Origin of the sequence: Stenotrophomonas sp., assembly GCF_031995405.1 — a bacterium.
Classification (GTDB): domain Bacteria; phylum Pseudomonadota; class Gammaproteobacteria; order Xanthomonadales; family Xanthomonadaceae; genus Stenotrophomonas.
In genome coordinates, this window is record NZ_DAMAGC010000019.1 from 1 (window position 1) to 49,156 (window position 49,156).

Below are 49,156 nucleotides of genomic sequence, written 5' to 3' on the forward strand. Positions count from 1 at the left end.
CGAGACGTATGCCTATGACGCCACCGGTAATCGCACCGCGCTGACCACGGCGGCAGGTACCGCCAGCTACACCTATCCGGCTGGCAGCCACCGCCTGCTCGCCATTGATGGCGAGGCGCGCAATCACGACGCGGCAGGTAATGCGATCAGCGTTGCCGGCAAGGCATTCAGCTACAGCGATGCCAACCGCATGAGCGCGGTGAAGCAGGCAGGGGCTGTCGTCGAGAGCTACACCTACAACCATAGGGGTGAGCGTGTGCTGCGCGCGCCTGTCTTGGCTGACGCACAGGTCACGGTGTATGACGAAGCGGGGCAATGGATCGGCAACTACGGTGCGACAGGGCAGCCGCTGCAGCAGGCCATCTGGTTGGACAACTATCCGGTTGCGTTGATCAATGCACCGAGTGCTGGCGTGCCGGAAGTGGCCTATGTACAGCCGGACCACCTGGGCACCCCGCGGGTGGTGATCGATCCCGTCCGTGACGTGGCGATCTGGGAGTGGAGCAGCAAGAGCGAAGTGTTTGGTAACCAGGTGCCGAACGCGGATGCGGATGGGGACGGGGTTGGCTTTGAATTGGCGCTGCGCTTCCCGGGCCAGCAGGCGACGGACGCTAGTGGGCTGTTCTACAACTACCAGCGGGACTACGATCCGGTGGTCGGACGGTATTCCCAGAGCGATCCGATTGGGCTGGCTGGTGACATTTCAACTTATGGATATGTGTCGGGCGATCCACTATCCAAATCTGATCCGTTTGGATTGGACTCAATTGTCACTTATCAAAATCTGGGGCAGACCGTGTACCTGGACAGCAATGGCAACGTCGTCAAATCTTGGGATTCGTTAAGTTCGGTAGCGCGGAGCGCGAAGCCAGGTGCGGCAGGTCCCTATGAGTCTGCCGATGTCTATCCAACTAGCGGCCCTTACAAGAACAATCCTAGAGCCTTTGGGCCAAATGATATTCTAAAGACGGACGACGCTCGGGGGAGGTGGATCCACGGAGGGGGTAGCGGCCTTTTCAACCCGCTTGCTCCGCGACAGGGCTGGAGGCCTGCAGTAGGCTGTACTAGGATGCAAAATGAGGACATTCAGGAGCTTGTAGATATGGTGCGGGAAAGAAAGCAAGGGGGCTCGCCTGAGCGAATTCGATATCAGCGTCTTGCCTACGTCAGCCCAACTATTGTTCCATTTTTCTTAAAATGAGAAAATCATCATTGGCAGCTTTGCTGTTGTTCTGCGTGTGCCTAGTGGCATCTCCCGTAGATGCGCGCCGGACCGGGGTTAATTATGTTTCAAAGGTGTTTAGAGACGGCGCTTACCTGCCATATGTCTACGATGAGGGCGATGTCGTCAATCGCTATGGGCCTGGAAAACAGAGTGTTGACCGGAGTGGATTGATCCGCCGACTGTATCGGGACGCAGTGTCAGGTTTTGAAGTTAGAATTACGTCGAATCCAGATGTCGCCGCAGAGTTTCGAACCATTGATGAAATTCGAGTTTCCTCTGTTGCTTCGGGGTATGTCGTGTTGGATAAAGTTGAACCATTGACAGGTATCTCATTGAAAGGGGTCCGCATTGGTGACCCTCTGGAGCGGGTTCATAAGGCTGTCAGAAGCACGATGAAGTGGGATAGTATCGTCGAGCAGATCTCGGGTGTGCCCGCTGATCGTGTGTGTGGTTATCAGGAGGATGGTTCAAACATCTGCTACTACGTGCGGCTAAACAAGGTGGTGGCGATGGCCGTCGGCTTTGGCCCATAGCCGCAGTCGAGCTCAGCAGTACAGAGGCGGCTGGTCATGTGCGAGGTGTCTTCAGTGATGCTGCAGACAGCATTACCTATGTCTGGCTAGCAAAATAGCACTGTAGCGGGCAGCCCTCGAGGTCTCGATGATCATGCCAGGCGAGGCACAAGAATGACACTGAAATGTTGATGATGAGTAGGTCGCCGTCAGGTGGATTGGCAGTCTTCTCGGTTGCCTCCTGCAGCTAGTACTGAAACAGCAGTGCATGGTTGTCGGATTGGGTCAGTGCGAGCCTCGCGTCGTTTCTCCGAGCAATTTTAACGGAGTCGCTTCTGCCAAAATTGCACATTTCCATCGGTGCAGCAGACCATCAGGTTGGACAATTACCCGGTTGCGTTGATCAATGCTTCGAGTGCTGGCGTACCGGAAGTGGCCTACGTGCAGCCGGACCACCTGTGGACCGCGCAGGTGGTGGTCGATCCAACCCGTGACGTGAGGATCTGGGAGTGGAAACGTCGATGCGGACGGGGACGGAGTTGTCTTCAAGGCGGCCCTGCGCTCCCCAAGCCAGCAGGCGACGGACGCTAGTGGTATGTTTTACAACTACCAACGGGATTACGATCGGGTGGTGGGCGGTAATCGCAGAGTGATCCGATTGGGCTCGGTGGCGGGCATCAATTCGTACCTCTACGTATCAGTCGGTCCCACTCTGCGAGTCGATTCTGAGGGTCTTGTGGATGCATGGGTGTGGATGCCTCGGCCGTATGAAGGGGAGCTACCTTGCTATGGGAAGCTGCACTCCTCCTATGGACATGTGTCATCTACGGCCTTAGGTACTGACTATTCATTTGGACCAGGTGGGGGCTCAGTTGGAACGGGCTACGTTACTTCTCAGTTGGAACTGAGGGCCGGAATAAAGCGCACTCTAAATATGAATCCAGAAAAAGAGGCTGAAGTGGGTGCCTGCCTGGCGAGGGCGCAAGGAAAGCACAGTGCCGTCATGAACAACTGTGCTACACCCATCCAAAACTACCCGCGCGAAAACGTATTTAAGATGCCGCCAAATAACTTTGTGCCTCCGGATGCATTTAATTACTTTATGTGATGTTCAATAGTTCAATTAGTGTCCCTGCCAAGAGATGGATATGTGTCGCACAATAATTTTCATTTCTATCATGGCGCTCATTCTCTTGATGGGTTGCGCGCGCCACTCAGAAGAGCTTGTGCCGAATGGAGTGGTGCATGTATATGATAGTCCTGCAGGTGGAATGCTATTGGGAACTGCCGATGGTCCGATGGATATAGTTGGATATGATTATCCTGATAAAGCGAGATATGTTGTGAAGGTGTGCTTTAAAGGTGGCGTGGGTTATGTGCGGGATGGCTCGAGATCCATTCGTACGGCGGTGGTGAAAGGGATACCTCACTGTGTTGGGAAGGATCCGTAAATCGCTCACGGTGGACTATCGCGGGGGTGGGTTCGGAACGGCGACGACCCGCTGGGTCGGCTGACCGAGACCAAGGACGGCGCCACCGGCGTGGCGATCGAGACGTATGCCTATGACGCCACCGGTAATCGCACCGCGCTGACCACGGCGGCAACTACCAGCGGGAGTACGACCCGGCGGTAGGGCGGTACTCGCAGAGTGATCCGATTGGGCTGCTGGGAGGAATCAGTACGTACAAGTACGCTGAAGCACGCCCGACCAGTGACGTGGACAGTGTGGGCCTTTAGGCCACCTCAACGAGCCAGCCCATGCGTTCTATCCCGCAGCCGGATATGCCCGGCCCGGCGGGTATCAGCAGTATGACTCCGACCATCCAGATTTCTACAGCGGTAGCAACGGCGGCCCATACATCTACCCTGACCGCATCGCCGAACAAGCTCTGGCTGACCTTCTGTCACATGCTGGTCAATTACTGCCGCTATTGAAGCCGTTTTGGATGCAGAATCAGAAGGACGGCTCTGCGTCCAAGCCAAACAACTGTCCTACTGGAACGTTGGCAAAGAAGCCATTTGGCTTGGATCATGATGCCGTTGAGACGATCAAGGACGGTGCTGGTGCCAGCCCGACCACTTGGACAGGGATCGCTCCGAATGGCGACATTTGGGTTGGAACCAATGACGGAAAAAGACGGAAAAGGACGGAAGGAAGGTAATATAGGCGACTATGGATACGGATATTAAATATGAGCGAGATTCTTCTGAATATTTCGTTGCGTGTGTGGCACCCAACTCTCGCTCATGATTCAATTTCTGAACGGATAGGTCTTCCTGAAAGATTCGCTCATACCGCTGGTGCTGCGAGGACTTCGCCTTCTGGGGCACCCTTGGATGGAGTCTATGAGGATACGTATGTATCAATGCCGATGATAAGAAAAAAAACAGTCGAGCTCGGTGATGAGATCGAGAGCTGCTACAGTCGCATTGAGGTGCATGCTGATTTCATCAGAAGTATTGTGGAGGCGGGTGGAAAAGTAGAGTTTTACGTAAGTGCTTTCCTCAAAGAGCTTGGTGGCTTCGAGCTCAATTCGCTGTTGCTCAAACGATTGGCGAGCGCGGGTATAGGGTTCGCCATCGAGCTCTATCCCGAAGAGCGTGGATAAGCCTTGGCGGGTCGAGTCATTTGTTATCAGAGTCTGCGGTTCCGACGGAAATAGTGCCGCGCGGGCACATCATCCATCGAGGTGGGCGTGTGTTACGCGCGCCTGCGTCAGGTGATGCGCAGGTCACTGTGTATGACGAAGCGGGGCAATGGATCGGCAACTACGGTGCGACGGGTCAGCCGCTGCAGCAGGCTATCTGGTTGGACAACTATCCGGTTGCGTTGATCAATGCGCCGAGTGCTGGTGTGCCGGAAGTGGCCAACGTGCAGCCGGACCACCTGGGCACCCGCGGGTGGTGATCGATCCCGTCCGTGACGTGGCGATCTGGGAGTGGAGCAGCAAGAGCGAAGTGTTTGGTAACCAGGTGCCGAACGCGGATGCGGATGGGGACGGGGTTGGCTTTGAATTGGCGCTGCGCTTCCCGGGCCAGCAGGCGACGGACGCTAGTGGGCTGTTCTACAACTACCAGCGGGATTACGATCCGGCGGTGGGGCGGTATTTGCAGAGTGATCCTGCTGGATTGGTTGGTGGGATCAGTATTTATACCTATGTGAAAGCCAATCCACTGGCGCTGACTGATCCCGAAGGATTGCGGTCGCGGGATCTCGAATACATCTACAAACAATCGGGTGCGGTTCCGCGTCCACCTAGTCCCTACTTTGCTGAGTACAGAACGGGTGTTATGGACTTTATATGGAACTGCGTCGACATACGTCAATCCAATATCAAAAAGTCCGTCAAGTACTTTCATTGCAAAGCGAACTGCGAGGCGTCTCAAAGAGGGGCCGGCGGAAAGGCTGCTGCCTGTAATGTAAGCAACGCACGAGAGATTTTTGACCAAAGGGTGAAGGGGGATTCAGCTCAGGATTCAGCTGATGACCAAGTTGCTAATTTGTTAGGTAGGAATCATTCTGGGGACGGGGCCTGTTCTCAGGTATGCTCAAGTCTTCGTCCCAATGGCCCGCCGCCGGGGTGCTGATGTGAAAAAAATCACAAAATCTGGTCTGATTTTGATCGGGGTGGCGTTGGTAATTGCGGGTGCGCTCTGGCTAGGATGGCAGTTGAAGATAGACGGTTGCCTGGACAGTGGGGGAAGTTGGAATTACGAAAGTTCACTTTGTGATTATTAGCGTGGAAATTTGAGGCGGTGATTTCTGGTGGGGCTCACGACACCGCGCCGGCTGCCAGCGCGGCAGACGAGCGTTTCGGCAGGGGGGGGGTCTGGGGACGGTCCTGCATGCAGGCGGCAGCACGTTGCACTGCCCTGATCGCTTCGGCCAGGTCACCCGCAAGGTGCAGACCGTCAAGGGTGTGGCCAGCGCGCTGCACTATGCGTACACCAACGTGGGGCGACTGGTGTCTCTTACCTACCCGGATGGCAGCGTCGCCGACTACGGTCGCGACAGCCAAGGCCGCATCAGCCAGATCGGCCTCACCCGTTCCGGGCTGGGGCGTGAGGTGGTGATCAGCCAAGTGACCCATGCTGCGTTCGGGCCGCCCACCGGCTGGGCGTACCCCGCTCTTCCGATGGGCATCAACGTACCCCAATGGCGCGAAGGACCGGGTTTGCCAGGAGAGGCAGAGGGCTATTGTCCTGAAAAAAAGGCCCAGAGTGGGCGCGCTCGCCAAATGGTCGTGGATATGGCTGGAAGGACGAAAGCGGAAACGTGTGGATTCCCACTGGGCTAAAACTGACGGTCCGAGCGATGCGCACGGCGGCCCGCATTGGGATGTGCAGTTAAAACGTGGCGGATACATCAACAAATACCCTGGAGGGCACACTCGATGATGGGTGATCAAAGCGGCGATTTCTTTGAGTTGGAAGCGGAGAATGTGGTGTTCTACTCAATGAGCGATGAGAGACTTTTCTTTCAGTGGCTTGGGGAAATGCGTTTTGTCGAGGATGTTGTTGGTAGGGGGCGATAATATATATAAAGGTCAACATCCCTGCTGTTACAGATGATGGGCTGATGGAGATCTTGGCGTTCTTTCAAAGGTATAGGATATCCATGCGGCAGTTAAGGGTGTTTGATCGCGAGGAATTTTCCGGATGGTTCAAGGGAAGTAACTCCTATTGGTATCGTCGCGTATTCAAATAAAAATTTATCTTTTCAAGCTTCAATCTTCTGCATCCTGTAGAACTGGATCGAAAAGTGGGGGCTCACTGTCTCTAGGCCTGACTACTGGAGTCTATCGATACTCTGAGGTTGCCTTCGGTTAGGGCGGCTTCGTTTGCGGCTCTGTTCAGAGATCCGAAAACCTGGTCGAAGGTAGTGCTGGATGGAATGACTGGACGTGGCTGCGAAAGCCGCTTTCCTCTGATAATGCTACTAGGGATCAGGTCAGCGGAGCATCTCTTTCCTCTCCTCCGATGGTTGGCGTTGGGTATGGGGCTATGAGTGGATCTGGCTACACTGTATCCGGGCAGATCGTCACCCCTGTTTCGGATAAATGCGTATGCCCTTAACGTCATTAAGCGGGGCTCACTTATGAGTTACTACTACATATGCTTTTTTTGGGTGCTTAGAGTTGTTTCATTTATTATGATTGTTGGATATTCACTGATCGGTTTTTTTGTCATCAGGGATATTGTATTCGGTGAGGGTGTCTACGGACTTAGTGCAGCCGTCGCGCTGTTGTTCGCTATAATTTTTGCCATCGCGATGTGGAAAGTTGGTTCAATTGGTCTGCGCCGGGCGAGGGCGCGGCGTTGACGAAGATTGAAGGTTCCATTTCGAGGTGGTTAGTGTTTCGGCCCTCGCTGTGTCCTTCGTTGCCGCGTGCGATGAAGGCAGCCGCGGCGAGCTTGAGGCGAAGCGGATATATGTGGATCTGAGCGGCCTGTATTACGGCGCTATGTGCAAGTCTGGGATGCAGGAGCTAAGCGAGCTCCGAACGAGGGCGGTTCGTATAACAATTGATGGCGGGCAATGTGCGGTGCTCTACCTGGATGGTGTCGATCCCCAGGGGCGGCTACTGGTTTATCCTGGCGGGATCGCTGCGCGGGTCGACTGCAAGGGTATTGTCGAAAAGCTCGAAAAGAACAACGCACATGACCGCACGCTGGCGAGCGCCCGCCGGATCTGTGAGTAGCCCTTCGTCCCCTCTGAGTCAGTAGATGCTACGAAGCAGAGCAATGGATCGATAGCTGAGTTCCCGTCGCAAGCTACGGACGACCTTCGCCAGCAGGAACGTTGCCTGATGTGCTCTCGCTTCAGCGCGGCGTGGAGTTCTGAGCTGGAGCTCGATGTCACGACTCAAACGCGTCGCTCAATGATTATGAGCGGATGTACAGTGACTCAATAAAATGTGCGTCTTGCGCTCCCGCGCGCGACTGGATGTTAATCATCCAGACCGACCAACCCACTCGGTCTATGGACTGCTTGTGGTCAGGACTTGAGCAGCCAGACGGGAACGGCAGGTGGGCGCTGCCCATCCGTCCGACAAGCCTCCGATTCCGTTGCAAAGCGACCACCACACAATACGAACTACTTCTTCCCCATCGAAAGGAACACCGCCAGCGGAACGTCTGACCAGCGGCCGCGTTGCAGCGGCTCCAAAGGTTCAAATTCGGGAAGCGCCCTCAGTGGCGCAAGCTGCTGAACGCCCTTGAGGCGTTCCAGGCGCGGCGGGCGATTGAAGGCGCCTTCGGCGAAACCGACCGCGTAGCCGTCGTGGTCGATGACGATGCCGTCCTTTAGCCAGCCAAGGTGCCTGCCATTGAAGCCGTAGATCGACTGGCCGTCCAGATAGGCGACGGGTTGGCCATCCCACAGATAGATGCTCATCTGGTCGCGGGTGTCCATATACCCGACGGCTTCCCCGTCGGGGTCGTACAAGGACTGTTCCATGGCCTGGCTGATGGCGGGGGCCAGTAGAAACGCCACGAGCAGCAGCAAGGCCAGTGTCCTGGCCGGCCTGGTTAAAACGGACCGGTTGCTTGGCAATGGCTCGCCTGCGCGTGGCGTGACGCGGCCGATCTCGCGTCCGTTCATCCATGCTTTCAATCGCATGCAGCACTCCTCGGGGCCCAGTGTCCTCATCGGCATGGTATTGCGCTGCTGGCGTCACCGCCAGCGACCAGGCTGTGTGCAGGGCTGCCATCCGGACCTCGCGAGCCGGGTCAAATCGCGCGCCCAGGAAGGGCAAACAGCCACCGGGTGCAGCAGTCGGCATGATGCACATTTTCCGCGATTGCGTATGAGGGCGTGAATCGACGCACGCAGAATCATTCAAACGTTGCGTTGTTTGCGCATTTACTAGCGAGTTAGCATTCCCTCTGTAGTGCTTGGCGAAACTTCGGGCAGTTCCGATACATCGATGAGGGGTGGGCACTGCACGCCAGCCTGCTGCCCCGGGCAGGACCCCCTCCCCATTTTTGCCTGGTGCTCGCCATGAAGCGGTTCCTCAAGCTGTGTGTGCTGTTGTGGATCTCGTTGTTCGTGATCGCGTGTCGAAACTCGGCGCCACCCGGAGATGCCTCGCTCTCGGCAGCCCAGGAAAAGGCCGCGTTGTCAGCGGCCGATAACGACGACCTCTGCGCGATCAAGCAGTTGATTGCCCACTACGAGGCCAGCGGTGATGTAAATGCATCGGCGGAGCCGTGGCGTGCACGTGCACGGCAACTCGGCGATCTTTTCGAGTTGCATCATCACGCCACGCGTCGGCTCCTCGAAGCGCAGGAAGAGGCCGATGCGGCGAAGCGCGCGCGCCTGTTGGAGGAGGCGATGGTATCGGCGCGGCGCGCTGCGATGGACGAGCCCTCGGCGCAATCGTTGGTCGACCAGATCGCACGCCTGCAACGGGAGGCTGCGGAACCAGAATAGTATCGGTCTTGCCGCCAGCACGGCTGTCCGGGCCGCGATGCCGGTCGCGGCGGGCCATCGGGCACCTCCAGCGCACGAGCATGACCGCAGACCGCCCCAGCCCGCCCCCCCGCGGTGCGGGCAAACGCGCCCGGTGGGTGGCCGCATGATCGGCGCCGGCGCCGGCGCAGCGGAGCGGACAGGCCGCGCAAGGTCCGTTCGCCTGCGTCAGCCACCCCGCTAGCCACACACCCCCGGACTTCCGCCCCTCCGATGCCGGCACGGGACTGTCCACCCGGAGGGGTACGCTTGCCTCCCCTCACCTAACGCTGTTAGATTCGCCGCCTAACACCGTTAGGCAGGCCGATCAGTGCGTCAACCCATCGCGCGGGAAAACATCGTCGAGGCGGCCTTCCGGATCCTCGACGAGGCCGGCCTGGAGGGAATTACCCTGCGCAAGGTGGCCTGTTCGCTGGGCATCCGTGCGCCGTCGCTGTACTGGCACTTCAAGAGCAAGCAGGCGCTGATCGATGCCATGGCCGACGCCATGATCTGCGACGTCGCCCGTGAGCTCCCGGCCGGCCGGCCATGGCGGCAGAGCCTGCTGCAGATCGCGCGCGAGTTCCGGCTGGCATTCAAGGCGCGCCGAGACGGCGCGCGGGTGTACGCCGGCACCTTCCTGGCCACCGAAAACGTATTGCGGGTGGGCGAGGCCAGCATCGCCGCCCTGGTGGGTGCCGGTGCGCCGGTGCGCTTTGCCGCGACCACCTCGATGGACCTGGTGTACTACACGATGGGCTTTGTCATCGAAGAACAGTCGTGGCCCGGCGACGGCAGCATGGAAGCGCTGGGCGAGGCGTTCATGGCGCTGGCCGAGCAACGTTTTCCGCATTGCTGGCTGGCCCGTGATGTATGGAGCGAGGTCGATTTCGACACGCGCTTCGAGCAGGGGCTGGGCCTGATGCTGGATGGCATCGCACTGCGCCTGTCCCGCGACGCCTGATTCCATCACCTCCTTTTCTCCCGCTGTTCCGACCCGGAAAGCCCCTCGATGCGTGCATCCCACTTCCGCAGTTTCTCCCTGATCCTGGTTGCCGCGCTGCTCACCGCGTGCGGCGGCAAGGACGACAAGGCCACGGCCGATGCAACGGCCGCCAGTTCGGCCCTGCCGGTGTCGCTGGCGCCCGCGCAGCAGCAGACCATGGCGCGTACGGTGCTGGTCTCCGGGCCGGTCACCGCCTACGAGGAAATGCAGTTGGGCGTGGAGATCAGCGGCCAGCGCGTGACCGCATTGCCGGTGGACGTGGGCCAGTGGGTCAAGCAGGGGCAGGTGCTGCTGCAGGTGGACCACCGCACCCTCGACAGCGAGCTGGCGCAGGCCGACGCCTCGCTGCGGCAGGCACAGGCCTCGCAGGAGCTGGCGCGCATGAATTACGAGCGCAGCGCCAAGCTCGCCGCGCAGCAGTTGATCAGCGCCAGCAGCCTGGATGAGTTGCGCGCCTCGCGCATCAATGCCGAAGCGCAGACCTCCACCGCACGTGCCGCGCGCGATGCGGCCAAACTGCGCCGCGATTTCGCCGACCTGCGCGCACCGGCCGACGGGCTGATTTCCAAGCGCCTGGTGCAGCCGGGTCAGGTGGTGTCCGCCGGTACGGAACTGCTGCGCCTGATCCGCGATGGCCGCCTGGAATGGCGCGCGGAACTGCCGGAGAACCAGCTGGCCGATGTGGCCGTTGGCAACACCGTCGAGCTGCAGTATGCAGGCCAAGTGGTCAGCGGTCGCATCCGGGCGGTGACGCCAGGTGTCGATGGGCAGACCCGTACCGGCACCATCTACGCCGACCTGCCCGCGCCCGGCCCGCTCAAGCAGGGCATCTTCGTGGACGGTCGCATCGTCACCGGCGACGGCCAGGTGCTGACCATTCCGACTGCGGCGATCGTGCAGCGCGATGGCCACAACTACGTGTTCACCGTGAACGACAAACAGCAGGCCACGCGCCACCGCGTCAGCACCGGCCAGGCCGTGCAGGGCCGCACCGCGATCCTGGAAGGGCTCAAGGCCGGCGACCAGGTGGTGGTGGACGGCGCCGGATTCCTCGGTGAGGGCGACCGCGTGCGCGTGGTGACCGCTGCCAAGGCTGCCGCGCGATGAACATCTCTGCCTGGGCGATCAAACGCCCGCTCCCCGCGCTGCTTATCTTCTTCGTGTTGTGCGTGGCCGGCCTGTGGGGTTTCCATCAGCTGCCGGTGGCGCGCTTCCCGGACATCGCCTTCCCGATGACCACCGTCACCGTCACCCAGCCGGGCGCATCGCCGAGCCAGCTGGAAGCCGAGGTGACCCGCAAGGTCGAGGACTCGGTGGCGACGGTCAACAACGTCAAGCGCGTGATGTCCTCGGTCAGCGAAGGCGTCAGCACCACCACCATCGAGTTCCAGCTGGAGGCCGACCTGGCCACCGCGCTGGACGACACGCGCGATGCGGTCACCCGCATCCGCACCGACCTGCCGCAGGACATCCAGGAACCGGTGATCTCCAAGGTCGACATCGGCGGGTCGCTGATGACCTATGCGCTGGTCGCCCCGCACATGACCACCGATGAGGCCAGCTGGTTCGTCGACCGCGATATCTCGCGTGCGATGTACGGCGTGCCCGGCGTTGCGCGGGTCACCCGCGTCGGCGGCGTGCAGCGCCAGGTACGCGTGGACCTGGACCCCAATGCGCTGATCGCCATGGGCATCACCGCCGGCGATGTGTCCCAGCAGTTGGCTCGTATCCAGGTCGAGCGCGCCGGCGGCAAGACCGAGGTCGAGGGCGCGCAGCAGACCATTCGCACGCTGGGCACCGTTGGTGACGCTCAGGCGCTGCGCGACTATTCCATCGCCCTGCCGGACGGGCGCGCGGTACGGCTGTCCACGCTGGCCACGGTGACCGACGCCGCCGCCGACCCGACCGAGGCCGCGCTGCTGGATGGCAAGGGCGTGGTGGCGTTCTCGATGTCGCGCACGCGCGGCTCCAGCGAGGTCAAGGTGGAGGCCGGCGTGCATGCCGCGCTGGACAAGATCAAGGCCGAACACCCCGGCATCGACTTCCGCCTGGTCACCACCGCAATCGATGAGACCCACCGCTCCTACGACTCGTCGATGACGATGCTGTACGAGGGCGCATTGCTGGCGTTGCTGGTGGTGTGGCTGTTCCTGCGCGACTGGCGCGCGACCTGGGTGTCGGCACTGGCGCTGCCGTTGTCGATCATTCCGACGTTCGCGGTGATGTATTTCTTCGGCTTCACCCTCAACATGATCACGCTGCTGGCACTGTCGGTGGTGGTCGGCATCCTGGTGGACGATGCGATCGTGGAGATCGAAAACATCGTGCGCCACCTGCGCATGGGCAAGCCGCCGCTGGAGGCTGCGCGCGAAGCGGCCGGCGAGATCGGCAACGCAGTGATCGCCACGTCGCTGACGCTGGCGGCGGTGTTCGTGCCGGTGGCGTTCATGCCCGGCATCGCCGGCAAGTTCTTCCGCGAGTTCGGCTGGACGGCGGCGACGGCCGTGCTGTTCTCGCTGCTGGTCGCCCGCCTGCTCACGCCGATGATGGCCGCCTACCTGCTCAAGCCGCATGGCGAGGAAAAACCGGAATCCAGGCTGATGACGTGGTACCTGGGCTGGGTGGACGCGGCGCTGCGCCATCGCGGTCGCACGCTGTGGCTGGCCACCGGTCTGTTCGTGGCCTCGCTGGCGCTGGTGCCGTTCATCCCGGCCACCTTCATCCCGCAGTCCGACCTGGGCCGCAGCAACCTCAACCTCGAACTGCCGCCGGGCACGCGCCTGCAGGAGACCGTGGCGGTGGCCGAGCACGCACGCGCACTGCTCAAGGACATTCCCGAACTCAAGCAGGTCTACACCGCCGTCGGCAGCGTGCTCGACCTGGGCGACCCCGGCGCGACCGGCGTCGGCGAGCCGCGCAAGGCCACGCTGGTGCTCGACTGGGGCACCACCGACACGCGTGAGCGCGACCAGCGCGTGCTGGAACGCGAGGCACGCAAGCGCCTGGCCGACCTGCCCGGCGTGCGCGTGAGCTATGTGAGTTCCGAGCCGGGCAACCTGCTGCAGCTGGTCCTCTCCGGTGACGATCCGCAACGCCTGCAGGATGCCTCCACGGCGCTGGAGCGCGACCTGCGCGGCATCCAGGGCCTGGGCAGCGTCACCTCCACCGCCTCGCTGCTGCGCCCGGAAATCCAGATCGTGCCCAGCGCCGCGCGCGCGGCCGACCTGGGCGTGGCCACGGCCGACATCGCCGAAGCGGCCCGCATCGCCACCGCCGGTGATTACGAGCAGCGCCTGGCCAAGCTCAACCTGCCCGATCGCCAGGTGCCGATCCGGGTCGGTTTCGCCGAAGCCACGTTGGCCAACCCCGGCCTGATCAGCCAGCTGCGCGTGCCCGGGCGCTACGGCCCGGTGCCGCTGGCGGCGGTGGCCGACATCCAGCAGGGCAGTGGTCCCTCGCAGATCTCGCGCTACCAGCGCCAGCGCAACGTGACCCTCACCGCCGAACTCAACGGTCGCCCGCTGGGCGATGTGATGACCGAAGTACAGGCGCTGCCGAGCGTGAAGCAGCTGCCGCCGGGCGTGACCTTCCTCAACACCGGCGATGCCGAAGTGTTCGTCGAACTGTTCATCGGCTTCATGCTGGCGATGGCCGCCGGCCTGATCTGCATCTACATGGTGCTGTTGCTGCTGTTCAACCATGCGCTGATGCCGGTCACCATCCTCGCCGCGGTGCCGCTGTGTGCCGGCGGTGCGTTCGGTGCGCTGCTGATCACCCAGAACATGCTCTCGCTGCCGGCACTGATCGGCCTGTTGATGCTGATCGGCATCGCCACCAAGAACTCGATCCTGCTGGTGGATTACGCGGTGATGGCCGAGGACGAACAGGGCATGACCCAGCACGATGCGCTGATCGATGCCTGCCGCAAACGCGCGCAGCCGATCATCATGACCACGCTGGCGATGGGCGCAGGCATGATGCCGATCGCGTTGGGGTTTGCCGGCGACTCCAGCTTCCGTGCGCCGATGGCGATCGCCGTGATCGGCGGTCTGATCACCTCCACGCTGCTCAGCCTGATCGTGATTCCGGCCGCCTTCACCGTGGTGGATGACGTGGGCAACTGGCTGTCGCGCAAGTTCCATCGTCGCCCCGCGCATCCGGTGGCGTGAGGCGAGCCACGCTGCACGACGCAGCGTCGCGCGGCGCAGACCCGATCAGGCGACCGATCGGGTCTGGTTGCCGGCCGCCGTCCATGCCCGCAGCCCCATCACCGCCAGCCCGACGAACACCAAGTACAGCCCGGCGGTCACGTCCAGTGATTTGACCAGGTACATGCCGACGTAGATGACGTCGACGACGATCCACAACCACCACGTGGCGATGTGCCGGCGTGCCTGCCACCACTGCGCCACCAGGCTGAGCGCGGCCAGCATCGCATCCAGCCAGGGCAGCGCGGCGCCGGTCCAGGTGTGCATCGCCGCACCGAGCGCGATGCCGAACACCACGCCGATGCCCAGATCGCGCAGCAGCTCCGCGCGTGCCAGCGGCGCAATCACGATCGCGCCGTCCTCCTGCGCGTGCCGACGCCAGCTGAGCCAGCCGTACAGCAGGAAGCCACCGAACACGACCTGCAGCAGCGTGTCCGAGTAGAGCTTCGCCTCGGCGAACACCACGCCATACAGTGCCACCGCCACCAGCCCGACCGGCCACGCCAGCATCCGCCGGCGTGCCATCAGCCACACGCCGAGCAGGCTGGCGACGACCGCCGACCACTCCAGGATCGCCGCGGCGTTCATAGCCCGAACGTTACCGACAGGCGCGCCTGGCGCGGCGCACCGGCGAACAGGTAGTAATCGCCGGCACTGCTGCCGGTATCGCGCCAGTAGAAGCGGTCGAACACGTTGTCCACCGACAGGTTCCAGGTCACCGGATGCGCGCGCAGGTCATGCCTGAAGCGCAGGCCCAGGTCGACCACGTGGTAGCCCGGTGCGCGCACGTCGCCATCGACCGTGGCCGCATTGGAGCCGGCGTAACGCCAGCCGCCGGTGACCGACAGTCCACTGGCGAAGGGCAGCGCGTAATCGGCATGCACGCTGGCGCGCACCTTGGGCACGTTGACCAGCGGGTGGCCTTCGTAGAACGCGGTGCCGGTATCGCGCGCACGCGACTGCAGCGCGCTGACGCTGGCGGTGAGCACCAGGCCTTCGGCGACACGGCCGTTGGCGGTCAGCTCCAGTCCGGTGTGGGTCTGCTGGCCCGCGGCGACGAAGGTGTAGCCGGCCTCGCTGTCGTCGGGCCTAGCGTACTGGAACGGCTGCGAGGTGCGGAACACCGCCGCGCCCAGGGTCAGCGCATCGGCGGCGGTGTACTTGATGCCCACCTCGGTCTGGCGCGACAGCACCGGCGCCAGGTACGCACCGTCGTTGGAGGTCCAGAACGGCGCCTCCTGGCCGAGCGCAATGCCGCGCACGTAGCTGGCATACACGTTCACCGCGTCGGTGGCCTTCCACACCAGCGCGGTCTGCGGCAGGAAACGCGACAGCGTGCTGTGGCGCTCGGGATTGCCGCGCTTGTCGAAGGCGCGCTCATCCAGGCGCACGAAGCGCCCGCCGGCCAACCACTGCCAGTCATCGCCAAGGTGCATGCGATCGAGCACGAACACGGCGGTCTGCGCGCTGTCCAGGCGGCGCACCGATGGGCCCGGCTGCAGCGGCGAGGGGGCGAACACCGGCACGCGCGCGTCATCGATGTTGGCGGTGCCGACGTACTCGTTGACGTTGCGACGCTTGTCCACCGTGCGCTCGAAACGGTCCACGCCGAGGGTGAGTTCGTGGCCCACGCGGCCGGTATCGAAACTGCCGCGCAGTTCGGCGCGTCCTTCCAGGTTGCGGCGGGTGTCGTCCGGGCTGCGGTAGTCGTAGATGTCGTAGTCGCCGTTGGGGGCGAAGTAGTTGCCCGGGACGCTGCCGTCGGCGCATTGCGCGGCGTAGTAGCAACCGTAGGCGAAGGCCACGTTGTCATCGATCACCGAACGGCTGTAGCTGGCCGACACGCGTGTCTGCCACTGCGCGTTGATCTGGAAGGTGTGCAGGGCGGTGAGGTTGGTGCTGTCGATGCCGACCGGCTGCTGCCACGGCTGGTAGCCGAGCATGCGCGTGCGGTCCACGCCGCGCGGCAGCGTGGTCGCGCCGAGCAGCTGGTAGCCGGATGCCGAACGCTGCGCGCTGGTCTGGTAGCTGGCATCCACCTCGAGCCTGCTGCGGTCGCTGATCAGCCAGTCGGTGGCCAGCGCATAGAAGTTGCGGCGGCCGTCGGCGTGGTCGATGTACGACGCACTGTCATCCCACGCCGCGTTCAGGCGCACCCCGAAGCGCGGCGTCAGCCAATGGCCGACGTCCACCGCCGCGTAGCGCGAGCCTTCCGAATCGGTGCCCAGGGTGACGTTGCGTACTTCGGTGGGCCGCTTGCCGACGTAGTTGATGATGCCGCCGGGGGCCATCACGCCCGCGGCCAGGCCGGCTTCGCCCTTGAGGATTTCCACCTGCTGCACGTTCTCCAGCGCCAGGCGCTGCTCGCCGGCGATGGACAGGCCGTTGAAGCGGTAGCCGGTGGCCGTGTCCAGCGGAAAGCCGCGGATGGCGATGTTCTGGTAATACCCGACCGGCGCGTAGCTGTCGCCCAGCGAGGCATCGTTGCTGGCCAGCTCGGACAGCGTGCGTACCTGGCGGCTGTCCAGCAGCGTGCGATCCAGCACGTTCATCGACGCCGGGGTGCTCTTCCAGTCGCCGCTGCCGAAGCTGTTGGACTGGATGGCAGGCGTCACCGTCTGCCGCGCCTGCACGCGCACGGCGGCAAGTTCGGTCGGGGTACGGTCGGCGGCATCGGGTGCGGCATCGCTGGCATGCAGCGGCAGGGCGGCGCACAGGGCAACGGTCAGCAGGGCGGGGCGGTAGCAGCGGTTCATTCGATTCGTCATCAGCCAGAAGAGACGAAGCGACGGCGTGCGCGCATCGACCCATCCGGTCGTTGCGCCCACTGCACAAAGCTCCCTACGCCGGTATCAACCGGATCAGGTTCCAAGGGACTCTCTCAGCCTGGCTTCGCCAGGCACCCCCGCTTCGGCGACTATTTCACCACAACGGGTACGGTTTTGCCCGCCCGGGTTCAGGCGGTGGCGTGCAGGGCCGCGAGCAGGGCCTGCCCGTCGGCGCCCTTGAACCACTCCGCGTGGCCCAGCAGGAAGGTGTGGTAGGCCACGTCGGCGTTGGCCGAAGAGCCGGTGACCCCTTCGAAGTACTCCACTTCGGACAGGGCGAAGTCCAGGTGCACGATCGGCAGCAGATCGGCCAGCAGGTGCACGCGGTCGGCCGACAGCGGGCAGACCTCGCGGTACCCGGCAAGCAGGGCGAGGGCGATCGGCACGCGTGCGGCGGGGGCCGGTCCATCCACCTCCAGCCAGGCGACCGCATTGCGTTCAATGGCCGTGGCCAGGTCGAACAGGGCGCTGGTGGGCGAGGCCAGCCCGAAATCGAGCACGCTGGCGACCTGCATGCCGTCGCCTGAGGCGCGCCACAGCAGGTTGGAGACGTGCCAGTCGTTGTGCGTCCACAGCCGCGGCTCGTGCTGCAGGCGCGCGGCCAGGCCGGCATGCCAGGGCAGCACCGCGCGCTGCAGGTCGTGCTGCCAGGTCTGTCGCGCGAGATACGCGGCCAGGCCCGGGCGCTGGTGGAGATCGCGCGCGATCATCGCCACCGGGTCGGCGCTGCGGATCAGGTCGTCGCGTGCAACAAGCAGGTGCGTGTCGCGCTGCGGGCCGTGGTAACCGGCCGAGGCCTGATGCAGCCGCGCGAGCATGCGGCCGGCTTCGCGCGCCTGCGCCAGGTCGGTCAGCGGTGTCCACGAGGGGGCGTCGCGATACAGGTCCTGGCCGTGTGCAAGGGCATGCAGTTCGTAGGTCCAGCCGGCGTGTTCGACCGCGGTGCGGCCATCGGCTGCGCGAAGCACCTGCACGACCGGCATGCCGGCGGCGGCCAGGTGGGCGATGAAGCGATGCTCTTCGCCCAGCACGTCGGCACTGCGCACGCTGGCGTGGTGACGCTTGACGAAGACCTGTCCGGCACCGCTCTGGACGATGGCCGCTGCCGACAACGGGCGAGGGCTGTGCCAGATCAGGCGGCCGTGGCCGCCGAGCTGTGGATACCGCTGCTGCAACCAGGCGATCTCCTCATCGGTGATCGCCGGCCAGTCGGCGGCGACCGTATCGTTGTCGAGGCCCTGGACGAGGTGGGTATCGGTGTTCATCGGGACGCGGTCGGGACGTGCGCTGCGGCGCGGGGGAGCGCTAGGGTAACGCGTGCGTCGGCAGGCCATGCCCCTTCCACGCGTCGCCCGAACGCAGAACGGGCGGGTCATCGACCCGCCCGCTGCACCGTATTGCGTCGACCAGCCGCTTCAGGCGGCCGTCGGGCGAGGCTTACCAGCCGCGCCCATGGCGACGATCCCAGTCGCGGCGATCGCGCTCTTCGCGCTCCCAGCGGCCACGGTCATTGCGGCGGTCGTAACCGCGGTCGTAGCCGTAACGGCGGTCATGGCGGCGATCGTCGTAGCGACGGTTGTCGTAGCCGCGATCGTAGCGGCGGTCACGGTTGTCGCGGGTGGTGAGGTTGCCGATGGCACCACCGGCAACCGCGCCGCCCACGGTGGCGGCCGGGTCGCCGTTGGAGATGAGGTGACCGGCCACGCCGCCCACCACCGCGCCCACGACGGTGCGCTTGTCCTTCCTGGACATGGCGCTGGCATCGCTGATGGTGGCCAGGCCTGCGGTCAGTGCGAGGGCGATGGCCAGGCCACGGAGGCTGAGTGCGGAAATGTTGAGCATGTTCGGTTCTCCTGTCGGGTGCTGGCTGCCAAGCTGGGGTTCCAACATTGTCGGAACATTGCCGCCAGGATCAGGCCAGGGTGCGTATTCATATAACGGCAGGACGTCTGAAGCGGTGCTGAAAAATCCATGACCTGCGGATTAACGAACGAACGCACCACCACGCCTGGACGCGCCGCCGCACCTCCCAAGCGTGTTTCCTGATGTCTAGAGGCGGACGGAACGCCGGGTGGACTGAACGTGTGGCCAGCGCCTCAGATTTCGCCGTCGCGCAGGTAGTCGAACAACTCGGCATCGCCCTTCAGGCCCAGCTTGAGCATCGCATCGCCCTTCTGCCGGCTGATCGTGCTGACGCTCTTGTGAAGTTGCAGGGCGATCTCCTTCACGGTCAGGCCGCTGCCGAGCAGGCGCAGCACTTCCACTTCGCGGGGCGACAGCGGTTTGGTGCTGATCTCATCCACGTTGCGCGTGCCGATTGCGTCAATGCGTTCCTTGAGCGTGCGGCTCACATACGGCAGTCCGCGCTGCACCGTCTGGATGGCCAGCGGCAGTTCTTCCATCGAGGAGGTCTTGTCGACCAGCCCGAGCACGCCGGTGGAGACCACCATGCGCAGGATCGCCAGGTTGTTGGAGACGCTCAGCATCAGCACCGGCAGGTCCGGGAAACGACGGCGGATCATGCCGATCATGGCAAAGCCGTCAGCCTGCTGGCTGCCCGGCATGGAGTAGTCGGTCACCAGCACGTCGCAGGGCTGGGTGGTCAACGCGGTGAGCAGTTCGTCGGCGCTGCTGGCCTCGGCCACCACCACGCCCACGCCGCTGGCTTCGATCACCGCCTTGGTGCCGATACGGACCACGGGGTGATCGTCAGCGATGATGATGCGCAGGGTCATGGACTAGTATGGTCGCCTAAGGCGGACGCCGCTCGGGCCGTGCCGTGGTGGAAGCATCATTCTACGGAGATCAGACCGCATGCGTACTCCGGTTGTCCGCTGGCTGTTGCTGCTGGTCCTGACCGTCATGCCGATGGTGGCGGTGGGCGCGGAGGGCGCTGCTGCCGCCGCGTCGCTATCGTCCCGCCAGAGTGAGTGGCTTGGCCGGCACCCTACCATCATCCTGGGCATTTACGACAGCGGCTGGCCGCCGTTCGAATCGATTCACGACGGTCGCCCGCAGGGGCTGGGTTTCGACTACCTGAGCCTGCTGGCCGAGCGGCTTGGCGTGCGCGTTGACGTGCGTACCTACCGCAGCTGGGGTGAAGTCCTCGATGCCGCCTGCCGCGGCGAGATCGACGTGGTGATGAACATCACCCTGACCGCCGACCGCACCCGGTGCATGGTCTACACCCGCGCCTATGCGGATGCGCCGCTGGCCGTGGTCGGACGCCCGGACGATACCCGGACCTCCACCGATCCGGACCTGCAGGGCCTGCGCGTGGTGACCGAGCGTGATTTCGTCACCAGCGACCAGGTGCGCGCACGCTTCCCTGCCGCGGTGCGGATCACCGCCGCCGATACGCTGACCGCGTTGAACATGATCGGTCGCAACGAGGCCGACGTGTACATCGGCAACGCCTACGTCGCCAACGTGCTGATCGACCAGCACGCGATGCGCCAGGTCACCCTGCTGCGGCCCAGCGACCTGCCACCGGAGCGTCTGCACTTCGGGGTGCCCAATGCCAAACAGCCGCTGGCCGAAGCGCTGGATGGCGCGCTGGGGCAGCTGAGCCAGGCCGAACACGTCGCCGTTGCGCAGCGCTGGCTGCAGCCGCTGGAGTGGTCCACCCAGTCGCGGCTGATCCTGGGCAACGCGGAAAGGCGGGTGCTGGCCACGCCGCTGCGCATGGCTTTCGCGCCCAACGCCGCGCCGCTGGCCTTCGTCGATGCTGCCGGACAGCCCAGCGGCGTGGCGGGCGACTACCTGCGCCAGCTGCGCATGGTCGGCGCGCACCTGGTGCAGGTACCGGCGCACGACTGGTTCGAGGTGCGCGAGCAGCTGCGCCGGGGCGAGGTCGACGTCATCATGGGTATCCCCAACGACTCGGCGTACCTGGGGCCGGACTGGGTATTCAGCCAGCCCTTCATCACCGTGCCCAACGTGATCGTGGTGCGCAGCGACAGTCCGTCGGTGCTGGCCCTGGCCGACCTGGACGGGCGCAGCATCCTGCTGTCCGATCCGGACCGGCTGCGCGGTTACATCCTGCAGCATGCGCCGAACGCGCGCATCATCCCCGCGCGCAGCGGCGAGCAGGCGCTGGCGCGATTGGCCAAGGGCGACGCCGATGCGTACGTCGGCAACCTGGCCACGGCCGATCGCATCGTGCGCGAGAGCTACCCCACGCAGCTGCACGTGACCGCTCCGGCCGGCTTCTCCGACCGGCTTTCGCTGGCGGTCAAGCGCCAGTACGCGCCGCTGGCCACCACCTTCGATCGCGTGCTGGTCAACCTGAGCCCGCGCGAACATGAAGCCATCCGCGGTGACTGGCTCTCGGCCGAGTACCGCAGCGAACTGGACTGGCGCGCCATCGCGCGCTGGGCCGTGCCGCTGGCACTGGTACTGCTGACCGCCATCCTTGTGCACGGGTGGGGCTACTGGCGGTTGCGGCGTGAGGTGGGCACGCGCAGGCGCCTGGAGCAGCGCCTTGCCGGGGTGACCGACAACCTGCCGGCCACCGTGTACCAGGCGCGGCGCGACCGCAGCGGTGCATTTTCCTTCCCCTATATCGCCGGCGACATGGAGGCGCTGTTCGGGCTGAGCGTGGCCGATGCGATGGCCGACGAGGCGCGGGTGATGGCAAGCATCGAGCCGCAGGACCGCGAACGCGTGCGCCAGGCGCTCGAGCATGCCGCGCGCGATTTCGCGCCGCTGGACATGGAGTTCCGCACCAGCCCGCACGGCAGCATCCGCTGGGTGCGCTCGCGCGCACTGCCCTATGCGGTCGACGACGGCGAAATCCTCTGGAGCGGGTACTGGGTGGATGTCACCGACGCGCGTGCGCAGGCCGATGCGCTGGCCACCGCCAAGGCCGCGGCCGAGCATGCCACCGCGGCCAAGTCCGATTTCCTGGCCACGATGAGCCACGAGATCCGCACGCCGATGAGCGGGGTGCTGGGCATGCTGGAAGTGCTGGCGCATACGCCGCTGGACGGCGAGCAGCGTCGCATCATCGCGGTGATAGAGGACTCGGCGCAGATGCTCCGGCATATCCTGGATGACATCCTGGATTATTCGCGGATCGAAGCCGGTGCACTGCGCCTGGAACTGCAGCCGGTGGCGCTGCGCGGCCTGCTCGACAACGTGCAGCAACTGTTGTCGCCGCAGGCGTCGGCCAAGGGCCTGTTGCTGCAGCTGGAGGTCGATGCGGCGGTGGCGCCGATGCACCTGGGCGATGGCATGCGCCTGCGCCAGATCGTGTTCAACCTGCTCAGCAATGCGATCAAGTTCACCGAGCGTGGCAGCGTCGCCATCGCACTACGCGTGAGCGATGACGAGGACGGCGCGCAGCGGCTGCGCCTGGCAGTGACCGACACCGGTATCGGCATCTCGCCGGAGCAGCGCGAGCGGCTGTTCAAGCCATTCGCCCAGGCCGACATCGCCACCACCCGGCAGTACGGTGGCACCGGGCTGGGCCTGAGCATCTGCCAGCGGCTGGTTGCGCTGATGGGCGGCAGCCTGGAGCTGCACAGCACGCCGGGGGAGGGCACCGAGGTGGTGGTGCACCTGCTGTTGCCGCTGGTGCCGGCGATGGAGTCCGAACCCGTCCCGGCACACGACGGCGAGGCGGTGGCTGCGTTGCCGGAGACGCTGCGGCGGTACCGCGTGCTGGTGGTGGAGGACCATCCCACCAACCAGGCGCTGATGCGCTGGCGGCTGCAGCAACTTGGCCTTGCCTACGCACTGGCCGCGCAGGGGCAGGCGGCGCTGGCGCTGCTGGAGCAGGAACACTTCGACCTGGTGATCACCGATTGCCGGATGCCGGTGCTGGACGGCTATGCAATGACCCGGCGCCTGCGCGAACGCGAACTGGAGCGCGGCCTGCCACGGATGCCGGTGATCGCCTTGACCGCCAGCGCGCTGGCCGAAGATCTGCAACGCTGCCGCGAGGCCGGCATGGACGATCTGCTGGCCAAGCCGGTTGCGCTGGCCACCTTGCGCCAGGTGCTGCTGCGCTGGCTGCCCGGCCACGAGGAAACGCCGGTGTCCGTCCCGCAGGCGACACCGACGGGCGCGATGCCAACCCGTGCGGCGATCGTGCAGCGCTTCGGCTCCGAGCATGTGGCCGGGGTGATGATCGAGAGCATGCGCACCACCACCGAGGAGGACCTGCATCGCGCCCAGGCGGCCCGCACGCAGGGCGACAGCGACGCGGTGGCCGAGGTCCTGCACCGCATCGTCGGTGGGTTGGGCACGCTGGGGGCCGGGGCGCTGGTGGAACAGGCACGTACCCTGATGGAGCAGGTCGGCGCGCAGGGCGTGGATGCCTGCGGCGAGGAACTGGAGCGCTTCGACGCCGCACTCCGAGGTTACCTGGCGTCGCTGCAGCAGGGCTGAAGGTCAGCGCGCCTGCTGCAGGTACTCGATCACCTGCCGCCGGCGTTCCGCATCGGCGGTGGCATTGACCATCCGCGACCCCGGCACCGCGGCAGCCGGCGCGCGCAGGAAGGTATCCAGGGTGTCCGCGCTCCAGGTGATGTCGGCCTGGCGCATCGCGGTGGAATAGGGGTAGTCGGCCAGGCTGCCGGCGCGACGCCCGACCACCCCGTGCAGGTTGGGGCCGAAGCGATGCACACCGCCAGGAGTGACGGTGTGGCATCCAGCGCAGATCGCGAACGCGCGCTGCAGCTGCTGTTGATGCACCTGCTCGGGCGTCTGTGGGGCGCGCGTGCACGCGCACAGGCACAGCACGACCCCGAGCAGCCAGGCGTGGCGCATCACATGCCCGTGTAGTTCGGGCCGCCGCCGCCCTGCGGGGTCACCCAGACGATGTTCTGGGTGGGGTCCTTGATGTCGCAGGTTTTGCAGTGCACACAGTTCTGCGCATTGATCTGCAGCTGCTCCTGCCCCTGCGCACCGACGAATTCGTACACCCCGGCCGGGCAGTAGCGCGCTTCCGGGCCGGCGTATTCGGCCAGGTTGATCCGCACCGGCACGCTGGCATCCTTCAGCGTCAGGTGGCTGGGCTGGTCTTCGGCATGGTTGGTGCTGCTCAGGAACACCGAACTGAGCTTGTCGAAGGTAAGCACGCCATCGGGCTTGGGGTAGACGATCTTCGCGTGCTTGTCGGCCGGCTCCAGGCAGGCGTGGTCCGGGGTGCTGTGGCGCAGGGTCCACGGCGGGTTGCGGATGCCCAGCTTGGGCAGCAGCCACTGCTCGATGCCGGTCATCAGCGTGGCCACGGTCTGGCCCTTCTTGAACCACTGCTTGAAATTCTTGGACTGCTTGAGCTCGTCATGCAGCCAGCTGCTCTCGAATGCGACCGGGTAGGCGCTGAGTTCGTCGTGCTGACGATCGGCGGCGAGCGCATCGAACGCTGCATCGGCGGCCAGCATGCCGGTCTTGATCGCCGCATGGCTGCCCTTGATCCGGCTGACGTTGAGGTAGCCGGCTTCGCAACCGACCAGCGCACCGCCGGGGAACACCGTCTTGGGCAGCGACATCAGGCCGCCGGCGGTGATCGCGCGGGCGCCGTAGCCGATGCGCTTGCCGCCTTCCAGGTGCTTGCGGATGGACGGGTGGGTCTTGAAGCGCTGGAATTCTTCGAACGGGCTCAGCCACGGGTTCTTGTAATCCAGGCCGACCACATAGCCGATCGACACCTTGCCGCCGTCGGCGTGATACAGGAACGCGCCGCCATAGGTGGCATTGTCCAGCGGCCAGCCGGCGGCATGCACCACCAGGCCCGGCTCGTGCTTGGCCGGATCGATCTGCCACAGTTCCTTGATGCCGATGCCGTAGGCCTGCGGGTCCTTGCCGGCATCCAGCTGGTAGCGCGCGATCAACTGGCGGCCAAGGTGGCCGCGCGAACCTTCGGCGAAAATCGTGTACCTGGCATGCAGTTCCATGCCGCGTTCGAAATTGGGACCGGGGCTGCCGTTCTTTTCGATGCCCATGTCGCCGGTGGCCACGCCCATCACCGCGCCTTCGGCGTTGTAGAGCACTTCGGCGGCGGGGAACCCGGGGAAGATCGACACGTCCAGCGCTTCGGCCTGCTGCGCCAGCCAGCGGGTGACTTCGCCCAGGCTGACGATGTAGTTGCCGTCGTTGTGGAAGCACTCCGGCAGCAGCGCATGCGGGGTGCCGCGCGCGCCGGTTTCGCTGAGGAACAGGAACTCGTCGCGGGTGACCTTCTGCTTCAGCGGCGCACCGCGCTCGGCCCAGTCCGGGAACAGCTCGGTCAGCGCGCGCGGGTCCATGATCGCGCCGGACAGGATGTGCGCACCCGGCTCGGAACCCTTCTCCAGGATGCATACCGACAGCTCGCGCCCGGCCTCGATCGCGCGTTGGCGCAGGCGGATCGCGGTGGCCAGGCCGGCAGGGCCGGCACCGACGATCACCACGTCGAATTCCATGGCTTCACGCGGGGGCAGGACGGGGGTCTCTTCGCTCATGGGGGTGCGTAACTCTTGGGTAGTGCCGTTGGCCAAAGCCGCGGGCGGTTGCCTGGGAATCGCGCGCGCGGCAGACGGCGCAACTACTGGATCAGGTGTGCAGGGTAGCCGGACGCGGCGTTTCCGCCTAGATCGCCGACGTTGACGTCACGTGAGCGCACGCTTCACACGCGGCGATGGTGCGGCGCACCAATCCAATGCACCCGTTACCCGAGCGCGGGTAGAGCCACGCCATGCGTGGCTGCTGCGGCGGCTGGCGTTGCCGGTGTCTGCCAGCCACGCATGGCGTGGCTCTACCTGTGCGGGTCGGCGGCACCTGCGGTCGCGACGCCACCTCGACCGTGCTGCGGCGTGCCTTGGCCGGACGCGGTGCAGCGACCACAATGGACGCCTGTTTGATCGCCTTCACCTCCGGGTAGCCATGTCACTGAATCCGTACGACCTGTTTGATGTCCGCGCCCTGCTCACCGATGAGGAGCGTGCCGTGCAGGACACGGTGGCGCGCTTCACCGATGCGCGCGTGCTGCCGATCATCGGCGATGCGTTCGACCAGGGCCGGTTCCCGGACGAGTTGATCCCGGAAATCGCCGCGCTCGGCCTGCTCGGCTCCAGCCTGCCCGAGCAGTACGGCGGCGGCGGGCTCAACGCGGTCAGCTACGGCCTGATCTGCCAGGAACTGGAGCGCGGCGATTCGGGGCTGCGCAGCTTCGTCTCGGTGCAGAGCTCGCTGTGCATGTATCCGATCTTCGCCTACGGCAGCGAGGAACAGCGCACGCGCTGGCTGCCGGACATGGCCGCCGGCAAGGTGATCGGCTGCTTCGGCCTGACCGAGGCCCATGGCGGTTCGGACCCGGCGGCGATGAAGACCCGCGCGGTACGCGACGGCGGCGACTGGGTGGTCAGCGGCAGCAAGATGTGGATTACCAGCGGCCCGGTGGCCGACATCGCCATCGTCTGGGCGCACACCGAAGACGGCATCCAGGGTTTCGTGCTGGAAAAGGGCATGCCCGGTTTCACCACCCAGGAAATCAAGCACAAGATGAGCCTGCGTGCCTCGCTGACCGGTGCGCTGTTCTTCGACAACGTCCGTGTGCCCGAGCGTAACCGCCTGCCCAACGTGCAGGGCCTGAAAGGGCCGCTGGGGTGCTTGAACCAGGCCCGCTACGGCATCAGCTGGGGCCCGATCGGGGCGGCGGTGGCCTGCCTGGACGAGGCACTGAACTACACCAAGGAACGCGTCCTGTTCGGTCGCCCGGTGGCGGCCACGCAGAGCGCGCAGATCAAGTTGGCCGACATGGCCCGGCGGATCACCACGGCGCAGCTGCTGGCGCTGCAGCTGGGGCGCTTGAAGGATGCCGGGCAGCTGCACCCGCAGCAGGTCAGCCTGGCCAAGTGGAACAACTGCCGCATGGCCATCGACATCGCGCGCGAATGCCGCGACCTGCTCGGTGGCGCGGGCATCACCACCGAACACATGGCGATCCGGCACGCGTTGAACCTGGAATCGGTGATCACCTATGAAGGTACCGAGACCGTGCACCAGCTGGTGATCGGCCGCGAGCTGACCGGAATCAACGCGTTTTGAGCGGATAGGTCGTGTCGGGAGCCGGACAGCGGCCGGCATTACACGGTACGCGACATCACCGCAGGTGGCGGCGTGTTGTCACGCTCCGCCGGCAAACCCGTTCTGGCGCCATGCCTCGTACATCACCACCGCCACCGTGTTGGACAGGTTGAGGCTGCGGTTGTCCGGCTGCATCGGCAGGCGCAGGCGCCGGCCATCGGGGAGTGCGTCGAGCAGGTCCTGCGGCAGGCCGCGGGTTTCCGGGCCGAACAGGAAGGCATCGCCGTCTTCGAACTGCTGGGTGTCGTAACGCACGCTGCCGCGGGTACTGAGGGCGAACAGACGCTTGGGTGCGATGGCCTGCAGGGCGGTATCCAGGTCTGGATGCACCTGCAGTCGAGCGTATTCGTGATAGTCCAGGCCGGCGCGCTTGAGCTGCTTGTCGCTCAGGTCGAAACCGAGCGGCTCGATCAGGTGCAGCCGCGCGCCGGTGTTGGCGCAGAGGCGGATCACATTGCCGGTATTCGGCGGAATTTCGGGTTGGAACAGGATGACGTGGAACGTGGGCGCGGTCATCGCCGCAGTTTACGCGGCTGCTGCGGGTTACCGCAGCAACCGGTTACGGACGGACCAGCACCTGGACCGCGGTTTCCAGCGCCAGGGCCTGCAGATCGGCGGCCGACGGACGCACCTGCAGGGCCGGCAGGTTGACGATCACGTCATGGGCGACGGCGGTGGCAGCGGCGGTCAGGGTGGCGACGTAATCGCGGCCGTTGACCTGTTCGGCAGCCAGGGCCTGGCGCTGTTCGGCGGTCGGGCGCACTTCCACCGAGGCCAGCGTGGTGACGTGGCGGCTGCCGGCCAGTTCGGCGCGGTAGTCGGCAATCAGGCCAGCGGTCGGGCGGACTTCCACCAGGGCCAGGGTCGGGATGGCGCTGTTGCGCTCGACCTCGGCCTGGGCGATCTGATCCGCCGAAGGGCGAACCTGCACGGTTTCCAGCGTGGCGATGGAGGCGGCCTGGACGTTCGAAGCAAACGCGGAGCCGGCGGCGAGAGCGATGGCGATGGCGAGGGTCTTGGTGTTCATGGCGGGCCTGTTTAGTGTTGGTGGGCAGTGGTGTGGTAGTAAGGTAGTACACCGATTCGGGGCTTGCAAGAACAATCTGCGTTTTCTTGCTTTTGTTCAGCGAGCAGTCAGTTTCGATCTGTTCGCTGCGTTGCCTCACCCAGTACCAAGCAGGTGCCGTGCCAACTTTTAGTGGTTGATTCAAAAGGGTTTTTTGTGGAATACAGGGTGTCCGCTGTCCGGACACCTGTCCGCGCCGAGCGCGACTGTGTCCGCGGCGTGGTGCCCAAGAACGGGTGAGCCGGCCTATCAACGGTGCCCGGGCGCAGGAAAGTTCCCCGATAACGGGAATGACTGTTGGCGGATGCCGCTGGCGCCCGCCACGCGCTAGCATCGACCTTCACTTTCATGACCAAGGAACCGGAATGACCGTCCAACTCCGTCCGCGTGCCGCGCTGCTGGCTGTAGCGCTCTCCGCCGCCCTGGGCAGCTTCGTGCCGGCCCCCGTGCTGGCCAAGCCCGCCACGCCGGCCAAGGTCGACATTCCGTTCGAGCAGTTCACCCTTCCCAATGGCCTGCGCGTGGTGGTGCACACCGACCGCAAGGCTCCGATCGTGGCGGTGAACATCTGGTACCACGTGGGCAGCAAGGATGAACCGGCCGGTCGCACCGGCTTCGCGCACCTGTTCGAGCACCTGATGTTCCAGGGCAGCGAAAACCACAACGGCGAGTACTTCGAGCCCTTCAAGCAGGTCGGCGTGACCGGCCAGAACGGCACCACCAACACCGACCGCACCAACTACTTCGAGAACGTGCCGACCACCGCGTTGGACATGGCGCTGTGGATGGAGTCCGACCGCATGAGCCACCTGCTCGGCGCGATCGACCAGGCCGCGCTTGATGAGCAGCGCGGCGTGGTGCAGAACGAAAAGCGTCAGGGCGAGAACCAGCCCTACGGTCAGGTCTGGGAAAAGCTGACCCGCGCGATGTACCCGGAAGGCCACCCGTACCACCACAGCGTGATCGGGTCGATGAACGACCTCAACGCAGCGTCGCTGGACGACGTAAAGACCTGGTTCCGTACCTGGTACGGCCCCAACAACGCGGTGCTGGTGCTGGCCGGCGACATCGACCTGGCCACCGCCAAGGAAAAGGTCGCCAGATACTTCGGCGACATCCCGGCCGGCCCGAGCATGGCCCAGCCGAAAGTGGACGTGGCCAAGCGCGAGAAGAGCACGCGCGAAGTGATGACCGACAAGGTGCCGCAGGCGCGTATCTACCGCGCCTGGAACGTGGCCCAGGTCGGCACCACCGACCTGGACCAGCTGCAGCTGTTCGCCCAGGTGCTTGGCGGTGCCAAGTCCTCGCGCCTGGACCAGCGCCTGCTGCATCAGGACAAGCTGGTGGACAACATCAGCGCCGGCGCCTACAGCTCGCAGCTGGGCTCCAACTTCGTGGTGATGGCCACGGTCAAGCAGGGCGTGGACCCGGCCAAGGTCGAGGCGATCATCGATGAAGAGATCAAGCGCCTGGTCAAGGACGGCCCGACCGCCGACGAACTGAGCCGTGGCAAGACCGCGTTCCGCGCTGGCTTCATCCGTGGCATCGAGCGTATCGGTGGTTTCGGCGGCAAGGCCGATGCGCTGGCCGAATGCACCGTGTTCGAAGGCGATCCGGGCTGCTTCCGCCGGTCGCTGGCAACCATCGATGCAGTCAGCGCCGCCGATGTGCGCGATGCCGGTGCCAAGTGGCTGGGCGTGGGCGACCACACCGTGGTGGTCGAGCCGGGCGCGCGCGTTGCGCTGGCCGAACTGCCGTCGGCATCGCCCAAGCCGTTCACCGTGCCGGCCGTGGATCCCAAGTTCACCACCCTGCCCAAGCAGGTCGACCGCAGCACCGGCGTACCGCAGACCAGGACCTTCCCGGAGCTGAAGTTCCCGCAGCTGCACCGCGCCACGCTCAAGAACGGCACCCAGGTGATCCTGGCCGAACGCCACGACATTCCGGTGGTGCAGTTCAGTTATGAGTTCCCCGGTGGCTTCACCGCCGACCAGGGCCGCAAGCAGGGCACCGCCAACTTCACCATGGACCTGATGGGCGAAGGCGCCGGCAAGCTCGGCGCACTGCCGTTCGCCAATGCCGCCGATGCCCTCGGCGCCAGCCTGGGTGCGTCGGCATCGCTGGACAGCGCCAGCGTCTATCTGTCGGCACTGAAGGAAAACCTGGCCCCGTCGCTGGCCCTGTATGCGGACATGCTGCGCCAGCCGCGGTTCGAGCAGGGCGAGATCGACCGGGTCAAGGCGACCTGGATCGCCGGCATCCAGCAGGAGAAGGTCAACCCGAGCGCCGCGGCGATGCGGGTGATGCCGACCCTGCTGTACGGGGCCGGACATCCGTACGCGATCCCGTTCACCGGCAGTGGCAATGAAGCCGACATCCAGTCGCTGACCCGCCAGGACCTGGTCGACTTCCACCGTGACGCGCTGCGTCCCGAGCAGGGCACGCTGATCGTGGTCGGTGACACCACCCTGAAGGAAATCGTGCCGCTGCTGGAGCGTCAGTTCGGTGACTGGAAGGGCCAGGGTACTGCTCCGCAGGTCAAGGCACCGGTCGATGTGGCCCGCCCGACCCACACCCGCGTGTACCTGATCGACCAGCCCGGCGCCGTGCAGGCCAACCTGTTCGCCAGCCAGGTGGTGCCCTCGGCGATGGATCCGGGCAGCACCCGCTTTGACATCGCCAACGGCGTCCTCGGCGGTGACTTCACCTCGCGGCTGAACATGAACCTGCGTGAGGAGAAGCACTGGTCCTACGGTGCCGGCAGCAGTGCCAGCAACACCCTGGGCCAGCGCCCGTGGGGCGCCCGTGCGCCGGTGCAGATCGACAAGACCGCCGAGTCGATGCGGGAAATGCAGAAGGAGATCCGCGACTTCGCCAGTGGGACCAAGCCGGCTACCGCCGCCGAAGTGGCGCGCATCCGCAACATCCAGACGCTGAGCCTGCCCGGAGCATACGAAACCGCCAGCGCGGTGCTCGGCACCATCAGCGGTATCGTGCGTTACCAGCGTCCGGACGACTACGTGTTCAAGCGCAAGGCCGAGATCGAGGCGATGACCCCGGCCCAGGTGCAGCAGGCGGCCGCCACGCTGGACCCCAACACCCTCACCTGGGTGGTGGTCGGTGACCTGAAGCAGACCGAGAAGGAGGTCCGCGCGCTGAACCTCGGCGAGGTCCACATCATCGACGCCGACGGCAAAGAAGTGGCCCCCGCCCGGTAGTGCCGGCCGCTGGCCGGCAACCCCGCTGGCCAGCAACCCACGACCAGCAGATGCGCGGTGCCGGGCAATCGCCCGGCACCCCATCACCCCCGATTCAGCCGTTTCCCGCACACTCCCCTTCTGTCGCCCAGCCAGGTTTCCCGCATGCGCCTTCTCCTGCTTTCCCTGCTTACCCTCAGCGCCACCGCCTGCACGTGGGTGCCGATCGAACCGGTGGGCAAGACCGTGCGCGTGCTGCCTCCTGGCCAGGTGCCGGGCGCCTGCCAGAGCAAGGGCGAGGTGGTGGTGACGGTCAAGAGCAAAGTCGCCTTCTACAACCGCAACCCCTTGCGCGTGCAGGAAGAACTGGAAACCCTGGCACGCAACGAAGCCCCCAGCGCCGGGGCCAATGCCGTCCAGGCCAGCGGCCAGCCGGCCGATGGCAGCCAGCGTTTCCTGGCCTTCCAGTGCCCGCCCCGCTGAACCCTTCAGCGCCCGGCCGCGCACCATACGCCCGGGCGTGAATTCGTAAAGGTGCGGTGAAGGCAAGGCCGGCTTACAATAGCGCCCCCTTTGCCTGAGCCTTGGCGCTAACTGATGCTCTTCAAGAATGTCTCTATCGCCGGCCTGGCGCACATCGACGCGCCGCACACGCTGACGTCCAAGGAAATCAACGAACGTCTGCAGCCGACGCTGGATCGTCTGGGCATCCGTACCGACGTGCTCGGCGATATCGCCGGCATCCACGCCCGTCGCCTGTGGGACGCGGACATGCTCGCCTCCGATGCGGCCACCCTGGCTGCGCGCAAGGCGCTGGAAGACGCCGGGATCGGCGCCGACAAGATCGGCCTGCTGGTCAACACCTCGGTCAGCCGCGACTACCTGGAACCGTCCACCGCCAGCATCGTCTCGGGCAACCTGGGCGTGGGTGATGAGTGCATGACCTTCGACGTCGCCAATGCCTGCCTGGCCTTCATCAACGGCATGGACATCGCCGCGCGCATGCTTGAGCGCGGCGAGATCGACTACGCACTGATCGTCGATGGCGAAACCGCCAACCTCGTCTACGAGAAGACCCTCGAGCGCATGGCCCTGCCGGGCGTGACCGCCGACGACTTCCGCAACGAGATGGCCGCGCTGACCCTGGGCTGCGGTGCCGCCGCCATGGTGATGGCGCGGACCGAACTGGTGCCCGACGCGCCGCGTTACCGCGGTGGCGTCACCCGTTCGGCCACCGAGTGGAACCAGCTGTGCCGGGGCAACCTGGACCGCATGGTCACCGACACCCGCATGCTGCTGATCGAGGGCATCAAGCTGGCCCAGAAGACCTTCGTGGCCGCACGCGAAGCGCTGGGCTGGGCGGTGGACGAACTGGACCAGTTCGTCATCCACCAGGTCAGCCAGCCGCACACCGCCGCGTTCATCAAGAACTTCGGCATCGACCCGAAGAAGGTCATGACCATCTTCGGTGAGCACGGCAACATCGGTCCGGCCTCGGTGCCGATCGTGCTGAGCAAGCTCAAGGAACTGGGCCGGCTGAAGAAGGGCGATCGCATCGCGCTGCTCGGCATCGGCTCGGGCCTGAACTGCTCGATGGCCGAAGTGGTCTGGTAACGGACTCGGGGCCGACCTCAGTCGCTGGGGTTGGCCTGCGTTGCATCGGGGACGGCGTGATCCATCGCCGCCCCGCATTCATGTACGAATTCTGTATATTTTTCGACATGTGGTCGGCATCATGTCGATTCCATCGACATGAGGCGTCCGCGTGGATCTTCAGCGCCCCTACAACGATCTGCCGCTGCTGCCGCCGACAGCCGAGCTCGAAACCCGGGACCTGCTCAAGGCCTGCATCGAGGCGCACAAGGCGCTGGCCTCATTGCGCCGTGCCACGGAACATCTGCCCAATCCGGCGGTGTTGATCAACACCATTCCGCTGCTGGAAGCCCAGGCAAGTTCGGAAATCGAGAACATCGTCACCACGGCTGACGAGCTGTTCCGCTTTGCCGATCACCAGGACGGCGCTACCCCGGCCACGCGTGAAGCATTGCGTTATCGCAGTGCGCTGCAGGAAGGGTTTCAGTCGCTTGCCGAGCGCCCGCTTTCGACGCGGACTGCCGAGGTGGTCTGCAGCCGCATCAAGAACGTGGAGATGCAGGTGCGACGCGTGCCGGGCACGGCATTGGCCAACCAGCACACCGGCGCGGTGATCTATACCCCGCCTGCGGGTGAATCCCTGCTGCGCGAGAAACTGGCGAACTGGGAGCGTTTCATCCACGACCACGGCGACATCGATCCGCTGATCCGCATGGCAGTGGCGCACTATCAGTTCGACGCCATCCATCCGTTTACCGATGGCAACGGCCGTACCGGCCGCGTGCTCAACCTGTTGATGCTGGTTGAGCAGGACCTGCTGGATCGACCCGTGCTGTACCTGTCGCGCTACATCATCGAGCGCAAGGCCGAATACTATCGGCTGCTGCTTGCGGTCACCTGCGAGGGGGCATGGGCACCGTGGGTGGCGTACATTCTCGATGCCGTTGCCGACACCGCGCGCTGGACCAGTGCCAAGATCGATGCAATTGGCCACCTGCACGAACAGGCCTGCGAGTGGGTTCGCCAGCAGCGGCCAAAGACCTACAGCCGTGAACTGATCGATGTCCTTTTCAGCCAGCCGTACTGCCGCATCCAGAACGTTGTCGACGCGGGGATCGCCAAGCGCGAAACCGCCGCGCGTTACCTGCGCGACCTGGTCGATATCGGCGTGCTCGAAGAGCAGCGCATGGGCAAGGAAAAGCTGTTCCTGCACCCGGCCTACCTGCGGCTTCTGTCCGACAACACTCATGCGCCTGAGCGCTATGTCCTGCCGCAGGAGCGGTGAAAAATGAATCTTCCTGGTTATCCCGCTGGTCCAAAGAAATTCGACGTTCGCCCCGGCCTGTCGATGAACTATCTCGACGAAGGCCCACGCGATGGCGAGGTGGTGGTGATGGTCCACGGCAATCCGTCGTGGAGCTATTACTGGCGCACGCTGGTGGCGGGGCTGTCGGACAAATACCGCTGCATCGTGCCCGATCACATCGGCATGGGCCTGTCGGACAAGCCCGACGATGCGCACTACGACTACACGCTGCAGTCGCGCGTGGACGACCTGGACGCGCTGCTCACGCACCTGGGCATCACCGGCCCGGTGACCCTGGCCGTGCACGACTGGGGCGGCATGATCGGCTTCGGCTGGGCGCTGTCGCACCACGCGCAGGTCAAGCGCCTGGTCGTGCTCAATACGGCGGCGTTCCCGATGCCGGCGGCGAAGAAAATGCCGTGGCAGATCGCGCTGGGCCGTCACTGGAAGGTGGGGGAGTGGATCATCCGCACCTTCAACGCGTTCTCCGCCGGTGCCTCGTGGCTGGGCGTGGAGCGGAAGATGCCGGCCGACGTGCGCCGTGCCTACGTGTCGCCGTACAACAGCTACGCCAACCGGATCAGCACCATCCGCTTCATGCAGGACATCCCGCTGTCGCCGGCCGACAAGGCGTGGTCACTGTTGGCGCGTTCCGGCCAGACGCTGCCCAGCTACGCCGACCGCCCGGCCTTCATCGGCTGGGGCCTGCGCGACTTCGTGTTCGACCATCACTTCCTGGCAGGCTTCCAGGCTGCGCTGCCGCAGGCCGAGGTGCATGCCTTCGAGGACGCCGGGCATTACGTGCTGGAAGACAAGCATGAGGTGCTGGTGCCGAAGATCCGCGCGTTTCTGGACGCAAACCCGATTTGACCCGGGTGACGACCAACGGTCGTCACCTACCCAGCAACCGGTGGGCACGACGTTGGATCGGATCGAAACCGGTCACAGGGCACTGACGTTTGACCGGGCCGGAACCCCCACCCGTAGAGCCGACCGTTGGTCGGCTGCCCTTCGCGCCGGGCCACCCCTCCCGGACGCGCGCCTTCACGCCGCGATCGGTGCCTGCGGCGCCGGCGAATTGCCGTTGTCGTCGGGGTGGTCATCATCATTGTCTGCCGCGTCCCGCCACCGCCAGTCGGCCAGGGTCAGCGCGGGCATGCCGTGCGCCACGCGCGCCTTGTCGCACTGCGGGCTGGCCTTGCCGTATTCCCACGATGCATCCACCTCGCGGCACACGCTCGGCCGGTTGGGGTGGATCGTGCAGCGTGAATACCCGCCGATCTGCGCATCCAGCGCCACGCAGTAGACCGGCTTGGACAGGGTGCCGCGCATGCACAGGCGGTGTGGGTCCAGCACCTGGGTCAGTTCGTGCGGCACGCCGCCGGGGGTGACCTCGTCCGATTCCATCCAGTGGAACGCCACACGGTACTGGGTGCAGCAGGCGCCGCAGGTGAGGCAGGGATGGGACATGGGGGACCGGCCTTGGGCGGCAATCGAGCAGGAGGGAAGGCCGCGAATTTTCCACGCCGTGGCCGCCCGCGCAAGATTTTTCTGCAGCGGCGACAATGAACGGATGAACGCCGCCACCAACATTGCCGCGCGCCTGCCCGAGCTGGCCCGTGAACGCCCCGACCAGATCGCCATCCGCTGCCCCGGAAAGCCCGGTGCGGGCGGCATGGCCGCCTATGACGTGACCCTGGATTACCGCACCCTCAACGCGCGCAGCGACGCCATGGCCGCCGGCCTGGCTGCCCACGGCATCGGCCGCGGGGTGCGCGCGGTGGTGATGGTGCGGCCCTCGCCGGAGTTCTTCCTGCTGATGTTCGCGCTGTTCAAGAACGGCGCAGTGCCGGTGCTGGTCGACCCCGGCATCGACAAGCGCGCGCTCAAGCAGTGCCTGGACGAGGCGCAGCCGCAGGCCTTCATCGGCATCGGCCTGGCCCATGTGGCGCGGCTGGTACTGCGCTGGTGCCCCGGGGTGAAGACCCTGGTGACCGTCGGTCGGCGCTGGGGCTGGGGTGGCACCACGCTGGCCCGGATCGAGGCCGAAGGCGCGCGCGCGCCGCAGCCGATGGCGGCCACCGACGGGGATGACGTCGCCGCGATCCTGTTCACCAGCGGCTCCACCGGCGTGCCCAAGGGCGTGGTCTACCGCCACCGCCATTTCGTGGGCCAGGTCGAGCTGCTGCGGTCGGCGTTCGGCATGGAGCCTGGCGGCGTCGACCTGCCGACCTTCCCGCCGTTCGCCTTGTTCGATCCGGCGCTGGGGCTGACCTCGGTCATCCCGGACATGGACCCCACGCGCCCGGCCAAGGCCGACCCGCGCAAGCTGCACGATGCGATCGCCCGCTTCGGGATCACCCAGCTGTTCGGTTCGCCCGCCCTGATGCGCGTGCTGGCCGACCATGGCCAGCCGCTCACGGGCGTGCGCCGGGTGACCTCGGCCGGCGCGCCGGTGCCGCCGGACGTGGTCGCCCGGATCCGCCGACTGCTGCCCGCCGACGCCGAGTTCTGGACGCCCTACGGCGCCACCGAATGCCTGCCGGTGGCGGTGATCGAAGGCCGCGAGCTGGAAAGCACCCGCCAGGCCACCGAAGCCGGCGCGGGCACCTGCGTCGGGCGCGTGGTCGCACCCAACCAGGTACGCATCATCGCCATCGACGACGCACCGCTACCTGACTGGTCGCAGGTCCGCGAGGTGGGCGTGGGCGAGGTCGGTGAGATCACCGTGGCCGGTCCCACCGCGACCGACAGCTACTTCAACCGCCCGCAGGCCACCGCCGCGGCCAAGATCGGCGAAGTGCAGGCCGATGGCGGCGCGCGCGTGGTGCACCGCATGGGCGATGTCGGCTACTTCGATGCGCAGGGCCGGCTGTGGTTCTGTGGGCGCAAGACCCAGCGCCTGGAAACCGCGCAGGGCCCGATGTACACCGAACAGGTCGAACCGGTCTTCAATGCCCTCGACGGCATCGCCCGCACCGCACTGGTCGGGGTCGGCGCCGTGGGCGTGCAGCGCCCGGTGTTGTGCGTGGAACTGCAGGCCGGCAGTACCGACACGCCGGCGCTGCGCGAGCGCCTGCGTCGCCAGGCCGATGCGCACGCGCATACCGCCCGCATCGACGTTTTCCTGATCCATCCGGGTTTCCCGGTCGATATCCGTCACAACGCCAAGATCGGTCGCGAGAAGCTGACCGTCTGGGCCGCAACCCAAGTGGGTACGCACGCATGAAAATCCTGGTGACCGGTGGTGGTGGCTTCCTCGGGCAGGCGCTGTGCCGTGGGCTGGTGCAGCGTGGCCACCAGGTACTCAGCTTCAATCGTGGCGACTATCCGCCGCTGGCGGCACTGGGCGTGGGCCAGATCCGCGGCGACCTGGCCGATGCCGACGCGGTGCGGCATGCGGTGGCGGGCGTCGATGCGGTGTTCCACAACGGGGCCAAGGCCGGCGCGTGGGGCAGCTATGACAGTTACTTCCAGGCCAACGTGGTCGGCACCGACAACGTGATCGCCGCCTGCCGCGCGCATGGCGTCAACAAGCTGGTCTATACCTCCACGCCCAGCGTGACCCATCGCGCCACCCACCCGGTGGAAGGCCTGGGCGCCGATGAAGTGCCCTACGGCGAAGACTTCCAGGCGCCGTATGCGGCCACCAAGACCCTTGCCGAGCAGCGCGTGCTGGCCGCCAACGATGCCACCCTGGCCACCGTGGCGCTGCGCCCGCGCCTGATCTGGGGGCCGGGTGACCAGCAGCTGGTGCCGCGCCTGGCCGAGCGCGCGCGCGCCGGCCGGCTGCGTTTCGTCGGCGACGGCAGCAACCTGGTCGATACCACCTACATCGACAACGCCGCACTGGCGCACTTCCTGGCCTTCGAACACCTCGCCCCGGGCGCGGCATGCGCAGGCAAGGCGTACTTCATCTCCAACGGCGAACCGCTGCCGATGAAGGAACTGCTCAACAAACTGTTGGCCGCCGTGGGCGCGCCGGCCGTGCACAAGTCGATCAGCTTCAGGACCGCCTACCGCATCGGTGCGGTGGCCGAGCGGCTGTGGCCGCTGCTGCGCCTGCGTGGCGAGCCGCCGATGACCCGCTTCCTCGCCGAGCAGCTGTGCACCCCGCACTGGTACAGCATGGCGCCGGCGCGCCGGGACTTCGGCTACGTGCCGCAGGTGAGCATTGACGAAGGCCTCACGAGGCTGAAGTCTTCATCGCACGCACAGCACGCCATCACTTCCTGAACACCGCGGTTTGGTGAAGATTGCAGCACGCCAATCCGGCACGCATTACGCGAGGATCGACATGCTGCATTACGCCGTTATCTTTTTTGTCATCGCCATCATCGCGGCGGTGCTTGGCTTCTCCGGCATCGCCGGTGCCGCCAGCAACATTGCCTGGATCCTGTTCGTGGTCTTCCTGATCCTGGCCGTGGTGTCGATGTTCCGCAAGCGAGGCTAGTCCGCCGGGTAACCCGCGCTACCTCTCTCCGGTGCGGATTGCCCCAGGCAATGCCTTGCGACGGCCCGACGTGCGAAAGCGCGTCGGGCCGTCGTCGTATCAGGGCGTGATCGAACTGCGCAGCGCACGCTCCTGCGCATGCCGTTGCAGGGCCAGTTCCAGCAATCGGGTGATCAGCGCCGTGTAATCGAGTCCACTGGCGGCCCACAACTTGGGGTACATGCTGATCCGGGTGAAGCCGGGCAGGGTGTTGATCTCGTTGATGACCACCTCGCCGGCAGGGGTGAGGAACACATCCACACGCGCCAGCCCGGCGCAGTCCAGTGCCTGGTAGGCACGCACCGCGATGTCGCCGATGCGCTGCTGGTCGGCGTCGCTGATGGCCGCCGGCACCACTACATCGGCCCCGGTCTCACTGATGTACTTGGTGTCATACGAGTAGAACGCGTCGTGCACCACCACCTCGCCGCAGACACTGGCCTGGGGATGGTCGTTGCCCAGCACCGCGCACTCGATCTCGCGGCCGTCGATGGCCGTTTCCACCAGCGCCTTGTGGTCGTAGGACAGCGCCAGTGCGAGGGCCTCGTGGAATTCCTGCGCATTGCCCACCTTGCTCACCCCGACCGACGAGCCCTGGTTGGCCGGTTTGACGAACAGCGGCGAGCCCAGCTGCGCGACCAGCGCGGCGTAGTCGGCATTGGCTGCGCTGGCCCGGTTGAAGCAGGCGAACGGTGCGACCGCCAGCCCGGCATCGCGCAGCAGGCGCTTGGCCACGTCCTTGTCCATCGCCACCGCCGAGCCGAGCACGCCGGAGCCCACGAACGGCAGGTTGGCCATGCGCAGCAGGCCCTGCAGCGACCCGTCTTCGCCCAGCGTGCCGTGCACGATCGGGAACACCACATCGATCTGCTCCAGTGCGGTGGCCGGGTCGGTCGTCACCAGCTGCTGGCGCTCCACGCCGGGGTGTACCGCTACCGCGTTGCCCGAGCGGTTCAGCGCGATCCGGGCCGGGTCCTCGGCGTGCAGCAGGAAGGCCTGCGGGTCGCTGACGTGCCACTGGCCCTGCTTGTCGATCCCGATCAGGGTCACCTCGAAGCGTGTCCTGTCCAATGCGTCCACGATGTTCTTCGCCGACTGCAGTGACACTTCGTGTTCGGCCGAACGGCCGCCGAAAATGATGCCTACCCGGGTCTTGCCCATCCTGTTGCTGCTCCTGCGCCTGATCTGTGGGTCGATAGCATGAACCAGTCAGCGGCTTGCGGTGGACCCGGGCTTCATGCTCGCGTCAGCCTCGGCGCACGTACGGCGGTCCGGCACTGCCACGGGCCGAGTAGAATGCAGCGATGGCCCGTTCCTTCCTCAGTTCCCTCAAGCCGCTGGCCGGCAATGCGCTGCAGCTGGCGCTCAACCGCGCGCTGGCGCTGGACCCGGACACGCGCAGCGCGCTGGCCGCGCTGGATGGCCGGCACATCGCGCTGACCCTGGAATCGCCCTCGCTGGCGATGCGCATCGGGGTCGACGGCGAGCGCCTGACCGTGGGACCGGTGGATGCGCGGCACGAGCCGGACCTGGCGGTGCGCAGCACCCTGGGCGGCGTGCTTGCGCAGTTGCCGTTCCTGGCCAACGCCCGCCGCGGCGGCGATGCGCCGGCGGGGCGGGTCAGGGTCTCCGGCGATGCCGAGCTGGCCCGACGCCTGCAGCAGCTGGCCAGCCGTTTCGATCCGGACTGGCAGCAGCCGTTCGTGCGCGTGTTCGGCGAAGTGCTGGGCGTGCAGATCGCCAACAGCCTGCGCTCGGCGCTGCAGCATGCGCGCCGTGGCGCGTCCGACCTGGCGCACAGCGCCGCCGAATATGTCACCGAGGAGTCCCGCGACGTGGTACCGCGAGCAGAACTGGAAGCCTTCCACGACGACGTGGATGTGATGCGCGACGATGTGGAACGCATCGCCGTCCGGGTACAGCGCCTGCGCCAGGTGCGCGCATGAAGGCGATGTTCCGCGCCACCCGCATCGGTCGGGTGATCCTGCGCTACCGCCTGGATGATCTGCTGCAGGACACTCCGCTGGAGCGCTGGCTGCGCCTGGCCAAGCCGTTCGTGCCGCGTGCCTCGGCCGACATCGCCGCGCAGTCGCGCGGTGCCCGGCTGCGCCTGGCGCTGCAGGACCTCGGCCCGATCTTCGTCAAGTTCGGCCAGATCCTGTCCACCCGCCGCGACCTGATCCCGGCCGATGTGGCCAACGAGCTCACCCTGCTGCAGGACCGGGTCAAGCCGTTCGACGGCGCCACCGCCCAGCGCATCGTCGAGCAGGCGCTCGGCCGCCCGGTCAGCGAGGCGTTCGCCAGCTTCGACCTGCAGCCGTTGGCCTCGGCCTCGATCGCCCAGGTCCACGCCGCCACGCTGGTCGATGGTCGCCAGGTGGTGGTGAAGGTGCTGCGCCCGGATATCGAACGGCAGATCGACGCCGACATCGCCCTGCTCACCTCGGCCGCTGCGCTGGTGGAGCGGACCCATCCGCGCGCCGACAGGATCCGCCCGCGCGAAGTGGTGGCCGAGGTCGAGAACACCCTGGCCGCCGAACTGGACCTGCAGCGCGAAGGCGCCAACGCCAGCGTGCTGCGCCGCAACTGGTTGGATTCGGACGACCTGTACGTGCCGGAAGTGATCTGGAGCCACACCGCCGAACGTGCGCTGACCCTGGAGCGGGTGTGGGGCATTCCGTCCGATGACATCGCTGCGCTGGACAAGGCCGGCATCGACCGCAAGGCGCTCGCCGCCAAGGGCGTGCGGGTGTTCTACACGCAGGTGTTCCGCGACAACTTCTTCCACGCCGATGCACACGCCGGCAACATCTGGGTCGACCTGGACCCGGCGCGCCGCGACAACCCGCGCTTCATCGCGCTGGATTTCGGCATCATGGGCCAGCTCTCGCAGGAAGATCAGTACTACCTGGCCGAGAACTTCATGGCGATCTTCAACAAGGATTACCGGCGCATGGCCGAGCTCCACGTTGAAGCGGGCTGGATGCCGGACAACGTGCGCATCGACGAGCTGGAAGCGGCGGCGCGTTCGGTATGCGAGCCCTACTTCACCCGGCCGCTGTCGCAGATTTCGCTGGCCGAAGTGCTGATCAAGCTGTTCCGCGTGGCCCAGCGCTATGAACTGACCCTGCAGCCGCAGCTGATCCTGCTGCAGAAGACCCTGCTCAACATCGAAGGCGTCGGCCGCCAGCTGGATCCGGAACTGGATATCTGGGCGGTGGCCCGGCCGGTGCTCGAACGCATCCTGCGCGAGCGTTACAGCCCGCGCCGGGTACTGAAGGAGCTGCGCAAGCGGCTGCCGGAAATCATGACCCATACCCCGGACATGCCGCGCCTGGTGCACGCCTGGCTGAAGCAGCAGGTGGAAGGCGGGCACGAGCTGTCAATGCGCTCGCAGGATCTGGTCGCGCTCAATACCAACCTGCAGAAACTGCAGAAGCGCGCGGTCGCCGCGATCGCCGGCGTCGGCCTGCTGATCGTCGCGGCGGTGCTGTACGGCATGCAGCCGGGCGGCTGGTACTTCGGCGATGCACCGGTGTGGAGCTGGGTGAGCGGCGCGGCGGGCCTGTTCTCGCTGGCCAGCGCGTGGTGGCGCCGCTGAGATGACGCTGCAGGCGCTCAAGGACGAACTGGCCCGCTTCGGCGCCGACAACGACGCCACCCATACCGAGCGCGCCCAGCGCATGCTCAACATCACCCCGGATACCGGCGAGCTGCTGGGTGTACTGGTGCGTGCCACCGTCGCGCGGCGGGTACTGGAGATCGGCACCTCCAACGGCTATTCCACGTTGTGGCTGGCCGAAGCGTGCGCTGCCATCGGCGGGCAGGTCACCACGCTGGAATACGCCGCCGACAAGATCGCCCTGGCGACAACCACCTTCGCCCGCAGCGGCCTGGCCGCGCATATCGAGCTGGTCCACACCGATGCCGGTGCCTGGCTGCGCGCTGCGGCCGAGGCCAGCAGCGACCTGCTGTTCCTGGATTCCGAACGCAGCCAGTACCTGGGCTGGTGGCCGGACCTGCGTCGCGTGCTGCGTCCCGGTGGTCTGCTGGTGGTCGACAACGCGGTCTCGCATGCCGGGCAGATGGCGGCGTTCGCGGCGCAGGTACGCCGCGATCCGCAGTTCAATTGCGTGCGGGTGCCGATCGGCAACGGCGAACTGATCGCAGTGCGCGACGTCGCCTGAATCGCGTTGGATGGCGCTACCCGCGACGGGCGGGGATAATCGGTCGGTGAACGACACCGACACCGACACCGCATCCGCCATCGCGCCCGCCGCGCCCCCATTGCAGCTGCTGCACCTGGACGATCGCCTGGCCGTGGTCAACAAGCCGGCGGGGCTGATGGTCCATGACAGCAAGCTGGCCCGTGGCGAAGACGACTTCCTCGCCAACCGCCTGCGCGACCAGCTCGGCAAGCCGATCTTCCTGGTACACCGGCTCGATCGCGCCACCAGCGGCTGCCTGCTGCTGGCCTTCGACCGCGAAAGTGCCAGTGTGCTGGGCAAGGCGCTGATGGGCGGCGATGTGACCAAGGATTACCTGGCGATCTGCCGTGGCTGGCCGGCTGACGACAGCTTCACCGTCGACCATGACCTCGATGGCGGCCCCGGCAAGCCGGTGAAGAAGCAGGCCATCACCCATTTCCAGCGCGTGGCCGTGGGCGAGATCGCCGTGCCGGTGGGCGAGTTCGAAACATCGCGCTACGCGCTGCTGCGCTGCCAACCGCAGACCGGCCGCTTCCGCCAGATCCGCCGCCACCTCAAGCACCTGTCCCATCACCTCATCGGCGACACCAGCCACGGCGATGGCCGCCACAACCGCAGTTTCCGCATGCAGGGCATCCACCGCATGCTGCTGCACGCCGAACGCCTGCGCTTCCCGCACCCCGATGGCACCGCGATGGACGTCAGCGCGCCGGTGGAGGGGGAATTCCGCAAGGCGATGGATCTGTTCGGCTGGGACGCGGTGTAAGCCGACAGACCACGTTGCCAGGAATTTACGTTTGGTCTAGCTTGACTGAGCTGCCGCGTTACCGCCGGCTGGCCTCAAAAGATGGAGATGAGTCCCCTCGCGTCCATTTGGAATAAGCGGGCGTGCAACCAGCTTCAGACTTGCCAACCTGTCGACAATTGGACTGCGGTAGGCGTTTCTGCTGCCGTCGGTGCTGTGACAGGCGGCGTGGGTAGCATCATCGCCAAGGCAGCAATGTCCGGGGCTGTAACAACCACAGCTGCGGTAACAAGTACTGCTGTGGTAGGTGGGGCCGCTTCGGGTGTTGGCAAGGTAGCCGAGGCGCAGTTAACCGGACAGCCGGTGAGCTCCAAAGAAGCAGCCGTGGCGGTCGCCGCTGGTGCGGCGGGTAGCGGCGCTGGCGCGAAAATAGGCCTCCAGAGCGCAGCAAAGCTTGAGTCGATGGCCGCGAGCAATGAGTTGGCCGGTCATGTGGGAAGAACGACGCAAGCTGCAGTGCAGCAGGGTGGAAAGATCACGGAGGCAGCCACCTCCGCTTCACAGAAGGGGGCACAGATCACTGTAGATGGCGCCTCATCATATGCAGAAAAGCGAATCAACAAGTAAGGGCCGACTATCATGAGAACCTCCCTGTCGGCCTACGTGCACTTCGCAACGCGAATGGCTTTCGTATCGCTCATACCTGCATCGCTGTGTGCTTTGAATTCCGGTTGGTGGATTGGATTGAAAGCACTGATTGCGTTCTCAGTGGTAGTCCAAGGTGCCGGACTTTGGATATTCAGACAGAGCATTTTCGCTGCCGTCCAAGCGAGGCGTAGGAGAGCGCGCTAGCAATAATTCAATAGTAGGAGCCTCTACCGGGCCGGGGGAGTGGCTGAGGCCGGCTTCTCGTTCATGATTTCTTCCAGGTCCTTCTGCAGGTCCACGAACAGCGGCTGCATCTTTTCCTGGATGGCCACCATCACGTTCTGCATCAGCGCCGGGGTCTTGTCGAGCAGGCTCTGTCCGGCCGAGCTCTCGTAGAACTCGGCCATCGCCAGCACGTCTTCCTTGCTGAAGCTCTTCTTGTAGAGGTCCACGTACATCGGCCGCAGCTGCTGCCAGGACAGCGCCTGGCGGATGGTCTGGGTGGTGCGTGCCTCCATGCGCTTCATCTGTTCCTGCTGCTGCGCATCGAGCTGGCGCTGCTGGGCGACCTGCTGGAACTGCTGGCGCTGCATCGCCTCGATCTGCGGCAGCATGCTGTCCAGCATGGTCTGCGCGCGCGAGGCGGCCAGCAGCCGGTTGATGTCGGCATCGGACGGCGGCGCGGCAATGGCCGGGGCCACGGCGGCAAGGCCCAGGGCGAGCACCAGGCCCAGGCGGATCAGGCCACGAGGGGTCGGGCCGGTAAGGGTCAGCGGACGGATCGAAAGCATGTGCGGAGCATCCTGCGTTGCTTGGAGTCCCGAGGATACCCGCCGGGATGTCATCAGGCTGCATTTTGCGGACGTTATCGGCGTCATCGGGGATGTTGGGCTCACCCTCGGCACGCGTCCTGCCTTTACAATGCCGCCCATGGGTACCGGACCAGTCACCGTCAGCGCACATCTGTCGATTCCCGACGCGGAAATCGTCGAGCGTTTCGTGCGCGCCAGTGGTGCCGGCGGGCAGAACGTCAACAAGGTGTCCACCGCGGTGGAACTGCGTTTCGACGTGGCCGGCTCGCCCTCGCTGCCCGAGCCGCTGCGCTCGCGCCTGCTGGCCCGGCGCGACCGGCGCATGACCGGCGAGGGCGTGCTGGTCATCGATGCCCAGCGTTTCCGCACCCAGGACCGCAACCGCGAGGATGCGCGCGAGCGGCTGGCCGAGTTCATCCAGGCCAGCCTCAGCGTGCCCAAGCCGCGCGTGGCCACCAAGCCGTCGTACGGGGCGAAGCTGCGCCGCCTGGATGAAAAAAAGGGCCGCGCGCAGATCAAGCGCGGCCGCACCACACGCAATTGGGAGTGATTGCTTGAACAACCGAAGTCCGCTGTTGCCGGCCGTTCCGCCCAACATGCCGCAGGTCAAACCCAACCGCTTCCTCCGCTGGCTGGCGCGCTGCACCTTGCGGCTGGGTGGCTGGAAAGTGGTGGGCACCTTCCCGAACGTGCCCAAGCTGGTCTTCATCATCGCTCCGCACTCCTCCAACTGGGACGGGTTCTGGGGCATGGCGGCCAAGATCGCGCTGGGCATGCAGGTGAAGGTGCTGGGCAAGGCCTCGTTGTTCTGGTGGCCGCTGTCGCCGCTGCTGCGCGCCCTGGGCGTGATCCCGCTGGACCGCAGCTCGCCGCAGGGCACGGTGGAACAGGCGGTCAGCCTGATCCGTGGCTCCGAGCGCATGTGGTATGCGATCACCCCCGAAGGCACCCGCAAGGCGGTGACGCACTGGAAGGCCGGGTTCCTGAAGATCGCGCGGATGGCCGACGTGCCGGTGCTGGCGGCGTACTTCCACTACCCGGAAAAGACCATCGGGATCGGCCCGCTTTTCTATTCCACGGGCGATGACGCCGCCGACATGGCCGCCATCCGCGATTACTACCGGCCCTGGCAGGGCAAGAACCGCGGCACCGTCTGAGGCCTGGACGGGCCCACGCGGGGGGGGCCGTTCAGGGCGGAGCCCGCACAGCCATGCGCCACGTCCGGCACATGCCGCTTCCGGGCAATCGGAGTAGGGTGATCGGCTGCGGTTTTCCGCAGCCGCATCCCATTCCAAGGAGCCCGTTTCATGTCGCGTACCGTAGTTTTGGCCGCTGCCATCAGCCTGGCGCTGGCGGCTTGTTCCGGCAAGGAGTCCACCCCCGTGACCGATACCCCGACCCCCGCCGCGCAGCAGCCGGCCGATGCGTCCACCAATCCCCTGTTGAGCGCCAGCACGCTGCCGTTCCAGGCGCCGCCGTTCGACAAGATCAAGGACAGTGACTACCTGCCGGCCTTCAATGAAGGCATGAAGCAGCACCTGGCCGAAGTCCGCAAGATCGCCGACAACCCCGAACCGGCCACCTTCGACAACACCGTCGAAGCGCTGGAGCGCAGCGGCGAGACCCTGACCCGCGTGTCGCGCATCTTCTTCGGCCTGGTCCAGGCCGATACCAACGAGGCGCGCCAGAAGATCCAGGAAGAGGTCGCCCCGAAGCTGGCCGACCACCAGGACGAGATCAACCTCGACCCGAAGCTGTTCGCCCGCATCAAGAGTGTCTACGACCAGCGCCAGTCGCTGGGCCTGGACCCGGTGCAGCTGCGCCTGGTCGAGCGTGACTACCAGGAGTTCGTGCGTGCCGGCGCGCAGTTGAACGATGCCGACAAGGCTTCGCTGCGCAAGCTCAACGTGGAAGAAACCACGCTGGCCACCCAGTTCCACACCCGCCTGGTCGCCGCCACGGCCGCCGGTGCGGTGGTGGTGGATGACAAGGCCAAGCTGGCGGGTCTGGACGAGGATGCGATCAACACCGCCGCCGCCGACGCCAAGGACCGCAAGCTGGACGGCAAGTACGTGCTGCCGCTGCAGAACACCACCCAGCAGCCGGTGCTGGCCTCGCTGAGCGACCGCGACCAGCGCGCCGCCGTGCTCAAGGCCTCCGAAACCCGCGCCGAGAAGGGCGATGCCAACGACACCCGGCAGACCGTGCAGCGGCTGGCCCAGCTGCGTGCGCAGAAGGCCAAGCTGCTCGGCTTCGACAACTACGCCGCCTACAGCCTGGCCGACCAGATGGCCAAGACCCCGGCCGCTGCGCTCAAGCTGCTGACCGACACCGTGCCGGCGGCCACCGCCAAGGCGCGTGGCGAGATCGGCGAAATGCAGAAGGTGATCGACGCGCAGAAGGGCGGTTTCAAGCTCGCCGCGTCCGACTGGGACTTCTATGCCGAGCAGGTGCGCAAGGCGCAGTACGACCTGGACGAGTCGCAGATCAAGCCGTACTTCGAACTGGACAACGTGCTGCAGAACGGCGTCTTCTACGCCGCCACCCAGCTGTACGGCATCACCTTCAAGCCGCGCACCGACATCCCGACCTACCACGCGGACATGAAGGTCTACGAAGTGTTCGACAAGGACGGCACCTCGCTGGCGCTGTTCTACACCGACTACTTCAAGCGTGACAGCAAGTCCGGTGGCGCCTGGATGGACGTGTTCGTCGAGCAGGACGGCCTGACCGGTGCCAAGCCGGTGGTCTACAACGTGTGCAACTTCACCAAGCCCGCCGCCGGCCAGCCCGCGCTGCTCAGCTTCGATGATGTGACCACGATGTTCCATGAGTTCGGCCACGCGCTGCACGGCATGTTCTCGAAGGTGAAGTACCCGTCGATCGCCGGCACCAGCACCTCGCGCGATTTCGTCGAGTTCCCGTCGCAGTTCAACGAGCATTGGGCGCTGGACCCGAAGGTCTTCGCCAACTACGCCAAGAACTACAAGACCGGCGAACCGATGCCGCAGGCCTTGGTCGACAAGATCCTCAAGGCACGTACCTTCAACCAGGGCTATGCGACCACCGAGTACCTGTCGGCGGCGCTGCTCGACCTGGCCTGGCACACCCAGCCGGCCGACGCGCCGCTGCAGGACGTGGCCCCGTTCGAGGCGGCGGCGCTGAAGAAGTTCAAGGTGGACCTGCCGCAGGTGCCGCCGCGTTACCGCACCACCTACTTCGACCACATCTGGGGCGGTGGCTATTCGGCCGGTTACTACGCCTACTTCTGGGCCGAGGTGCTGGACCATGATGCCTTCGAGTGGTTCAAGGAGCATGGCGGCCTGACCCCGGAGAACGGCCAGGTGTTCCGCGACAAGATCCTCTCGCGCGGCAACAGCGTGGAGCTGGCCGATCTGTACCGCGAGTTCCGCGGCAAGGATCCGTCGGTGGAACCGCTGCTGGTCAATCGCGGTCTGAAGTAACCGCGTGAACCCTGGGGGGCCGACCGTGAGTCGGACCTTCCACCGGTGCATGCTGAAAGCGAAAACGGCAGGGGAAACCCTGCCGTTTTTTTTGGGGGTGGCGGCTTCGCTGGGATTCTCTGCGAGCTCGAGGGCCCCGTAGCGGCCGGTAGGCCCCTGGTGCAAATGTCCCCCGGCCGCGTTGCGGCCTCCTCCTTTATTTTGCCCAGGAGCCTACCGGCCGCTACGGGGCTCGCTTGCGGTAAGCAGGTAGAAGCCAAGCGGGTCGGTGGGTCGGGCGCTGGGGCCCCATGCCCTTGGAGGCGAAATAAAGGAGGA

The 49,156-nt window shown here is 65.4% G+C and carries 42 protein-coding genes, 4 pseudogenes and 1 riboswitch; of the genes and pseudogenes, 33 read left to right on the top strand and 13 right to left on the bottom strand.

From position 1 onward, the window contains the following. The 11 genes and pseudogenes from RTO53_RS05135 to RTO53_RS05185 form a co-directional block, all read left to right on the top strand. On the top strand, window positions 1-1,201 hold a 1,201-nt coding region (locus RTO53_RS05135), incomplete at its 5' end, for an RHS repeat-associated core domain-containing protein (protein WP_312236799.1). Between the two features lie 11 nt (window positions 1,202-1,212). After that, window positions 1,213-1,758, top strand: a complete 546-nt coding sequence (locus tag RTO53_RS05140; RefSeq protein WP_312236800.1) for a hypothetical protein — start codon at window positions 1,213-1,215, stop codon at window positions 1,756-1,758. Between the two features lie 336 nt (window positions 1,759-2,094). Next, window positions 2,095-2,362 (top strand): annotated as a pseudogene (locus tag RTO53_RS05145) (RHS repeat protein); the annotation flags it as partial. Window positions 2,363-3,233: 871 nt separating this feature from the next. Beyond that, window positions 3,234-3,367: pseudogene (locus RTO53_RS05150) on the top strand (hypothetical protein); the annotation flags it as partial. A gap of 27 nt (window positions 3,368-3,394) precedes the next feature. After that, window positions 3,395-3,475, top strand: a complete 81-nt coding sequence (locus RTO53_RS05155) for a hypothetical protein (protein ID WP_312236833.1) — start codon at window positions 3,395-3,397, stop codon at window positions 3,473-3,475. 21 nt (window positions 3,476-3,496) lie between these two features. After that, on the top strand, window positions 3,497-3,673 hold the full coding sequence (locus tag RTO53_RS05160; RefSeq protein WP_312236801.1) for a hypothetical protein: 177 nt from the start codon (window positions 3,497-3,499) through the stop codon (window positions 3,671-3,673). Window positions 3,674-3,930: 257 nt separating this feature from the next. Then, window positions 3,931-4,347: a hypothetical protein gene (locus RTO53_RS05165; protein WP_312236802.1), complete on the top strand. Its 417-nt coding sequence runs from the start codon at window positions 3,931-3,933 to the stop codon at window positions 4,345-4,347. Window positions 4,348-4,421: 74 nt separating this feature from the next. Next, window positions 4,422-4,945 (top strand): annotated as a pseudogene (locus RTO53_RS05170) (RHS repeat-associated core domain-containing protein); the annotation flags it as partial. After that, the gene (locus RTO53_RS05175) at window positions 4,919-5,326 is read left to right on the top strand and encodes a hypothetical protein (RefSeq protein ID WP_345784547.1); all 408 of its coding nucleotides are present in this window, start codon (window positions 4,919-4,921) and stop codon (window positions 5,324-5,326) included. The pseudogene RTO53_RS05170 and the gene RTO53_RS05175, both read left to right, overlap by 27 nt. A gap of 177 nt (window positions 5,327-5,503) precedes the next feature. After that, window positions 5,504-5,862, top strand: a pseudogene (locus RTO53_RS05180) (hypothetical protein); the annotation flags it as partial. 1,248 nt (window positions 5,863-7,110) lie between these two features. Next, a complete protein-coding gene (locus tag RTO53_RS05185; RefSeq protein WP_312236803.1) occupies window positions 7,111-7,440 on the top strand; it encodes a hypothetical protein in 330 nt (109 codons plus the stop codon). 395 nt (window positions 7,441-7,835) lie between these two features. Here the strand turns inward: RTO53_RS05185 and RTO53_RS05190 are convergent, their stop codons facing one another. Further along, window positions 7,836-8,360: a 4-fold beta flower protein gene (locus RTO53_RS05190; RefSeq protein ID WP_312236804.1), complete on the bottom strand. Its 525-nt coding sequence runs from the start codon at window positions 8,358-8,360 to the stop codon at window positions 7,836-7,838. A 381-nt stretch (window positions 8,361-8,741) separates the two neighbouring features. On the opposite strand from RTO53_RS05190, the gene RTO53_RS05195 reads away from it, so the two are divergent. The 4 genes from RTO53_RS05195 to RTO53_RS05210 all read left to right on the top strand — a co-directional run bounded on the left by RTO53_RS05195 (window position 8,742) and on the right by RTO53_RS05210 (window position 14,366). Next, a complete protein-coding gene (locus tag RTO53_RS05195; protein WP_312236805.1) occupies window positions 8,742-9,173 on the top strand; it encodes a hypothetical protein in 432 nt (143 codons plus the stop codon). Between the two features lie 349 nt (window positions 9,174-9,522). After that, the gene (locus tag RTO53_RS05200; protein ID WP_312236806.1) at window positions 9,523-10,155 is read left to right on the top strand and encodes a TetR/AcrR family transcriptional regulator C-terminal domain-containing protein; all 633 of its coding nucleotides are present in this window, start codon (window positions 9,523-9,525) and stop codon (window positions 10,153-10,155) included. Between the two features lie 48 nt (window positions 10,156-10,203). Next, complete coding sequence (locus tag RTO53_RS05205) at window positions 10,204-11,304, top strand: efflux RND transporter periplasmic adaptor subunit (protein WP_312236807.1); 1,101 nt, start codon at window positions 10,204-10,206, stop codon at window positions 11,302-11,304. Continuing rightward, window positions 11,301-14,366, top strand: coding sequence for an efflux RND transporter permease subunit (locus tag RTO53_RS05210; RefSeq protein WP_312236808.1), 3,066 nt, complete (start codon window positions 11,301-11,303; stop codon window positions 14,364-14,366). The genes RTO53_RS05205 and RTO53_RS05210 overlap by 4 nt, the downstream gene beginning before the upstream one ends. A gap of 45 nt (window positions 14,367-14,411) precedes the next feature. Here the strand turns inward: RTO53_RS05210 and pnuC are convergent, their stop codons facing one another. The 5 genes from pnuC to RTO53_RS05235 all read right to left on the bottom strand — a co-directional run bounded on the left by pnuC (window position 14,412) and on the right by RTO53_RS05235 (window position 19,968). Beyond that, window positions 14,412-14,993: a nicotinamide riboside transporter PnuC gene (pnuC, locus tag RTO53_RS05215; protein WP_312236809.1), complete on the bottom strand. Its 582-nt coding sequence runs from the start codon at window positions 14,991-14,993 to the stop codon at window positions 14,412-14,414. After that, the gene (locus RTO53_RS05220) at window positions 14,990-17,161 is read right to left on the bottom strand and encodes a TonB-dependent siderophore receptor (protein ID WP_312236810.1); all 2,172 of its coding nucleotides are present in this window, start codon (window positions 17,159-17,161) and stop codon (window positions 14,990-14,992) included. Before RTO53_RS05220 ends, pnuC begins: the two co-directional genes overlap by 4 nt. A 65-nt stretch (window positions 17,162-17,226) precedes the next feature. Next, window positions 17,227-17,322, bottom strand: a riboswitch (TPP riboswitch). Window positions 17,323-17,361: 39 nt separating this feature from the next. Further along, window positions 17,362-18,498 carry a phosphotransferase gene (locus RTO53_RS05225; RefSeq protein WP_312236811.1) on the bottom strand — a complete coding sequence of 379 codons (1,137 nt, stop codon included), beginning with the start codon at window positions 18,496-18,498 and terminating at the stop codon, window positions 17,362-17,364. A 172-nt stretch (window positions 18,499-18,670) separates the two neighbouring features. Then, complete coding sequence (locus tag RTO53_RS05230; RefSeq protein WP_312236812.1) at window positions 18,671-19,075, bottom strand: glycine zipper 2TM domain-containing protein; 405 nt, start codon at window positions 19,073-19,075, stop codon at window positions 18,671-18,673. A 254-nt stretch (window positions 19,076-19,329) separates the two neighbouring features. Continuing rightward, window positions 19,330-19,968, bottom strand: coding sequence for a response regulator transcription factor (locus tag RTO53_RS05235; protein WP_312236813.1), 639 nt, complete (start codon window positions 19,966-19,968; stop codon window positions 19,330-19,332). Window positions 19,969-20,047: 79 nt separating this feature from the next. Between RTO53_RS05235 and RTO53_RS05240 the strand changes: the two genes are divergently transcribed. Further along, the gene (locus tag RTO53_RS05240; protein WP_312236814.1) at window positions 20,048-23,626 is read left to right on the top strand and encodes a transporter substrate-binding domain-containing protein; all 3,579 of its coding nucleotides are present in this window, start codon (window positions 20,048-20,050) and stop codon (window positions 23,624-23,626) included. A gap of 3 nt (window positions 23,627-23,629) precedes the next feature. On the opposite strand, the gene RTO53_RS05245 is transcribed toward RTO53_RS05240, so the two are convergent. Both RTO53_RS05245 and RTO53_RS05250 read right to left on the bottom strand, forming a co-directional pair. Further along, on the bottom strand, window positions 23,630-24,007 hold the full coding sequence (locus RTO53_RS05245; RefSeq protein WP_312236815.1) for a c-type cytochrome: 378 nt from the start codon (window positions 24,005-24,007) through the stop codon (window positions 23,630-23,632). After that, window positions 24,007-25,683 carry an electron transfer flavoprotein-ubiquinone oxidoreductase gene (locus RTO53_RS05250; protein WP_312236816.1) on the bottom strand — a complete coding sequence of 559 codons (1,677 nt, stop codon included), beginning with the start codon at window positions 25,681-25,683 and terminating at the stop codon, window positions 24,007-24,009. The genes RTO53_RS05245 and RTO53_RS05250 overlap by 1 nt, the downstream gene beginning before the upstream one ends. Before the next feature lie 421 nt (window positions 25,684-26,104). Between RTO53_RS05250 and RTO53_RS05255 the strand changes: the two genes are divergently transcribed. Then, the gene (locus tag RTO53_RS05255) at window positions 26,105-27,268 is read left to right on the top strand and encodes an acyl-CoA dehydrogenase family protein (RefSeq protein WP_312236817.1); all 1,164 of its coding nucleotides are present in this window, start codon (window positions 26,105-26,107) and stop codon (window positions 27,266-27,268) included. Window positions 27,269-27,346: 78 nt separating this feature from the next. Here the strand turns inward: RTO53_RS05255 and trmL are convergent, their stop codons facing one another. Together trmL and RTO53_RS05265 are read right to left on the bottom strand one after the other, a co-directional pair. Continuing rightward, window positions 27,347-27,823: a tRNA (uridine(34)/cytosine(34)/5-carboxymethylaminomethyluridine(34)-2'-O)-methyltransferase TrmL gene (gene trmL / locus RTO53_RS05260; protein ID WP_312236818.1), complete on the bottom strand. Its 477-nt coding sequence runs from the start codon at window positions 27,821-27,823 to the stop codon at window positions 27,347-27,349. Between the two features lie 43 nt (window positions 27,824-27,866). After that, entirely contained in the window at window positions 27,867-28,334 is a 468-nt protein-coding gene (locus tag RTO53_RS05265; protein WP_312236819.1) for a hypothetical protein, read from the bottom strand. A gap of 404 nt (window positions 28,335-28,738) precedes the next feature. On the opposite strand from RTO53_RS05265, the gene RTO53_RS05270 reads away from it, so the two are divergent. The 5 genes from RTO53_RS05270 to RTO53_RS05290 all read left to right on the top strand — a co-directional run bounded on the left by RTO53_RS05270 (window position 28,739) and on the right by RTO53_RS05290 (window position 35,339). Next, window positions 28,739-31,591, top strand: a complete 2,853-nt coding sequence (locus tag RTO53_RS05270) for a pitrilysin family protein (protein WP_312236820.1) — start codon at window positions 28,739-28,741, stop codon at window positions 31,589-31,591. A 144-nt stretch (window positions 31,592-31,735) separates the two neighbouring features. After that, entirely contained in the window at window positions 31,736-32,053 is a 318-nt protein-coding gene (locus RTO53_RS05275) for a DUF4156 domain-containing protein (RefSeq protein WP_312236821.1), read from the top strand. A 114-nt stretch (window positions 32,054-32,167) separates the two neighbouring features. Beyond that, complete coding sequence (locus RTO53_RS05280; RefSeq protein ID WP_038691210.1) at window positions 32,168-33,184, top strand: 3-oxoacyl-ACP synthase III; 1,017 nt, start codon at window positions 32,168-32,170, stop codon at window positions 33,182-33,184. Between the two features lie 220 nt (window positions 33,185-33,404). Beyond that, window positions 33,405-34,448 carry a Fic family protein gene (locus RTO53_RS05285; protein WP_312236835.1) on the top strand — a complete coding sequence of 348 codons (1,044 nt, stop codon included), beginning with the start codon at window positions 33,405-33,407 and terminating at the stop codon, window positions 34,446-34,448. Between the two features lie 3 nt (window positions 34,449-34,451). Continuing rightward, on the top strand, window positions 34,452-35,339 hold the full coding sequence (locus RTO53_RS05290) for an alpha/beta fold hydrolase (protein WP_312236822.1): 888 nt from the start codon (window positions 34,452-34,454) through the stop codon (window positions 35,337-35,339). A gap of 174 nt (window positions 35,340-35,513) precedes the next feature. Here RTO53_RS05290 and RTO53_RS05295 read toward each other — a convergent pair whose 3' ends face one another. Continuing rightward, window positions 35,514-35,939, bottom strand: a complete 426-nt coding sequence (locus RTO53_RS05295; protein WP_312236823.1) for a YkgJ family cysteine cluster protein — start codon at window positions 35,937-35,939, stop codon at window positions 35,514-35,516. Between the two features lie 103 nt (window positions 35,940-36,042). On the opposite strand from RTO53_RS05295, the gene oleC reads away from it, so the two are divergent. The 3 genes from oleC to RTO53_RS05310 all read left to right on the top strand — a co-directional run bounded on the left by oleC (window position 36,043) and on the right by RTO53_RS05310 (window position 38,922). Then, entirely contained in the window at window positions 36,043-37,698 is a 1,656-nt protein-coding gene (gene oleC / locus RTO53_RS05300) for an olefin beta-lactone synthetase (protein ID WP_312236824.1), read from the top strand. Beyond that, entirely contained in the window at window positions 37,695-38,705 is a 1,011-nt protein-coding gene (gene oleD, locus RTO53_RS05305) for a 2-alkyl-3-oxoalkanoate reductase (protein WP_312236825.1), read from the top strand. Before oleC ends, oleD begins: the two co-directional genes overlap by 4 nt. Before the next feature lie 61 nt (window positions 38,706-38,766). Further along, complete coding sequence (locus RTO53_RS05310; RefSeq protein ID WP_038691201.1) at window positions 38,767-38,922, top strand: DUF1328 domain-containing protein; 156 nt, start codon at window positions 38,767-38,769, stop codon at window positions 38,920-38,922. Window positions 38,923-39,021: 99 nt separating this feature from the next. Here the strand turns inward: RTO53_RS05310 and ddlA are convergent, their stop codons facing one another. After that, on the bottom strand, window positions 39,022-40,122 hold the full coding sequence (gene ddlA / locus RTO53_RS05315) for a D-alanine--D-alanine ligase (protein WP_312236826.1): 1,101 nt from the start codon (window positions 40,120-40,122) through the stop codon (window positions 39,022-39,024). 143 nt (window positions 40,123-40,265) lie between these two features. On the opposite strand from ddlA, the gene RTO53_RS05320 reads away from it, so the two are divergent. The 5 genes from RTO53_RS05320 to RTO53_RS05340 all read left to right on the top strand — a co-directional run bounded on the left by RTO53_RS05320 (window position 40,266) and on the right by RTO53_RS05340 (window position 44,541). Beyond that, the gene (locus RTO53_RS05320; RefSeq protein ID WP_312236827.1) at window positions 40,266-40,907 is read left to right on the top strand and encodes an SCP2 sterol-binding domain-containing protein; all 642 of its coding nucleotides are present in this window, start codon (window positions 40,266-40,268) and stop codon (window positions 40,905-40,907) included. Then, the gene (gene ubiB, locus RTO53_RS05325) at window positions 40,904-42,562 is read left to right on the top strand and encodes a ubiquinone biosynthesis regulatory protein kinase UbiB (RefSeq protein ID WP_312236828.1); all 1,659 of its coding nucleotides are present in this window, start codon (window positions 40,904-40,906) and stop codon (window positions 42,560-42,562) included. The genes RTO53_RS05320 and ubiB overlap by 4 nt, the downstream gene beginning before the upstream one ends. A gap of 1 nt (window position 42,563) precedes the next feature. Next, window positions 42,564-43,148: a class I SAM-dependent methyltransferase gene (locus tag RTO53_RS05330; protein WP_312236829.1), complete on the top strand. Its 585-nt coding sequence runs from the start codon at window positions 42,564-42,566 to the stop codon at window positions 43,146-43,148. 10 nt (window positions 43,149-43,158) lie between these two features. Beyond that, window positions 43,159-43,935: a pseudouridine synthase gene (locus RTO53_RS05335; RefSeq protein ID WP_312236830.1), complete on the top strand. Its 777-nt coding sequence runs from the start codon at window positions 43,159-43,161 to the stop codon at window positions 43,933-43,935. A gap of 342 nt (window positions 43,936-44,277) precedes the next feature. Then, window positions 44,278-44,541: a hypothetical protein gene (locus RTO53_RS05340; protein ID WP_312236831.1), complete on the top strand. Its 264-nt coding sequence runs from the start codon at window positions 44,278-44,280 to the stop codon at window positions 44,539-44,541. 248 nt (window positions 44,542-44,789) lie between these two features. On the opposite strand, the gene RTO53_RS05345 is transcribed toward RTO53_RS05340, so the two are convergent. Next, window positions 44,790-45,290 carry a DUF2059 domain-containing protein gene (locus tag RTO53_RS05345; protein ID WP_312236836.1) on the bottom strand — a complete coding sequence of 167 codons (501 nt, stop codon included), beginning with the start codon at window positions 45,288-45,290 and terminating at the stop codon, window positions 44,790-44,792. A 202-nt stretch (window positions 45,291-45,492) separates the two neighbouring features. Between RTO53_RS05345 and arfB the strand changes: the two genes are divergently transcribed. The 3 genes from arfB (at window position 45,493) to dcp (ending at window position 48,838) form a co-directional block, all read left to right on the top strand. Continuing rightward, window positions 45,493-45,924, top strand: a complete 432-nt coding sequence (arfB, locus tag RTO53_RS05350) for an alternative ribosome rescue aminoacyl-tRNA hydrolase ArfB (protein ID WP_256775266.1) — start codon at window positions 45,493-45,495, stop codon at window positions 45,922-45,924. A gap of 4 nt (window positions 45,925-45,928) precedes the next feature. Next, window positions 45,929-46,531 carry a lysophospholipid acyltransferase family protein gene (locus RTO53_RS05355; RefSeq protein ID WP_312236832.1) on the top strand — a complete coding sequence of 201 codons (603 nt, stop codon included), beginning with the start codon at window positions 45,929-45,931 and terminating at the stop codon, window positions 46,529-46,531. A gap of 150 nt (window positions 46,532-46,681) precedes the next feature. After that, entirely contained in the window at window positions 46,682-48,838 is a 2,157-nt protein-coding gene (gene dcp, locus RTO53_RS05360; protein WP_256775265.1) for a peptidyl-dipeptidase Dcp, read from the top strand. Window positions 48,839-49,156 lie beyond the last annotated feature (318 nt).

Bases quoted from the DNA above. Each gene is read 5' to 3' on its own strand.
- ddlA (WP_312236826.1), bottom strand. From the start codon at position 40,122: ATGGGCAAGACCCGGGTAGGCATCATTTTCGGCGGCCGTTCGGCCGAA.
- RTO53_RS05235 (WP_312236813.1), bottom strand. From the start codon at position 19,968: ATGACCCTGCGCATCATCATCGCTGACGATCACCCCGTGGTCCGTATC.
- RTO53_RS05310 (WP_038691201.1), top strand. From the start codon at position 38,767: ATGCTGCATTACGCCGTTATCTTTTTTGTCATCGCCATCATCGCGGCG.
- RTO53_RS05330 (WP_312236829.1), top strand. From the start codon at position 42,564: ATGACGCTGCAGGCGCTCAAGGACGAACTGGCCCGCTTCGGCGCCGAC.
- oleD (WP_312236825.1), top strand. From the start codon at position 37,695: ATGAAAATCCTGGTGACCGGTGGTGGTGGCTTCCTCGGGCAGGCGCTG.
- RTO53_RS05275 (WP_312236821.1), top strand. From the start codon at position 31,736: ATGCGCCTTCTCCTGCTTTCCCTGCTTACCCTCAGCGCCACCGCCTGC.
- arfB (WP_256775266.1), top strand. From the start codon at position 45,493: ATGGGTACCGGACCAGTCACCGTCAGCGCACATCTGTCGATTCCCGAC.
- RTO53_RS05270 (WP_312236820.1), top strand. From the start codon at position 28,739: ATGACCGTCCAACTCCGTCCGCGTGCCGCGCTGCTGGCTGTAGCGCTC.
- RTO53_RS05220 (WP_312236810.1), bottom strand. From the start codon at position 17,161: ATGAACCGCTGCTACCGCCCCGCCCTGCTGACCGTTGCCCTGTGCGCC.
- RTO53_RS05160 (WP_312236801.1), top strand. From the start codon at position 3,497: ATGCGTTCTATCCCGCAGCCGGATATGCCCGGCCCGGCGGGTATCAGC.
- RTO53_RS05250 (WP_312236816.1), bottom strand. From the start codon at position 25,683: ATGAGCGAAGAGACCCCCGTCCTGCCCCCGCGTGAAGCCATGGAATTC.
- RTO53_RS05290 (WP_312236822.1), top strand. From the start codon at position 34,452: ATGAATCTTCCTGGTTATCCCGCTGGTCCAAAGAAATTCGACGTTCGC.
- RTO53_RS05255 (WP_312236817.1), top strand. From the start codon at position 26,105: ATGTCACTGAATCCGTACGACCTGTTTGATGTCCGCGCCCTGCTCACC.
- dcp (WP_256775265.1), top strand. From the start codon at position 46,682: ATGTCGCGTACCGTAGTTTTGGCCGCTGCCATCAGCCTGGCGCTGGCG.
- RTO53_RS05265 (WP_312236819.1), bottom strand. From the start codon at position 28,334: ATGAACACCAAGACCCTCGCCATCGCCATCGCTCTCGCCGCCGGCTCC.
- oleC (WP_312236824.1), top strand. From the start codon at position 36,043: ATGAACGCCGCCACCAACATTGCCGCGCGCCTGCCCGAGCTGGCCCGT.
- RTO53_RS05240 (WP_312236814.1), top strand. From the start codon at position 20,048: ATGCGTACTCCGGTTGTCCGCTGGCTGTTGCTGCTGGTCCTGACCGTC.
- RTO53_RS05280 (WP_038691210.1), top strand. From the start codon at position 32,168: ATGCTCTTCAAGAATGTCTCTATCGCCGGCCTGGCGCACATCGACGCG.
- RTO53_RS05165 (WP_312236802.1), top strand. From the start codon at position 3,931: ATGAGCGAGATTCTTCTGAATATTTCGTTGCGTGTGTGGCACCCAACT.
- RTO53_RS05230 (WP_312236812.1), bottom strand. From the start codon at position 19,075: ATGCTCAACATTTCCGCACTCAGCCTCCGTGGCCTGGCCATCGCCCTC.
- RTO53_RS05335 (WP_312236830.1), top strand. From the start codon at position 43,159: ATGGCGCTACCCGCGACGGGCGGGGATAATCGGTCGGTGAACGACACC.
- RTO53_RS05210 (WP_312236808.1), top strand. From the start codon at position 11,301: ATGAACATCTCTGCCTGGGCGATCAAACGCCCGCTCCCCGCGCTGCTT.
- RTO53_RS05295 (WP_312236823.1), bottom strand. From the start codon at position 35,939: ATGTCCCATCCCTGCCTCACCTGCGGCGCCTGCTGCACCCAGTACCGT.
- RTO53_RS05225 (WP_312236811.1), bottom strand. From the start codon at position 18,498: ATGAACACCGATACCCACCTCGTCCAGGGCCTCGACAACGATACGGTC.
- trmL (WP_312236818.1), bottom strand. From the start codon at position 27,823: ATGACCGCGCCCACGTTCCACGTCATCCTGTTCCAACCCGAAATTCCG.
- RTO53_RS05320 (WP_312236827.1), top strand. From the start codon at position 40,266: ATGGCCCGTTCCTTCCTCAGTTCCCTCAAGCCGCTGGCCGGCAATGCG.
- pnuC (WP_312236809.1), bottom strand. From the start codon at position 14,993: ATGAACGCCGCGGCGATCCTGGAGTGGTCGGCGGTCGTCGCCAGCCTG.
- RTO53_RS05190 (WP_312236804.1), bottom strand. From the start codon at position 8,360: ATGCGATTGAAAGCATGGATGAACGGACGCGAGATCGGCCGCGTCACG.
- RTO53_RS05195 (WP_312236805.1), top strand. From the start codon at position 8,742: ATGAAGCGGTTCCTCAAGCTGTGTGTGCTGTTGTGGATCTCGTTGTTC.
- RTO53_RS05245 (WP_312236815.1), bottom strand. From the start codon at position 24,007: ATGCGCCACGCCTGGCTGCTCGGGGTCGTGCTGTGCCTGTGCGCGTGC.
- ubiB (WP_312236828.1), top strand. From the start codon at position 40,904: ATGAAGGCGATGTTCCGCGCCACCCGCATCGGTCGGGTGATCCTGCGC.
- RTO53_RS05205 (WP_312236807.1), top strand. From the start codon at position 10,204: ATGCGTGCATCCCACTTCCGCAGTTTCTCCCTGATCCTGGTTGCCGCG.